The organism is Stenotrophomonas sp., assembly GCF_032056425.1.
Lineage (GTDB): Bacteria > Pseudomonadota > Gammaproteobacteria > Xanthomonadales > Xanthomonadaceae > Stenotrophomonas.
Map to the genome: position 1 here is coordinate 1 of NZ_DAMBCN010000010.1, position 57,671 is coordinate 57,671.

A 57,671-nucleotide genomic window follows, 5' to 3' on the forward strand; every position below is an offset into this window, starting at 1 on the left:
GACGGCCAAAATCCCATCCCACAACACAGTTGCTACAGGGACGTACTTGCGGCGTCCCCCGCAACCGGACCCACCCCGCCAACCCACGGATAGCCCGCTTTTGACGTTGCCGTTGCCGTTGCCCCAAGCGGGTGCAGGGCTGCAAGCCCTGCCAGTACCCCACCCCGCGGCCGGGCTGGCAGAATAGGCGTCTCTGCCGTTATCCCGAAGCCGACGATGCGCCTTTCCCAGTTCCACCTGCACACCACCAAGGAAACCCCCAGCGACGCCGAGCTGACCAGCCACCGGCTGATGCTGCGCGCCGGCATGATCCGCAAGCTCGCCTCGGGCCTGTACACCTGGTCGCCGCTGGGCCTGCGCGTGCTGCGCAAGGTGGAACGCATCGTGCGCGAGGAAATGGACCGCGCCGGTGCCGTGGAATTCCAGATTCCCACCATCCAGCCCAAGGAACTGTGGGAACAGACTGGCCGCTGGGAAAAGTTCGGCCCGCAGCTGCTGAAGATCAAGGACCGCAAGGAACAGACCTTCTGCTACAGCCCCACCGCCGAAGAAGCGGCGTGTGATTTCGCCCGCAGCGAACTGTCCAGCTACAAGCAGCTGCCGGTGAATTTCTACCAGATCCAGACCAAGTTCCGCGACGAGATCCGCCCGCGTTTCGGCGTGATGCGCGCGCGCGAATTCCTGATGAAGGATGCGTATTCGTTCCACCTGCACGATGAAGACCTGGTGCGCGAATACGAAAACATGAAGACGGCCTACAGCCGCATCTTCACCCGCCTGGGCCTGGATTTCCGCATGGTGCAGGCCGATTCGGGCGCCATCGGTGGTGATGCGTCGCAGGAATTCCACGTGATCGCCGATTCCGGCGAAGACGCGCTGGTATTTTCCACCGGCTCGGATTATGCCGCCAACATGGAAGCGGCCGTTGCCGCCGATCCGGCACCGCGCGCGGCCGCCACCGAAACCCTGCGCAAGGTGGAAACCCCCACGCAGAAGACCTGCGAAGACGTGGCCGCACTGCTGGGCATCGACCTGCAGCGCACGGTGAAGTCGGTGGCGCTGATGACCGAAGCGGGTTTCGTGCTGGCGCTGGTGCGCGGCGACCACGAAGTGAATGAAATCAAGCTGGCCAAGGTGGCCGGCCTGGAAGACCAGCGGTTTGCCAGCGAAGCGGAAATCGCCGACCACCTGGGCAGCGTGCCTGGCTTCCTGGGCCCGGTCGGCCCCGCCAAGGCGATCCGCGTGCTGGCCGACCGCGAAGTGGCGGCCATGGCCGATTTCGTCGTCGGTGCCAACGCGGCCGGTTTCCATCTGACCGGGGTGAACTGGGGCCGCGACCTGCCGGAACCGGAAGTGGTGGATATCCGCAACGTGCGTGCCGGCGATCGCGCCCGCGACGGCGGCGAGCTGAAGATCGCCCGCGGCATCGAGGTCGGCCACGTGTTCCAGCTCGGCCGCAAGTACGCCGAAGCCCTGCAGGCCACCGTGCTGGACGAAAACGGCAAGGCCGCGGTCATGACCATGGGCTGCTATGGCATTGGTATCTCGCGCGTGGTGGCAGCCGCCATCGAACAGAACCACGACGACGCCGGCATCATCTGGCCCGAAGCCATGGCGCCCTGGCAGGTGGTGGTGTGCGTGATCAACCCCAAGGGTGACGCCAGCGTGGCCGAAGCGGCCGCCGCACTGCTGCAGGAGCTGCGTGAAGCCGGCCTGGACGCCGCATTGGACGACCGCGGCCTGCGCCCGGGTGCGATGTTCGCCGACATGGAGCTGATCGGTGTGCCGCACCGCGTGGTGGTGAGTGAGCGCGGCCTGGCCGCGGGCACGTACGAATACCGCGCGCGCACGGCCGGCGAGGCCGAGAGCCTGGACAAGGCCACCCTGCTGCAGCGACTGCAGGGCTGACGGAAAGACCGGGGTCCGCCCCGGTCTTTTTTTTGCGTCCACCGGTGGCATCAGCGCCTGAATATGTCGGCAGTCGCAATTCGTAATATCAGAAACCAATAAATGTTTGTGCTGGCAGTAAATCGACATTACCCTGTCCAGCGACCGCCATGGACCGGCTCGTCCCTGTCCATCAATGTATTTTCCGGAGCATTTGAATGAGCATCGACCTGAGCGGCCTGTCGGCACGCGAGCTGGGCGCCCTGATCCGTACCGCCAAGAAGCAGCAGACCATCGTCGCCAAGCGCCGCCCGATCACCAAGGTGCGCGCGCAGCTGAGCAAGCTGGCCAAGACCGAGGGTTACACCATCGAAGAACTGTTCGGTGGCGCTGCTGCCCCGGCACCGCGTGCACGCAAGGCGGCCAAGGCGCCGGCCAAGACCGCCGGCCGCAAGCTGGGCAAGGTGGCACCGAAGTACCGCAACCCGGCCAACCCGAAGGAAACCTGGACCGGCCGCGGCAAGCAGCCGCGCTGGATGGCGGAACTGACCGCCAAGGGCAACAAGAAGCCGGAAGATTTCCTGATCAAGAAGGCCTGAGCCCTGCCCAGGCTGGAATGAAAAAACGCCGGCGAACGCCGGCGTTTTTTGTGGCCCGGCGTGCGGACCAACGGTGCACACCCACCGCCATCGTCACAGGGTCTTGCGCGCCGGCATCAGCAGGTTGCCGAACAACAGGCCGGCCACCAGCGCCATCACCACGTTCAGCACGGTCAGGAACACGCCCTGGCCAGCGCCCACATCCTGCTGCTGTACCAAGGTCAGTACGCCGCGCAGGCTGGTGCTGCCGGGCACCATCATGATGATGCCGGGCAGGCGGATGATCGCGCCCGGCCGGCCCACCAGGCGCCCAAACAGATTGCCGCCGGCGGTCAACAGCATGGCCGACAGGAAGATGCCTGCCGGTGCGCCCCAGGCGTGTCCACCAAACTTGGAAATGGCGTAGCCGGCCACCGATGCCGCGATCACCCAGGGATAATCACGGCGATTGGCTTTGAACAGCATCGCGAACGCAAACGCCGCGGTCAGCAGCGAGCCCCATTCCACCCACGGCCCCTGCGGGCGCGACGCGCGGATGACCGGGTCCAGGCCCAGCACATCGGCCAGGGTGACCGCGATCATCGCGCCCACGCTCAGTTTCATGATGGTGGTGAGCGCACCGGCAAACCGCGCCGTGCCCGAGACCCAGTGCTGGCTGGCCAGTTCGTTCACCGCATTGGTAAGCGACATGCCGGGCAGCAGCACCACCAGCGAGGCGATGATGACGGTATTGAGGTTCAGCGCGCCAACGAAGGCAGCCACCAGGGTGGCGACCATGCCGGCCAGCAGCGCGGCCAGCGCTTCGCCGGCTTCGCGGGTGGCCGGCCGACGATCGGTCAGCATGCCCAGCAGGCCGATCATCAGGCCGATCACGCCAGCAGTGGCGATATCCAGCCAGGGCAGCTTCCACATGCCGGCCACGCCCGCCGCGCCCAGGCTGAAGGACAGGATGGTGCGCAGCTTGCCGCGGCGGCCCGGATCCTTGTCCAGCTGGCGCAGCGCGGTATGGCCCTGGGCAAGGCTCATGCGCCCGTTGGCCACTTCCTCGGCAATGCGGTCGGCCACGCTCAGTTTGTGCAGATCGTTCTCGCCCGGCGCCAGGCGGATCACACGCGTGATGTCACTGGAACCAATGGCACGGGCCGGGTCGCTGAAGCTGAGGATGATGCCGGTGGGGTTCGACCACGGCTCGCAGTCCAGGTCCAGCTGCCGTGCCAGCGCCACCACGGCCGCCTCCAGGCGCTGGGCCGTGGTGCCATAGCTGTGCAGGCGACCGGCGATCTCGGAAACGAAGGCCACGCGCTGCGCATAGGTGGCCTGGGGCGTGGGGATGGCGTGAGCATCGGCGGACATGCGCCTTAGTATTACCTACAGCGGGCCTGGCAGGAAAAATTCATACGGGTTCGACGCGACGTGCAATTCAGAACGGTTATGCTGCGACCCGAATGGCCCCCATGACCCCGAACCACAGCCCCCGGCTGGAACAGGACGCCCACGATCCCGGGCTGATCCATCTGTCCGGCCACTGGACCTTGAAGACCGCCCTGGCGGCGGCCGAGGTGCTGCGCGACATTCCCGACAAACTCACCGGCATCGACGCCACTGCCATCGAGCAGCTGGATTCGGCCGGCGTGCTGCAGGTGCTGCGGGTGGCCCACCGTGCCGACCTGGGCGAGCACGCGCTGCACTTCCGCCCGGACCACCAGGCCCTGGTGTGCACGATCGAGGAAGTGGCCGACGACCGGCCCAAGCCCAAGCGCGACTTCGGCGTGCTGGCCGCGCTGGAGCGCTTGGGCGTCAGCGTGCATACCACCGGCCACAACATCAAGGCGCTGTGCAGCTTCCTGGGCGAGAACCTGGTCAAGGCCGCGCGCCTGTTCAAGGAACCGCGCCGCTTCCGCCTGACCGCCACCGTGCACCAGATGGAACAGGTCGGGCTGGATGCGGTGCCGCTGGTGGCCCTGCTGTCCTATCTGGTGGGCGCGGTGATCGCCTTCCTCGGCTCCACCATCCTGCGCGACTTCGGTGCAGAGATCTATGTGGTGGAACTGGTGAACATCGCCTTCCTGCGCGAATTCGCCGTGCTGCTGACCGCCATCGTGCTGGCTGGCCGCACCGCCAGCGCATTCACCGCGCAGATCGGCGCCATGAAGGCGCGCGAAGAGATCGATGCGATGCGCACTTTGGGCCTGGACCCGATCGATCTGCTGGTGCTGCCACGCCTGCTGGCGCTGCTGGTCACCCTGCCGCTGCTGACCTTCATTGCGATGGCCGCCGGCCTGGCCGGCGGCATCACCGTGGGCGCGTTCGACCTGGATATTCCGCCGCAGATGTACATCGCGCGCATGCACGAGACCATGGAGGTGCGGCACATGCTGGTCGGCCTTTCCAAGGCGCCGGTATTCGCGCTGGTGATCGGCCTGATCGGCTGCCTGGAAGGGCTGAAGGTGGAAGGCACGGCGCAGTCGGTGGGCGAGCGCACCACCTCCAGCGTGGTGCAGACCATCTCGCTGGTGATCATCATCGACGCCTTCGCGGCGTTGTGGTTCATGCACATGGACTGGTGAGATGAACACACACGATCACGCCGATGACACCCCCATGCAGGACGACCAGGGCCACGATCTGGCCATCCGCGTGCGTGGGCTGACCAACCGGTTCGGCAGCCAGACCGTACACGAAGACCTGGACCTGGACGTGCGCCGCGGCGAGATCCTTGGCGTGGTGGGCGGTTCGGGCACCGGCAAATCGGTGCTGATGCGCTCCATCCTCGGCCTGCGCGTGCCCGATGCCGGGCAGATCGAGGTGCTGGGCCGCGATGCGCGCGCCGATGATGCGGAAAGCCGCCTGCACATCGAGCGCAACACCGGCGTGCTGTTCCAGGATGGCGCCCTGTTCTCCTCGCTCAGCGTGGGCGAGAACGTACAGGTGCCGCTGAAGGAGCACCACCGCGAACTGCCCGAGCGCTGGCATTACGAGCTGGCGCTGCTGAAAGTGAAACTGGCCGGCCTGCCCGCCGATGCCATCAACAAACTACCCTCGCAGCTGTCCGGCGGCATGCGCAAGCGCGCCGGCCTGGCCCGTGCGCTGGCGCTGGACCCGCCGTTGCTGTTCCTGGACGAACCCACCGCCGGCCTGGACCCGATCGGTGCGGCCGCGTTCGACCGCCTGATCAAGACCCTGCAGGAAGCGCTGGGCCTGACTGTGTTCCTGATCACCCACGACCTGGACACGCTGTACGCCATCTGCGACCGCGTGGCCGTGATCGCCGACCACAAGGTGGTGGCCAACGCGCCGCTGCCGGACATCGAGAAACTGGATCATCCGTGGATCCAGGAATACTTCCACGGACCCCGCGCGCGCGCCGCGCGTGGCGAACAGATCGAGAGTGCCTGAGCCATGGAAACCAAAGCCAACTACGTGCTGATCGGCGCGTTCACCCTGATCACCGGCCTGGCCCTGCTGGCCTTCGGCCTGTGGGCCGCAAAGTACTCTTCCGACCGCACCTGGCAGGAATACCGCGTGGTGTTCCGCGAAGCGGTCACCGGCCTGTCGGTGGGCAGCCCGGTGCAGTACAACGGCATCGCGGTGGGCTCGATCACCGAACTGAACCTGGTGCCCGATGATCCGCGCCAGGTGGTCGCCCGCATCCGCCTGAACTCCAACACGCCGGTCAAGACCGATACCCGCGCCAAGCTGGCCATCACCAGCCTGACCGGCCCGTCGATCATCCAGCTCAGCGGTGGTACGCCGCAGGCGCCGACGCTGACCACGGTGAACAAGGATCCGGCGCCGATCATTCCAACCACGCCGTCGGCCCTGCAGAACATCACCGACGTGGCCAACCGCATCGTCGAACGCATGGACCAGATCCTGAGCGACCGCAACGTGGCCTCGATCAACGCCACCCTGGCCAACCTGGAAACGATCAGCGGTGGCCTGGCCGACCGTGACCAGGGCACCCAGGCGCTGCTGCTGAGCGCGCGCGATGCCGCCCGCAGCCTGGATACCACGCTGAAAACCACCAACGGCACCATCGAGCGCCTGGACAAGAACCTGGTGCAGCAGCTGCCGGGCATCATCGACAAGCTCGATGCCACGCTGGGCAAGCTGGATTCGGCCGCTGGCAATGCCGATTCGATCCTGGGCGAGAACCGCGCGGCCATCAACAGCTTCGCCAACGATGGCCTGGGCCAGCTGGGCCCGACCCTGACTGAACTGCGCGGGCTGATCCGCGATCTGCGCCGGGTCAGCGACCGCCTGGAAAACAACCCCGCGCGCTACCTGCTGGGCCGCGACGCACCGAAGGAGTTCGAACCCAAATGAGCCTGATTCCCCTTCCGCGCCTGCTGCTGGCCGCGTCGGCGGTTGCCCTGCTGGGTGGCTGCTCAATCCTCGGCAGCGGCGACAAGAATCCGGTCACTCTGTATTCGCCTGCGGTGCAGGTGAAGGTAGATCCCGCCTGGCCACAGGGCGACTGGCAGCTGGTGCTGGCCAAGCCCAGCGCCGCGCGCATGGTCGACAGCCCGCGCATCAACGTGCGGCCCACGCCGTCGGAACTGGAAATCTACCGCGGCGCCAGCTGGGCCCAGCCGGCCACCGACATGATCGAGGACACCCTGCTGCGCGGCTTCGAGGATTCCGGCCGCCTGCCCGGCGTGGCGCGCGTGGCCGCCGGCATCCGTGCCGACTACAAGCTGACCACCGATGTGCGCCGCTTCGAGTCCGACTACCAGGGCCAGGCCACGCCGACGGTGGTGATTGAACTGAACGCCAAACTCATCCACGTGTCCGACCAGCGCGTGGTGGCCGACCGCACCTTCCGCCAGCAACAGCCGGTGGGCAGCACCGACGTGCCGGCCGTGGCCGCCGCGTTCGAGCGCGGCCTGCAGCAGCTGGCGCAGGACGTGGTGGGCTGGACCCTGGCCAGCGGGCAGAACGACCGCCAGGCGCTGCCGCGCTGAGGTTGCCGGGGTCGGATCCCTTTCCCGCAGGGGAAGGGCTCTGACCCCGTGCGATAATCAGCGCACACTGTCCTCTGCAACGCTGATGTCCCCAACCGTCTCCATCGCCGTGTGTACCTACAACGGCGAACAATTCCTGCAGGAGCAGCTCGACAGCCTGCTGGCGCAGACGCGACGGCCGGACCAGATCGTGATCCGCGACGACGTCTCCAGCGATGGCACGCTTGCATTGCTGCGCGCGTTCGTGCCGCGCGCCGAAGCGGCCGGTATCACGGTTGACCTGCAGGTCAACCCGCAGAACGTGGGCTACCGCCGCAACTTCGACGGCGCGCTGCGCGCCTGCAGCGGCGACCTGATCTTCCTGTGCGACCACGACGACATCTGGCACGCCGACAAACTGCAGCGGTTCTGCGCCGAGTTCACCGCGCGCCCAACACTGCTGGCCCTGCACTGCGATGCGCAGTTGATCGACGCCGCCGGACAGCCGCTGCCGGGCGCCCTGTTCGACGCCCTGCACTACACCGCCGCCGAACGCGCGCGCATGCATGCCGGCGACGGATTCCGCCTGATGCTGAAGCGCAATCTGATGACCGGTGCGGCCATGGCCTTCCGCCGCCAGCTGCTGGCCGATGCGCTACCGCTGCCCGCTACCGGATGGGTGCATGATGCCTGGATCGGCACGCTGGCGGCCATGCGCGGCCAGATCGACAGCCTGCCCGACGCACTCATCGGCTACCGCCTGCACGGCAACAACCAGCTGGGGCTCGGCGGCAACGACACTTCGCCGCGGTCCGTGCGCCGCCAGCGCCAACTGCAGACCGAGCAGAGCCAATGCGAGGTGCTGCTGCAGCGCGCGCGCCTTCTGCACCTGCCGCCGCCGATGATCGCGCTGATCGAGCGCAAGCACCGCCATGTCAGCGCGCGGGCCACCCTGCCAGCGTCCCGCCTGCGGCGCATGCCCACGGTCCTGCGCGAGCTGCTGAACGGCAACTACCAGCACTTCGGGCGTGGTGTCCTGTCAGCCGGCATCGATCTGGTCCGCGCCTGACCCCACGGTGACCGCTGCGCTCGCTGGGCATGGCCCAGCGGTCCCTCGTCAGTGCGGGCTGATCCATCGGAACGTCAGATTGATGCGCTCGCCCACCGGCCGCACGGTACGCGGCAGCGCGTGCTGGTAATACGTCTGGGTGGCGCCGCCCATCAGCAGCAGATCCCCATGCCCCAGCGCGACCTCCGCCTTGCGGCCGTGGTCGTCGTAACGGCGCAGCAGAAAGCGGCGTTCGGCGCCCAGGCTGAGTGAGGCGATCAACGGGGCTGGCCCCAGCTCGGGCTCGTTGTCACGGTGCCAGCCCATGGCATCTGCGCCATCTCGGTAGCGATTCAACAGCACGCTGTTGAACGATGCCCCGCAGAAGTCCGCCAGACGGTCGCGCAGTGGCAGCAGCGCCGGATGCCACGGCGCCGGTACGAAATCAGTACCGGAATAGCGGTAGCCCGCATCGGCATCGCCCATCCAGCAGCTCAACCGCGGTGAATCGACCTGTCGGCCGAACATGCGGATGCGATGCACCTCCCAGGCCACGTCGGCGTGCAGGGTGCTGAACAGCGCGTCGGCGGCGCTGCGCTCAAGCCAGCGGCGGTGCCAGTGCACGCGGGCATCGGCAAGGTGCAGGTCCATGGTCGTCCGGCCAGGACCGGGCACCGCTGCCGGTGCCCGGTGATGGATCAGGCGCGGGCGAATGCCACGCCGGTCTTCGCTTTCAGTTCGTCATCGCCTACGCCGGGCGCGGCTTCCACCAGCACCAGGCCATTGTCGGTCACGTCGAACACGGCCAGATCGGTGATGATGCGATCGACCACGCCCACGCCGGTCAGCGGCAGCGAGCATTCGGCCAGGATCTTGTGCTCGCCGTTCTTGGCGGTGTGCTCCATCAGTACCACCACGCGCTGCACGCCGGCCACCAGGTCCATCGCCCCGCCCATGCCCTTGACCATCTTGCCCGGCACCATCCAGTTGGCCAGGTCACCTTTGTCGGTCACCTGCATGGCGCCGAGGATGGCCAGGTTCACGTGGCCACCGCGGATCATCGCGAAGCTGTCGTGGCTGCCGAAGTAGCTGGCACCAGCGCGCGCGGTCACGGTCTGCTTGCCGGCGTTGATCAGGTCGGCGTCCACTTCACTGTCGGTCGGGAACGGGCCGATGCCGAGCAGGCCGTTTTCCGACTGCAGCCACACGTCCACGCCTTCGGGAATATGGTTGGCCACCAGGGTCGGCAGGCCGATGCCCAGGTTCACGTAGGCGCCATCGGTCAGTTCACGGGCAGCGCGGGCTGCCATCTCGTCACGGGTCCACGCCATGTCAGTTGCCCTCCGCGCGGATCGTGCGCTGTTCAATGCGTTTTTCGGGATGCGGGTTGTGCACGATGCGGTGCACGTAGATGCCCGGCAGGTGCACCTGGTCCGGATCGATCGCGCCCACCGACACCACCTCCTCCACTTCCACGATGCACACCTTGCCGGCCATCGCGCAGGCCGGGTTGAAGTTGCGCGCGGTCTTGCGGAACACCAGGTTGCCGGCCTCGTCGGCCTTCCACGCCTTCACCAGGGCCACGTCGGCGCGCAGCGCGGTTTCCATCACATAGTGCTTGCCGTCGAATTCACGGGTTTCCTTGCCCTCGGCCACCACGGTGCCGTAGCCGGTGGCGGTGAAGAACGCCGGAATGCCCGCACCGCCGGCGCGCAGGCGCTCGGCCAGGGTGCCCTGCGGATTGAATTCCAGTTCCAGCTCGCCGGCCAGGAACTGGCGTTCGAACTCCTTGTTCTCGCCCACGTAGGACGAGATCATCTTCTTGATCTGTCGCGTTTCCAGCAGCTGGCCCAGGCCGAAGCCGTCCACGCCCGCATTGTTGGAAATGACCGTCAGGCCCTTGGCACCGCTGTCGCGCAGCGCCGCGATCAGCGCTTCGGGAATGCCACACAGGCCGAAGCCGCCCACGGCCAGGATCTGGCCATCGGCGACCACGCCCTGCAGCGCCTGCGCCGCCGAGGCGAAGCGCTTGCTGCGCTTGCTGCTGGAAGTCGATTGCTGCATTGCTGTACTGCCCTGCACGGTAAGAATGAGGGCATTCTAGCCGCAGGCCCGCCCGGGCCCTGGATGCGCCGCAGCATTGTCGGGGCGTTGCAGGGGCTTTGGGTAGAATGCCGCACCCTCCACGCAGCGTGGTTCGCACCACGCCGCCGCCCCCGCAGGTAGCGATGGCCCTGACCTATACCGACGAAGACCTTCTGCGCTGGATCGACGAACGCACGCTGCAGAAGACCGCGCACTACCTGTCCAGCGTGCGCGACCTGCAGTTGCAGGGCGATCTGCTGACTGCCGACGTGCAGGGCAGCGCGCGCCAGCCCTACCACGTGGAAATCGACCTGGCCGCCAGCACGCGCACCGCGCGCAGCCGCCTGCACAGCCACTGCACCTGCCCGGTGGGGCAGAACTGCAAGCACGTGGCCACGGTGCTGGTCATCCAGCTGCTGGAACCCGAGCTGGCGCAGGACCCGGCACCCCTGAGCGCGCAGGACCTGGCCATGCCGCCGCGTGCCGAACTGCTGGACGAACTGTCGCGCTGGCAGGCCGCGCGCAGCACGCCCGCGCGCGCGCACCCCCGTGGCATTGCCTTCGACGTGGGCACCTTCCAGAACCGGCCCGCGATCCTGCCGCGCCGCACCCACCAGCCCGCCGGCGGGCCACTCTCCTTCGAAAAGCTGCTGGACATCACCCCTGAACTGCTGCTGGAGCCGCCCGGCTACCTCAGCCAGGACGACGTGGCCGTGCTGGCGCAGCTGTGGGCGCTGCGCCAGGGCCGCATGAAGGGGCGTCAGTTCGATATCAATGCGACCCTGCAGCTGATCGTGGCCAGCGGTCATGGCTGGATCCATGGCGACGGCCCGGGCCAGCGCGTGCCCGCCCGCAGCGGTGCACCGCGCCGTGGCACCCTGGGCTGGCGCAGCCTGCCGCAGCAAGGCACGACCCTGCCCACACCCTGGCTGGAGGTGGAAGGCGGTGCGCAGGGCATGGTGCTGGGCCAGTCGGCCTGCTACCTGGACCCGGCCACGGGCGAGGTCGGGCCGCTGCTGCTGGACGTGGCCGTGGCCGACGCCGATGAATTCCTGGAGCTGCCGCCGCTGCTGCCCAACGAAGAGCCCATCGTGGCCCAGCTGCTGATGCAGATCGACCCCGCGCTGCCGCGACCGGGCGGTGACGGCGCGCTGGCGACGCTGAAGGTGCAGGCCATGACCCCGGTGCTGCGCCTGCATACGATCGAGTTCCGGCCCGCTTGGCTGGGCTACCGCGCGCCGTCGCAGTGGGCCGACGTGGCCACCGTGGCGTTCGAGTACGACGAACACGTGCGTTTCCTCGATGATCCCACCCTGTTCGCGCACGATGCCGAGGGCCGCCTGGCGCTGCTGCCGCGCGACCTGGCCGAAGAAGCCCGGCGCGAAAAAGAACTGCGCAGCGCGCAGCTGTATCGCGACCAGAACCCGCGCGCAGTGCTGGAAGGTGCTGGGCCGCAGTTCGACCTGCGCACCCACGACTGGACCCATTTCCTGCTGGACGAAGTGCCGCGGCTGGAGGCATTGGGCTGGAAGATCGAGCCGGCCGACGATTTCCGCCACCGCATCACCCGGGTGGACGATATCCAGCTGGATATCCAGGCCGACCCGAAGGACGAAGGCTGGTTCACGCTGGCGCTGGACATCCAGGTCGATGACCGCAGCGTGGCCCTGGCGCCGCTGCTGCAGCAGGTGCTGCAGACCGATCCGCGCTGGCTGCGCGGGCAGATCGACAGCATTGGCGACGACGAGAACATCCTGCTGTCGGCCGGCGACAACACGCGCATTGCGCTGCGCGCCGGCCGGCTGAAGCCGGTCATCGCGCTGCTGGCCGACCTGTTCACCCAGCGCGGTGGCGCCCTGCGCCTGTCCGCGCGCGATCGTGGCCGCCTGCGTGCGCTGCAGGACGATGCACGCCTGCAGTTCAAGAGCCGCAAGGACACCCGTGCGCTGGTGCAGCGCCTGATGCAGGCCCCCGCGCTGGGCGAGGTAACACCGCCGGCCGGCCTGGCCGCGACCTTGCGCCCCTACCAGCGCGAAGGCCTGGCCTGGCTGCAGTACCTGCGCCAGCAGGACCTGGGCGGCGTGCTGGCCGACGACATGGGCCTGGGCAAGACCCTGCAGACGCTGGCCCACATCCTGCTGGAAAAAGAGGCAGGGCGGCTGCAGCAGCCGGCGCTGGTGGTGGTGCCCACCTCGCTGCTGCACAACTGGCAGACCGAAGCGGCGCGCTTCACCCCCGACCTGCGGGTGCTGGTGCTGCACGGCAACGACCGCACCGATGACTTTGCCCGCATCGGCGAACACGACCTGGTGCTGACCACCTACCCGCTGCTGTGGCGCGATGAAGCCGCGCTGCAGGCCCACGATTATCACCTGCTGATCCTGGACGAGGCGCAGCAGGTGAAGAACCCGAAGTCGCGTGCCGCGGTCACCCTGCGCACGCTGCATGCGCGGCACCGCCTGTGCCTGACCGGAACGCCGCTGGAAAACCACCTGGGCGAACTCTGGACCCAGTTCGATTTCCTGCTGCCCGGCCTGCTGGGCAGCGAAAAACTGTTCAACCAGCACTGGCGGCACCCGATCGAGCGCGGCACCGACCCGCAGCGCGCGCACCTGCTGGCCCAGCGCCTGCGCCCGTTCATGCTGCGCCGGCGCAAGGACCAGGTGGCCACCGAACTGCCGGCCAAGACCCTGATCACCCGCAGCGTGGCGCTGGAAGGTGCGCAGCGCGATCTGTACGAAACGGTGCGTGCATCGATGGAAGCCAAGGTGCGCGAGGCGGTGGCCAGCCAGGGCCTGGGGCGCAGCCACATCGTGGTGCTCGACGCGCTGCTGAAGCTGCGCCAGGTCTGCTGCGACCCGCGCCTGCTGCCCGGTGAAACCCCGGCCCGGCAAGCACCCTCGGCCAAGCTGGAACTGCTGCGCGACATGCTGCCGGACATGGTCGAAGAGGGCCGCCGCATCCTGCTGTTCTCGCAGTTCACCAGCATGCTGGCGCTGATCGGCCAGGCCCTGGACGAGCTGGGCCTGGGCTATGTGCAGCTGACCGGCGATACCCAGGACCGGGCCACACCGGTGCAGCGCTTCATGCAGGGCGAGGTGCCGATCTTCCTGATCAGCCTGAAGGCCGGTGGCGTGGGCCTGAACCTGACCGCCGCCGACACGGTCATCCACTTCGACCCGTGGTGGAACCCCGCCGCGGAGAGCCAGGCCACCGACCGGGCGCACCGCATCGGCCAGCAGCAGCCGGTGTTCGTGTACCGGCTGATTGCCGCCGGCAGCATCGAAGAGCGCATCGCCGAGCTGCAGCAGCGCAAGGCCGCGCTGGCCGACACGCTGCTGGAAGGCGCCGATTCGGCCGCCCCGCGCTTCAACGACGAAGATCTGGAGGCGCTGCTGGCGCCGCTGCCGGGGGTGACGCCGAAGCGTGGCCGTGGCCGCCGCCGCGCGGCACCGTAGTGAGGGTGTACGCGCCGGATGCGCGTGGGCAATCGCGATGACGCCAACCCACATCGGTACAATCTCTCCGGATTTCACCTCACCCCAATTGCTTGATGCCCAGCCAGAACACCCCCGATAAGCACGCCGTCCCTACGCGCGCACTGTGCGTGGACCTGGATGGCACGCTGCTGGACTCTGACATTCTGTATGAATCGCTGTTGGTGCTGCTGGCGCGCAATCCGCTGTACCTCTTCCTGCTGCCGTTCTGGCTTCTGCAGGGCAAAGCCGCGCTGAAACGCCATATCGCCGCGCGGGTCACGATTGATCCCCGCCACCTGCCCTACAACCCGAACGTGCTGGAACTGCTGCGCAGCACCGCGCAACGGCCACGGGTGCTGTGCACGGCCTCCGACCAGTTGCTGGTGGCCCCGATCGCTGCGCATCTTGGTCTGTTCGAGCAGGTCATCGCCAGCGACGGGCAACGCAACCTGTCGGGAAGCCACAAGGCGCAGGCGCTGGTGGATGCTTTCGGCGAGCGCGGCTTCGATTACGCCGGCAACGGCAAGGTCGATCTGGCGGTCTGGGACCGTGCCGCAGGCGCGTGGGTGGTCAACAACGGGGCATCGTTGCTGGGGGCTGCGTCGCGGCGTACCCAGGTGCTGGCCCACTGGCCTGCGCCCCCGCGCCTGCGCGCCTGGGTGAAGGCACTGCGTCCGCACCAATGGCTGAAGAACCTGTTGGTGTTCGTTCCCCTGCTGACCGCCCACCGCTTCCTGGACGCAACGGCCGTGGCAGATGCGTTGCTGGCCTTTGCCGCGTTCAGCCTGTGCGCGTCTGGCGTCTATGTCCTGAACGATCTGCTGGACCTGGAGGCAGACCGCCGCCATCCCCGCAAGCGCCGGCGCCCGTTTGCCGCCGGCCAGCTGCCGCTGCTGCATGGGCTGATCGCCGGCCCCTTGCTGACCTTGGGCGGCGTGGCCGTGGCGCTGGCGTGCAGCCCTGCGTTTGCCGCCGTGCTGCTCGGCTACTACATGCTCACCCTCGGCTATTCACTGCGCCTGAAGCGCGTTGTCATGCTTGATGTGGTGTTGCTGGCCAGCCTCTACACCCTGCGCATCATCGGCGGCACGGTGGCGATCGCCGCCGAGCTTTCGTTCTGGCTGCTGGCCTTCAGCATGTTCATTTTCCTTTCGCTGGCCCTGCTCAAGCGCTACACGGAACTGCACTCGGTGCTGGCAAGCGGCAAGACCCGCGCCAGCGGCCGTGGCTATGACGTGGAAGATCTGCCGCTGCTGCAGTCCCTTGGGGCAGCTGCAGGCTACTGCGCCGTGCTGGTGATGGCCCTGTACATCAACAGTCCGGACAGTGTGGAGCTGTATCGCCATCCGAAACTGCTGTGGTTCATCTGCCCGGTCCTGCTGTACTGGGTCAGCCGCGCCTGGGTGATCGCCCACCGCGGAACGATGCACGATGACCCGATCGTGTTCGCAGCGACCGATCGGGCCAGCCAGGTTGTGGCGGCGCTGTGTGTCGGCTTTGCCTTGGTGGCGATCTGATGCCGGCCCGCGCGTATTCCTGGGGAAGGTACCCGCGCGTATCGCAGGCTGTGACGACGATCCTTGATCGAGCTGCGGCACTGCCCATCTTCGAAGGCAGCGCCCTGCCGCATGGCAATGGGCGCAGCTACGGCGACAGCTGCCAGAATCCGGGCGGAACCCTGCTCGAGTGCCGCGGCCTGGACCGATTCATCGCCTTTGATCCGGCCAGCGGTCGGCTGGCCTGCGAAGCCGGGGTGACCCTGGGCGAGATCATCGCGCTGGTGCTGCCTCAAGGCTGGTTCCTGCCGGTCACGCCCGGTACCCGCCACGTCACGGTAGGGGGCGCCATCGGCAACGATGTGCATGGCAAGAACCATCACGTTGCCGGCACCTTTGGCCATCATGTGCTGTCCTTCGAGCTGCTGCGCAGCAACGGGGAACGCCGTCTGTGCCGTCCCGGTGAAGCGGACGGCTGGTTTGAGGCCAGTGTCGGCGGGCTTGGCCTGACAGGCCTGATCACCCAGGCCGAACTGCAATTGCGGCGGGTCCCCGGCAGCAGCCTGGAGGTGGAGAACATCCGCTTTGGCCACCTGGAGGAGTTCTTCACGCTGTCGCAGGAGAGCACGGGCAGCCACGAGTACACGGTGGCCTGGATCGATTGCCTCGCGCATGGCCGCAACCTGGGTCGCGGCCACTTCACCCGCGCCAACCACGCGGTGCAGGACGCCGATGAACGTCCTGCCGCCCCCCGCGCGCTGCGCGCGATGCCGCTGACGCCTCCGGTGTCGCTGGTCAATCGGCTCAGCCTGCGCCCGTTCAATGCACTGTACTACTGGCGTCAGGTGGCCAAGCGCCGTCGCCATGCTTCGCATCTGCTGCCCTTCTTCTATCCGCTCGACAGCATCAGCCACTGGAACCGCATGTACGGCCCGGCCGGGTTCCTGCAATACCAGTGCGTGTTGCCGCCACAGTCGGCCAACGATGGCATTCCGGCCCTGCTGCAGGAAATCGCGCGCAGCGGCCAGGGGTCGTTCCTGGCCGTGCTCAAGCAGTTTGGCGCCCGCCCCTCCCCCGGCATGCTGTCCTTCCCCCGCCCGGGTACCACCCTGGCGCTGGATTTCCCCAACACCGGTGAACCCCTGGCCGCGCTGCTGCAGCGCCTGGACCAGATCGTCGATGCCGCCGGCGGCGCCCAGTACCCTGCGAAGGACGCACGGATGACCGCCACGTCATTCCAGCAGGCCTATCCGCGCTGGCAGGACTTCCGTCGATTCATCGATCCACGTTTCTCATCCGGCTTCTGGCGCCGGGTGACGGAGTAACCATGCAGAACGTCCTCATCATCGGCGCCACCTCTGCCATTGCAGAAGCTGTCGCCCGCCGCTACGCGTCACGTGGCGCATCGTTGTTCCTGGTCGGGCGCCGCGCCGAGCGGCTGCAGGTCATCGCCGACGACCTGCGCGTGCGCGGTGCACGCGCCACACATACCCACGCCATGGACATCAACGACCTGCCTGCCCATGCCGTTCTGCTCGCGCAGGCATGGCAGGCACTGGGCACGGTGGACGTGGTCCTGATCGCACACGGCACACTGCCCGACCAGGCCGCCTGTGAGGCCTCGGTGGAGACCTGCATGGCGGAGTTCGCCACCAACGGCACTTCGACTGTGGCCCTGCTGGGGCCATTGGCCAACCGCCTTGCCGAGGCCGGCGGCGGCGCGCTGGCGGTGATCACCTCGGTTGCTGGCGACCGCGGACGGCAGAGCAACTACGTCTACGGTGCGGCCAAAGCCGCGGTCAGCACATTCCTGAGTGGCCTTCGCCAGCGCCTGGCCAAGAAGGGCGTGGCGGTGGTGGACATCCGCCCGGGCTTCGTCGACACACCCATGACAGCGCATCTTCGCAAGGGCCCGCTGTGGGCCTCACCCGACCAGGTCGCCCGGCGCATCGTCAGCGGCATCGGTCGCGGCACCCCGGTGCTGTATGCGCCCGGTTTCTGGCGGTTGATCATGTGGGTGATCCGCACCCTGCCGCAAGCCGTTTTCAACAGGATCTCGCTGTGAGCATCACACTGGACTCCACGCTGGAGCAGAAGATCATCATTCCCGGCGGTGCCGGTCTGGTGGGCCAGAACCTGGTCGCCATCCTCAAGCGGCAGGGATACCGGCAGCTGGTGGTGATCGACAAGCATGCGGCCAACCTCGACGTGTTGGCGCGCATGCATCCGGACGTGGTGACCGAGCTGGCCGACCTGGCCGAACCCGGCCCCTGGGAGCGCCACTTCGCTGCTGCCGATGCGGTGGTGATGCTGCAGGCGCAGATTGGTGGAACCGATCCGCAGCCCTTTGTGCGCAACAACATCATCGCCACCGACAACATCCTCGACGCGATCGAACGGCATGCAGTGCCCTACACCGTGCATGTCAGCTCCTCGGTCGTCTGCTCGGTGGCCGACGACGCGTACACCCGCACCAAGCGTGAGCAGGAGCAGCGTGTGGCGGCGCGCGGTATCGCTGCCGTCATCCTGCGCCCGACGCTGATGTTCGGCTGGTTCGACCGCAAGCACCTGGGGTGGTTGTCGCGTTTCATGCGCAAGGTGCCGGTGTTCCCCATTCCCGGCAATGGCCGCTACATGCGCCAGCCGCTGTACGCCGGCGATTTCGCCAGCATCATCGCCAGCTGCCTGCGTTCGCGTATTGCTGGCCAGCGCTACAACATCACTGGCCTGGAGAAGGTCGACTATGTCGACATCATCCGCCAGATCAAGCGCAGCACCCGCGCACGCGCCATCGTGCTGCACATCCCCTATTCCCTGTTCTACCTGCTGCTGAAGGTGTGGGCACTGTTCGACCGCGATCCACCGTTCACCGCCGCACAGCTGCAGGCGCTGGTGGCCCACGATGAGTTCGAGGTGATCGACTGGCCGGCCATCTTCGGCGTGCAGCCCACACCCTTCGCGCAGGCCATCGACGCCACCTTCAACGATCCCGAGTACGGCGACATCGCCCTGGAGTTCTGATCATGAGCGAACGCATCGCCGTTCTGGGTGCCGGCCCGATGGGCCTGGCCGTGGCTTACCAGCTGGCCCGTGATGGCCACCGCCCGGTGGTCTTCGAGGCAGACGACCGCGTGGGCGGGATGACCGCCAGCTTCGATTTCGGCGGCATGCCGATCGAACGCTACTACCACTTCCATTGCACGTCCGATCACGACTTCCTTGCCGTACTGGACGAGCTTGGGCTGGCTGAACGCATGCGCTGGACCGAGACCCGCATGGGCTACTGGTTCGGCAAGCGCTTGCAGCCATGGGGCAACCCGATCGCCCTGCTGCGCTTCAGGGGCCTGGGCCTGATGGCCAAGATCCGCTATGGGCTGCACGCCTTCCTGTGCACCCGCCGCAACGACTGGCGCCCGCTGGACCGTGTTGAAGCCTCCTCGTGGATCCGCCGCTGGGTCGGAGCAGAAGCCTATGAGGTCCTGTGGCGCAGGCTGTTCGACTACAAGTTCTACCACTACGCCGGCAACCTGTCCGCAGCATGGATCTGGAGCCGTATCCGGCGCATCGGCCGTTCCCGCTACAGCCTGATGCGCGAGAAGCTGGGTTACCTGGAAGGCGGCTCGTCCACCCTGCTCGATGCACTGCACGCAGATATCCAGCGCCACGGTGGCGAAGTACGGCTGTCCAGCCCGGTGCAGCGCATCGTGATCGAGGAAGGTCGCGTGCGGGGGGTGCTGGTGGGCGGTGAACAGCTGCCGTTCGACAAGGTCATTTCCACCGTCCCGCTGCCATTCGTGCCGCGCCTCGCCCCCGACCTGCCCGATGCCGTCCTGGCCCAGTTCCAGGCGCTGAACAACATCGCCGTGGTGTGCGTGATCGCCAAACTGCGCAAACCCGTCTCGGCCAACTTCTGGGTCAATACCAACGACCCGGACATGGACATCCCCGGCATCGTGGAATACACCAACCTGCGGCCGATGGACGCGCACATCGTCTATGTGCCGTTCTACATGCCGGGTGAGCACGAGCGCTACGGCGACAGCGACGATGTGTTCGCCGACAAGGTGAAGCGTTACCTGCGCATGATCAATCCGGCAGTGGGCGCGGACGATTTCATCGACGTGCGGGTCAGCCGCTACCGCCACGCCCAGCCCATCTGCGAACCCGGCTTCCTGGACAGGCTGCCACCGCGCAAGCTGCCGGTGCAGGGGCTGTGGGTGGCCGACACCTCGCACTACTATCCCGAAGACCGTGGCATCTCCGAAAGCATCGGCTTCGGCCGTGCCATGGCCCGCGAGGCGGTGGCGTGACACTGTCGCGCCCGTTCCTGCTGTTCCTGCTCGCCGGCGGCATCGCTGCCCTGGTCAACATCCTGTCGCGCATGCTGTACAGCCAGTGGATGTCATTCACCCCGGCCATCATTGCTGCCTACATCAGCGGCATGATCACGGCGTTCGTGCTGACCCGCTGGCTGGTGTTCAGCAGCAGTACGCGGCCGCTGCACCATTCGGCGTTCTACTTCGTGCTGGTCAACCTGCTGGCGGTGGCCCAGACCTGGCTGGTGTCCACCGTGCTGGCCTACCACCTGCTGCCGTGGCTGGGGGTGGACGTGCTGCGGCTGGAAATCGCCCACGTGGTGGGCGTGGCGGTGCCCGTGGTGTCCAGCTATTTCGGGCACAAATACCTGTCGTTCCGGTGACCAGTCCGTTTCCACCGGGACCGGAGAGAACGCTTCCCACACACGCCTGGCCGTAAACTACGGCGATGACTTCCACCAGGACCCCATCGATGCCCCTGCCCGCCTTCAAGGCCTATGACATCCGCGGCCGCGTGCCGGAAGAACTGAACGAAGACCTGGCCCGCCGTATCGGCACCGCGCTGGCGGCGCAGCTGGCCCCCGGTCCGGTAGTGCTGGGCCACGACGTGCGCCTGACCAGTGCCGGGCTGCAGGATGCGCTGGCCGCCGGTCTGCGTGGGGCGGGTCGCGAGATCATCGATATCGGCCTGTGCGGCACCGAAGAGGTCTATTTCCAGACCGACCACCGCGGCGCCGCCGGCGGGGTCATGGTGACCGCCAGCCACAATCCGATGGACTACAACGGCATGAAGCTGGTGAAGGAGAACGCGCGGCCGATCAGTTCCGATACCGGCCTGTTCGCGATTTCCGATGCCGTGGCCGCCGACAGCACCGCCCCGGTGCCGGCGCAGGCCCCGCAGCGCAGTGAACATGACAAGGGTGCCTACATCCAGCACCTGCTGAGCTATGTGGATGTTTCCCGCCTGAAGCCGCTGAAGCTGGTGGTCAACGCGGGCAATGGTGGCGCCGGCGCCATCGTCGACCTGCTGGCACCGCACCTGCCGTTCCAGTTCATCCGCATCTGCCATGAGCCCGATGGCAACTTCCCCAACGGCATTCCCAACCCGCTGCTGCCGGAAAACCGCGCCGCAACGGCCGAAGCCGTGCGCGAACACGGCGCAGACTTCGGCATTGCGTGGGATGGCGACTTCGACCGCTGTTTCTTCTTCGACCACAGCGGCCGCTTCATCGAGGGCTACTACCTGGTCGGCCTGCTGGCCAAGGCGATCCTGGCCCGCAACCCGGGCGGCAAGATCGTGCACGACCCGCGCCTGGTCTGGAACACCGTGGATATGGTGGAGCAGGCCGGTGGCGTGCCGGTGCTGTGCAAGAGCGGCCATGCTTTCATCAAAGAAAAGATGCGCGCCGAAGATGCCGTGTACGGCGGCGAGATGAGCGCGCACCATTATTTCCGTGAATTCGCCTATGCCGATTCGGGCATGATCCCCTGGCTGCTGATCGCGCAGCTGGTCTCCGAAAGCGGCCGTTCGCTGGCCGACTGGGTGGAAGACCGCATGGCGGCCTACCCGTGCAGCGGCGAAATCAACTTCAAGGTCGCCGATGCCAAGGCCGCCGTTGCGCGTGTCATGGAGCACTTCGCCGCGCAGGCACCGGCGCTGGACCATACCGATGGCATCAGCGCTGACTTCGGACAGTGGCGCTTCAACCTGCGCAGCTCCAACACCGAGCCGTTGCTGCGCCTGAATGTGGAAGCCCGTGGTGATGCAGCGCTGATGCAGGCGCGCACCGATGAAATTGCGGCCTTGCTGAAGGCCTGAGCGGAAACCTGCCGATGAGCATCGTTCAACCCGTCATCCTGTCTGGTGGTTCCGGCACGCGCCTGTGGCCGTTGTCGCGCGAAGCCTATCCGAAGCAGTTCCTGCCCCTGGCCGGCGACAACACCATGCTGCAGGCCACCTGGCAGCGGGTAGCGCCGATCGCCAGCCGCGGTCCGCTGGTGATCGCCAACGAGGAACACCGCTTCGTGGCGGCCGAGCAGCTGCAGCAGGTCGGTGCCGAGCCGGCGGCGATCATCCTCGAACCGATGGGCCGCAACACCGCCCCGGCCATCGCCGTAGCTGCATTGGAAGCCACCCGTGACGGTGCCGATGCGCTGCTGCTGGTGCTGCCGTCGGACCATGTAATCACCAACGAAGCGGCGTTCCGAAGCGCAGTGCAGGTAGCTGCAAGCGCTGCCGAGGCCGGCAAGCTGGTCACCTTCGGCATCGTGCCCACGGGCCCGGAAACCGGCTATGGCTACATCAAGGCCGCCGACGGCCAGGGCGTGCGTGCCGTTGAACGCTTCGTCGAAAAGCCGGATCTGGACACCGCCACGGGCTACGTCGCCAGCGGCCAGTACTACTGGAACAGCGGCATGTTCCTGTTCAAGGCGTCGCGCTACCTGCAGGAGCTGGAGCGCTTCCAGCCGCAGATGCTGGCCGGCAGCCGCACGGCCTGGCAGCAGGCCCGCCGCGATGCCGACTTCACCCGCCTGGACAAGGACGCTTTCGCAGCGGTGCCTTCGGATTCGATCGACTACGCAGTGATGGAAAAGACCGCCGATGCCGTGGTGGTGCCGCTGGATGCCGGCTGGAACGATGTGGGCTCGTGGACCGCGCTGCGCGATGTGTCCCATCAGGACGGTGACGGCAACGCCCACCAAGGCGATGTGATCGCCATCCACTGCCGCAACACCTACGCCTATGGCCAGCGGCTGGTGGCCATGGTCGGCCTGGATGACGTGATCGTGGTCGCGACCGACGATGCGGTGCTGGTCGGCAAGGCCGACCGCATGCAGGAGGTCAAGACCGTGGTGGCGCAATTGAAGGCCGGTGGCCGCAGCGAAGCCACCTGGCACCGCAAGGTGTACCGTCCCTGGGGGGCCTACGATTCAATCGACAGCGGCGACCGCTTCCAGGTCAAGCGCATCACCGTGAAGCCCGGTGGCACGCTCAGCCTGCAGATGCATCACCATCGCGCCGAGCACTGGATCGTGGTCAGCGGCACCGCCGAGGTGACCCGCGGCGATGAGGTGATCCTGCTCAGCGAGAACCAGAGCACCTACATCCCGCTGGGCGTGACCCACCGCCTGCGTAACCCGGGCAAGCTGCCACTGGAACTGATCGAAGTGCAGTCGGGCAGCTACCTCGGCGAAGACGACATCGTGCGCTTCGAGGATACCTACGGGCGCAGTTGACCCTGTCAGGGCCCTGCTTCTGCGGGGCCCTGTCGCGACCCAGCGCCCTGCGCGGCCGCCGGATCGGTCTGCTGCAGCGGCGGCAGAACCCGGCGCAGCGCCGGATCATCCAGATACACCTTCAGGCGGGCCGCATCGGGATAGGGCAGTTCGAATTCCCCTACCTGCAAAATGCTGGGCTCCCCGGTGGCCAGGTAGCGCTGTACGTTGTGCTGCTGCAGCAGGGTTGCGGCCTTGAACTCGCGCATCGTTTCCACATCCTTGCCGATACGCCCCAGCAGCGGATACACCACCAGCAGCGCGAACAGCACGGCCACGGTACGACTGGCGGTGCGCAGCCGCGACGCCACCGGCAGCAGGCTCCACAGCTGGATCGCGAACCAGGCATTGGCGAACAGCCCGGGTACGAACAGGTCCATGTAGCGCGGCATGGGCGAGCGCAGACCATGCCCGCGCCCATAGGCGATGGCAAGCGCCTGCAGGGCCGACCAGATGCACAGGCCGGCCATCACCAGGTCCGTCGGCGACGCCTGCCGACGGATCACCATGCGCAGGATCATCACCGTCGCCGGCAGCCAGATGATCAGCGCGAAGCCGCCAGAGCGCATCGGCCAGGCCAGCGTGCGCGAAGTGGCATAGAGGAACTCGCCAACGCCCTGCGCGCGCAGGCCGCCATTGGCCTCGATCACCGGAATCCAGGCATAGGCCGCCACGGCAATGGCCACCAGAAGGCCCGCCGCACACAACGCAGGGCCGCGGCGGCCGGGAAGGCACAGGCAGGCCAGCAGGCATGCGGCGGCGGTGGCGACGGCCGTCAGCATGCCCGACGCCATGATCGTGGTGGCAAATCCGCTCAAGGCAATGGCCGCCAGCAGCGCCGGAATGCGCTGATGGTGCCTGGCCACCAGTGCGATGGAGGTGATGCTGGACAGCACCAGTACGTAGAACTGCGTCTGGAAGCCGACCAGGAAGTTCTCCCAGGTAAACGGCAGGACTGACAGCAGCAGCGCCAACGGCAGCAGCAGCCAGCGCCCCGCCGCCGCCCCCGCGTCGCGCAGCGCATGCCACACCAGCAGGCCGGGAATCAGGCAGAACAGCAGCGCACCGATACGCGCCTCGTACACGTTGTTCCACTGCCCGGTCACAGCGTAGGACAGCAGAGCCAGCAGGCGGGTGGGCAGAATGCGGTGCTCGTTGTGCGGTTCCAGCAGCGTCTGCCACTGCAGGGAGCCATCAAGCCAGGGCTTCAACGCCGTCGCCCATTCTCCGTCCCACTGGTCCCAGTAGGGCATGGGCGTGCTGAAGTGCTGCACGTACAGCAGACGTGCCACCAGAGCCAGCAGAGCGATCGCCCCGGCCAGCAACAACGGCGACGATGCGCGCGCGGCGCGGGGCAGAGAAAGGGATTGATGCATGGTCGTGTCCTTACGGGAGGGCATGCGGCACGCGCGGTGCGCAGCTGACGTAGATCCAGCCGGGCATGGTAATTCAGAACCGGGGACCTGCGCGCGTCGACCGCCTGGCCACTCCACAACGCAGACGCCCGGCCGAAGCCGGGCGCCTGCTGCAACAGGTGGGATGCGACATGGCCGCTCAGAGCTCGGCCATCACCCGCTGCAATCCATCCTGCCACGCCGGCAGCACAATGCCGAACTCCTGCTGCAGCTTGCGGTTGTCCAGCACCGACCACGCCGGGCGCTGGGCCGGCGTCGGGTATTCGGAACTGGCAATCGCCTCGACCGCCGGCACCTTCGCCAGCACGCCACGGGCCAGTGCCTCGGCAAAAATCGCCTCGGCAAAGCCATGCCAGCTGGTCTGGCCGCTGGCGGTCAGATGCCAGGTGCCGGACAGCTGGCCCGGGTGCTGCAGCGCCTGCGCGGTCACATCGGCAATCAACGCGGCCGGGGTCGGCGTGCCGATCTGGTCAGCCACCACCCGCAGCTGATCGCGCTCGGCACCCACGCGCAGCATGGTGCGCAGGAAATTCGCGCCATGCGAGGCATACACCCAGGCCGTGCGGAAGATCAGGTGGCGACCGCCCGCCGCACGCACGGCGTCTTCGCCGTCACGCTTGCTGGTGCCGTACACGCCCAGCGGCGCGGTCGGCTCGTCTTCCCGGTAAGGCGCGGTGCCCTGCCCGTCAAACACGTAATCGGTGGAGTAATGCACGAACGGCACGGCATGGGCCGCACACCAGCGCGCGATCACGCCCGGCGCCTGCGCGTTGGCAGCGAAAGCCGCGTCCACGTCCTGTTCGGCACGATCCACCGCCGTATAGGCCGCTGCATTCACCACCACTGACGGCTGCAGGCGGTCCAGCAGCGCCGGCAGGCTGTCAGGCTGGCCGAAATCGGCCACTTCACAGGCGCTGCCATCGGGCAACTGGCCACTGCGCGTGGTGGCCACCACCGTTCCCAGCGGCGCCAGTGCGCGCAGCAGTTCCTGGCCAACCTGGCCGTTGCCGCCGAACACCAGCACCGTCATGGGCTGTAGACCGGCAGGCGGTCTTCGGCGATGTCCTTCAGGAACGGCGCGTTCTCGTCCTTGGCTGACAGTGTCGGCGCACTGATCGGCCAGTCAACGGCCAGATCCGCATCGTTCCAGCGGATACCGGCATCCGATTCCTTCACGTAGATGTCGGTGCACAGGTAGCTGAAGAGCGCACGCTCGGACAGCACGGCAAAGCCGTGGGCGAAGCCTTCGGGAATCCAGAACTGCTTCTTGTTCTCCGCGCTCAGCACCACTGCTTCCCACTGGCCGAAGGTCGGCGAGCCGCGGCGGATGTCCACCGCCACGTCGTACACCTCGCCTTCCAGCACGCTGACGAGCTTGCCCTGCGGGCGCGGCCACTGATAATGCAGGCCACGCAGCACGCCCTTGGCCGAGGTGGACACGTTGCTCTGCACGAAACGATCGGGCAGGCCCAGCGCGGCGAAGCGCTCCGCGTTCCAGGTTTCGAAGAAATAGCCGCGGGCATCGCCGAACACGGCCGGCTCGATCACTACGCAGCCGGGCAGCTTGGTTTCAATCACTTTCACGGAACCACTCCACGCTGGGCCAGCGTGTGGAGGTACTGGCCATACCCATTTTTGATAAGGGGTGCGGCCAGCGCTTCCAGCTGCTCGGCGCTGATCCAGCCCTTGCCGAAGGCGATTTCCTCAGGGCAGCAGACCTGCAGGCCCTGGCGGGTCTGGATGGTCTCGATGAAGTTGGACGCTTCCAGCAGCGACTGGTGGGTACCGGTATCAAGCCAGGCATAGCCGCGGCCCAGCGCTTCCAGGTGCAGGCGGCCCTCACGCAGGTAACGCTGGTTCAGATCGGTGATCTCCAACTCACCACGCGGCGAAGGCTTCAGCTCGGCGGCGTAGTCGCTGGCATTGCCGTCGTAGAAATACAGGCCGGTCACCGCGTAGTTTGAGCGCGGCTTGGCAGGTTTTTCCACCAGATCGATGACCTTGCCGTTCTTGTCGAACTCGGCCACGCCGTAGCGCTCCGGATCGTTCACCCAGTAACCGAAGACGGTGGCGCCCTGGTCACGCTGGTCAGCGTTGCGCAGCACTTCACGCAAGCCGTGGCCGTGGAAGATGTTGTCGCCCAACACCAGGCAGCTGGGCTTGCCGCCCACGAAGTCCTTGCCGATCAGATAGGCCTGGGCCAGGCCATCGGGGCTGGGCTGCACGGCGTACTGGATATCCATGCCCCACTGCGAACCATCGCCCAGCAGCTGCTGGAACAACGCCTGTTCGTGCGGGGTGTTGATGATCAGCACTTCACGGATGCCCGCCAGCATCAGCACGCTCAGCGGGTAGTAGATCATTGGCTTGTCGTACACCGGCAGCAGCTGCTTGCTGACGCCCTTGGTGATCGGATACAGCCGGGTGCCGGAACCGCCGGCCAGGATGATGCCTTTGCGTTGGGTCATGTCGTCTCCCGGGTTCAGGCCGAAGTGCCGATGCGCTGCAGGCGGTAGCTGCCATCCAGCACGCCGTTCACCCATTCCTGGTTGTCCAGGTACCAGTCAACGGTAAAGGCGATGCCCTGATCGAACGTATAGGCCGGCTCCCAGCCCAGGTCGTTCTTCAGTTTGGACGCATCGATCGCGTAGCGGCGGTCATGGCCGGGACGGTCGGTCACGTAGGTGATCTGGCTGCTGCGCGGCTGGCCATCCTCGCGCGGGCGGCGCGCATCGAGCAGCGCACAGATGGCGTGCACCACCTCAATGTTCTGCTTTTCCGAATTGCCGCCCACGTTGTAGGTCTCGCCCACCTGGCCCTTGGCCAGCACGGTGCGGATCGCCTCGCAGTGGTCGGTCACGAACAGCCAGTCACGCACCTGCTTGCCGTCGCCATAGACCGGCAGCGGCTCACCGGCCAGCGCCTTGGCGATCACCAGCGGAATGAGCTTTTCCGGGAAGTGGTACGGGCCGTAGTTGTTCGAGCAGTTGGTGGTCAGCACCGGCAGCCCGTAGGTGTGGTGGAACGCGCGCACCAGGTGGTCCGACGCCGCCTTCGACGCCGAGTACGGCGAATTCGGGGCATACGGGGTGGTTTCGCTGAACTTGCCGGTCTCGCCCAGGGTGCCGTACACCTCGTCGGTGGACACGTGCAGGAAGCGGAACGCCGCGCCCTGCTCGGCCGACAGGCCCTTCCAATGATCGCGCACCGCTTCCAGCAGGCCCAGGGTACCCACCACGTTGGTCTGGATGAAGGCGCCTGGGCCGTCGATGGAACGGTCCACGTGGCTTTCAGCAGCGAAATTCAGCACGGCATCGGGCTGGTGTTCGGTCAGCAGGCGCGCCACCAGGGCGCGGTCGCCGATGTCGCCCTGCACGAAGATGTGGTTGGGGTTGCCGTCCAGGCTGGACAGGGTCTTCAGGTTGCCGGCGTAGGTAAGCGCATCCAGGTTCACGACCTTGATGCCGCAGGCGACGGCTTCGAGAACGAAGTTACCGCCAATGAATCCGGCGCCGCCGGTGACAAGCCAAGTGGGCACTACCTGTTCTCCTGTTCTGAATTTCGTCCTGGGAGCGCCATCGGGCACTCCGGCACAGCGCAGCAGCATACAGCGCGACGATCTTCACGACTGCCTGCTAGACGTGAATGACGCAGGCGGATTCAGCGTTTTTTGACGCGACGCAACAAAACCATACGCATTCGCACGGTCGGTCAAGGCCAGTTAGAATCCAGATCCCACCCCCGAACCGGTTGCTGTGCGAGGACCGGACGTTTCCCGTTACTGTGAGCCGGCCAACGGCCGGCACTACAAGGATCGAGTACCAGATGAAAATCCTCGTCGCGTACAAGCGCGTGGTGGACTACAACGTCCGCATTCAGGTCAAGCCGGACGGTTCCGGCGTGGTCACCGACGGCGTCAAGCTGTCCCCCAACCCCTTCGATGAAATCGCACTGGAAGAAGCCCTGCGCCTGCGCGACAAGGGCATCGCCACGGAAGTGGTGGTCGCCACCATCGCCCCGGCCGACGCCCAGGCGCACCTGCGCAACGGCTTGGCCATGGGTGCCAACCGCGCCATCCACGTGGTCACCGACCAGGCCATCCAGCCGCTGACCGCGGCTCGCACCCTGCTGAAGCTGATCGAGAAGGAACAGCCGGACCTGGTCATCCTGGGCAAGCAGGCCATTGACGACGACGCCAACCAGACTGGCCAGATGCTGGCCACGCTGTGGGGCCGCCCGCAGGCGACCTTCGCCAGCAAGCTGGACATCGCCGACGGCAAGGCCACAGTCACCCGTGAAGTGGATGCCGGCCTGGAAACGCTGGAAGTGGACCTGCCGGCGGTGGTCACCACCGACCTGCGCCTGAACGAGCCGCGCTTCATCAAGCTGCCGGACATCATGAAGGCCAAGGCCAAGCCGCTGGAAACCCTGCAGCTGGCCGATCTGGGCGTTGAAGCCGCCGACACCTTCAAGACCACCCAGTACGCCGCGCCGTCCAAGCGCAGCAAGGGTGTGATGGTCAAGGACGCGGCCGAACTGGTTGCCGCACTCAAGCAGAAGGGGCTGCTGTAATGAGCAAGATTCTCGTCATCGCCGAGCACCACGACGGCAAGCTCAACGCCGCCACCGCCAAGACCGTCAGCGCCGCCGCCGCGATCAGCGGCGCCAGCATCGACGTGCTGGTGCTGGCCGCCGACCCGGCCGCCGTGGCCGCTGATGCGGCCAAGATCGCCGGCGTGGCCAAGGTCCTGACCGTGGCCAACGCCGCCAATGCGCAGGCCATCGCCCAGGTGCTGGCCCCGCAGATCGCGCAGCTGGCCAAGGGCTACAGCCACGTGTTTGGCCCGTCCACCACCTTCGGCAAGGACCTGATGCCCTGCGTGGCCGCCCTGCTGGGCGTCAACCAGGTTTCGGACCTGATGAGCGTGGAAGGCAGCCACACCTTCAAGCGCCCGATCTACGCCGGCAACGCCATCATCACCGTGGAAGCCCCGGCCGACCAGATCGTGGTCGCGACCGTGCGCGCCGCATCGTGGCCGGAAGCCGGCCAGGGCGGCAGCGCCGCCGTTGAAGCGGCCAGCGTGGACGCGGCCCTGCCGACCCACACCCGCTTCGTCGGCCTGGCTGCTGCTGCCAGCGACCGCCCGGACCTGCAGGCCGCCAAGCGCGTGGTCTCCGGTGGCCGTGGCGTCGGTTCGGAAGAGAACTTCAAGGTCATCTTCCAGCTGGCCGACAAGCTCGGTGCCGCCGTCGGTGCCTCGCGCGCCGCCGTCGACGCCGGCTACGTGCCCAGCGATCTGCAGGTCGGCCAGACCGGCAAGATCATCGCGCCGGAACTGTACGTGGCGGTCGGCATCAGTGGTGCCATCCAGCACCTGACCGGCATCAAGGATGCCGGCACGATCGTCGCGATCAACAAGGACGGCGACGCGCCGATCTTCGAGATTGCCGATATCGGCCTGGTGGGGGATCTGTTTGCGATCCTGCCGGAGCTGGAAAAGGCGCTGTAAGCCTGCGAGCGGCGGCGTCCCAACGGGGTGCCGCCGCCATGCCACCATTTGCGCGGACCGCTATACTCTCCGGTCGCTGGGTCCTTGGCCGCGCGGCGGATGCGCCCGCGACGCCAGGATTCCCCCCCTGATGCTGGCGCCGAGAATCCACATTCTATGACCGTTGATCTGTCCCCAGCTCCATCGCATTCGATCGAACTGTCGGTGGTGGCCCCTGTTTACGGATGCAAAGGCTGCCTGGAAGATCTTGCCGATCAGGTCCACGATGCCATGCGAGCCATGGGCGTGGGTTTCGAACTGATCCTCGTCGACGACGCCAGTCCTGATAGTGCATGGGAACGCATCAAAGAGCTGGCCGCCACCCGCCCATGGCTTAAAGGCCTGGAATTGTCGCGGAACTTCGGCCAACACTCCGCCATCTCTGCGGGCATCGAACATGCCAGAGGGTGCTGGACAGTGGTGATGGACTGCGATCTGCAGGACGTTCCGGCAGAAATCCCGAAGCTCTACCGAAAAGCAGTTGACGAGCACTTCGACGTCGTGTTTGCGCAACGCATCGAGCGCAAGGACACCGCCCTCAAGCGGTTTTCCTCGTGGGGCTTTTTTGCCGTACTGGGCTGGCTTACCGGCGTCCCACAGGATCCCTCCACTGCAAACTTCGGCATCTTCCACCGCAAGGTCATCAACGCTGTCTGCGCCATGCCTGAGCGCGACCGATCATTCCCCTTGATGGTGAAATGGGCAGGGTTCCGCACCACCAGGTTGCCTGTGCGGCACCAACAGCGTGCCGAGGGAGAGTCTTCCTACACGTTGAGACGCCTGCTGCGACTTGCCATGAATATCGCCCTAGGCTACTCCGAAAAGCCATTGCGGATGGTCGCCGGGACAGGCATGGCCTGTGCATTGATCGCCTTCGTTATGGTTGGCATCAGCATCTGGCGATGGTGGGACGGCGACACCCAAGTCGCGGGCTATACCTCCATTATTGGTGCGATCTGGCTGATCGGCGGGCTGATGATGTTCTCGCTAGGCGTGGTGGGCCTTTACGTTGGCCAGGTGTTCCGTAACGTCCAGCGCAGGCCGTATTACATCGTCGCAAGCACCATCAATGGCAGCGAGGATGGCCGTGGCTGATTTCGAACTGCGACTGGAATGCGGACTTCTGCATGCGCGTCTGACACCTTGGGATGAACGTGCTCTGGGCTTTGTCACGGCTGAAGTCACGGCATTCCACGCGAACGACAAGGACAGCGCCCGTCAGTTGCTGGAAGAGGTGCAAGGCTGGGCATTGGGCCGGCAGGTGAAATACCTGTTCGGTCGCGTTGACGCCAACGGGCATCTGCTGCGTGGCGCATTGCTGGACGAAGGTTTCCAGTTCGTGGAAACCTCGTTGACCGTGTCGCGCAGTGGCATGGGCAACCTACCAGCGGTGCCGCGTGGCATGCTGCCTGAACTGCGCCCAGCGACCAGCGCTGATATCCCCCTGCTTCGCCAGATCGCCCATGACGACTTTGGACATGGCCGCTTCCTCGAAGATCCTGCCATCGACAGCGCGCGCGCGCGCGCGCGAACCGCAAACTGGATCGAAGACCTGATCAACGGCGGCCTTGCTCATGCCGCCGAATCACGGGGACGCGTGATTGGCTTCCACGCCGAACGCACGCATCCGGATCAGCCACATGCAGACTTGTTGCTGACCGGTGCCGCTGCACCATTTTCGATGTTGGCGATGCCACTGTGGGTGACGGCCTTGGAGTCATTGGCTGCTCGCGATATCCAACGCTGTACCACGTTGGTGTCCGCAGCCAATACCGGCATCCTCAACCTGTATGCGCGCCTGGGCTTTCAATTCAATTCCACCCTCACTGGTTTCCGGAAATTCCTATGAACTCTACTGCCCACGAAGACCAAGTTGCCGCTGTATTCGCCCGCGTTCTGGGTATCGGTGCCGACCAGGTAACCGATGAGCTACGTTACAACACCATCCCGCAATGGGACTCGATCGCACACATGTCCGTGATCGCCGCCCTGGAAGAAACGTTTGGCGTAATGATCGACATGGATGAGGTGATCGATATGAGCTCGGTCGGCAAGGCGCGCGAGATCCTGCGCAAGCATGGCGCAGCCCTCTGAAGATGGACACGCCCAGCGCACCCGTCATCCTGGTGACCGGCGCTTCCCGAGGCATCGGACGCGCTATCTGCCATCTGCTCGCTGCACGCGGCGCCCAGCTGGTCATGGTGGCGCGAGATGGTGCTGCGCTGCAGTCCCTCGCGGCGGAGTTGATCGCCCGAGGTGCGCCGGCACCGATGCTGGACGTGATCGATCTCGCTGACGCCGACGCAGTTGCCACAGTTTTCAAGCAGATCTTCAGTCACTTTGGTCGTCTCGACGGCTTGGTAAACAACGCTGGTGTCCTGCACGAAGGCCTGCTGGGAATGATTCGCCCCGAAGACATTGATCGGGTTCTGGCAGTGAACGTGAAGGCCCCCTTGATGACCATGCAGTACGCCGCACGACTGATGACGCGCGCTCAGCGCGGTAGCATCGTCAATCTGGTATCGATCATGGGAGTCAACGGCGCTGCCGGGCTCAGCCTTTATGCCGCAAGCAAGGCCGCCCTTGTGGGCGCAACCCGGGCAGCGTCCAAGGAACTGGCAACCAAGGGCATTCGGGTCAATGCGGTTTCGCCAGGCTTCATTGACACAGACATGACCCGCGCCATGCCAGGGACTGCGCACGCAAAGCGAGTCGCCTCCATTGGCATGGGCCGCGCAGGGACGCCTGAGGAAGTGGCCGAACTGGTGGCATTCCTGTTGGAATCGCGATCAGCATACATCACTGGCCAGGTCATCGGCATCGACGGACAGATGGTGGTCTGAATGCAGTTCTGGCAGTTGACACATGGTGAGCGAGTAGCCCTTGTACAGGGCGAACTGCGGATCAATTACCGCGAGTTGGCACGCGTGGCCGACGGCATGGCAGCACATCTCCCCAAGCAGCGTGGCATGGGCATCCTAGCAATGCGCAGCTCGATCGAAGCTGTCGCGCTGTATCTTGGTGCGCTGCGTGGCCGGCGCCAGGTGCCCCTGTTGCTGCAGTCCGACATCGAACCGACGCTGTTGGCATCGCTCATCGATCAATACCAGCCAGAATGGCTCGCGTTGTCCGCCCGAACACCGCCTCCGCAAGGGTACACAACTGTGCATTCCGGCGACGACCTCTGCATCCACTTGCGCAACGGATATTCCACAGGAACCTCACCACATCCAGATTTGGCACTACTTCTGAGCACCTCCGGCAGTACCGGCTCATCAAAGTTGGTGCGCTTGTCAGCCCGTAATCTGGCCAGCAACGCCGCGTCCATCGTCGCCTACCTGGGACTGGATGCGGAAGATCGTGCCATCACCTCCCTGCCGCTGGCCTACTCGTTTGGCATGTCGATTCTCAACAGCCATCTTGGCTGCGGCGGCTGCGTGGTCCTGAGCGAAGATAGTCTGATGACACAGGAGTTCTGGAACGCTGCGCGAGTCAATTCAGTCACGTCGCTGTCGGGCGTCCCCGCCACCTACGAGATCCTGCGAAGGATGGGGCTGGCTCGGCTTCAGCTGCCAAGCCTGCGCATGCTGACCCAGGCAGGAGGCCGACTGCGTGACGATCTGGTCCGGCACTTCGCTGAGTCCGCGCTTGAGCATGGCCTGCAATTCTTCGTGATGTATGGCCAAACCGAAGCATCACCGCGGATCAGCTATGTCCCAGCCGATCGCCTGCTGGAGAAGGTAGGCAGCATCGGCCTGGCGGTACCTGGTGGACGCATCCACATTGATGCTGCCACCGACGAACTGATCTACGAAGGTCCCAACGTAATGCTGGGTTACGCAATCACCCGAGCGGAGCTTGCGAACGCCGACGAACTGCGGGGAGTGCTGCACACTGGAGACCTGGCTCGCGTCGACGAGGAAGGCTTTCATTACATCACGGGCCGTGCCAAGCGATTCCTAAAGATGTCCGGCAACCGCGTAAACCTTGATGAAGTCGAGGCCATGCTGTCGGCCACGCTCGAACGCCAGATTGCCTGCTCGGGCAGCGACGACGACCTTGTGGTATTCAGCCACGGCGCCGCCGCTGCTGCATTGGATCAGGTCCGCGCATTGGTACAGGAACGCTACAAACTGTTCGGCGGGTTGGTACGCTGCATCCATTTGCAAGCATTGCCATTGCTATCCAATGGCAAGATCGACTACCCCACTCTTCGGCAGATGGCTGGGGAAGGAGCTCGCAAGTGAAGGTTACACCGGAGACGTCACTGTCCGCCGCCGCGCTGGACGTCGATGTGTTTGGGCTTGATCGCGCGACCAAGCGCCAGTGGCTACTGCAGGGCCTGCAGTCGCTCACCCTACATCACCACACCCATTGCCCGCCCTACGCGGCAATGATCGATGCACTGTGGAACGAGGGCCGGGCCGACACGCTGGAAAGACTGCCCTGGCTGCCAGTACGCCTTTTCAAGGAGTTGGACCTGAAGAGCGTACCGGACGAACAGGTGCTACGTACGCTAATTTCCAGCGGCACAACGGGCGCTGCTGTCTCAAGAATCTTCCTTGATGCGGATACTGCACGCGCACAGACTCGCGCTTTGACCCGGATTTTCTCTCACTTCGCCGGCAATCGTCGCATGCGCATGCTGGTGATCGATGACGACTCCTTCTTGCGCGACCGCAGCCGATTCAATGCACGCGCTGCCGGTATCCTTGGCTTCTCCAATTTCGGAAGAGATCATTTATATCTGCTCGATGAACAGCTGCGTCCAGACTGGGAGTTGCTGGAGCAGTGGCTGACGTCCTCGCCGAATGAACCGGTACTTCTGTTTGGCTTCACGTTCATCGTCTGGCAATCGTTCGTGCAGGCTGCACAACGCGACGGTATCAGCTTGCAGTTCCCTAGCGGCAGCATGCTCGTGCATGGCGGTGGCTGGAAGAAGATGGACGAACAGAAGGTCGACAACGCTGCGTACAAGTCGGCCCTGTCCTCGACATTCGGAATCGAGCGCGTGCATAACTACTATGGAATGGTCGAGCAGGTCGGGTCGATCTTCTTCGAGTGCGAGCACGGCCACCTGCACGCGCCGGCCTATGCGGACGTGATCGTGCGTGACCTGCAGGATCTATCCCCGATCGCTAACGGCCAAGCCGGTGCGATCCAGGTCCTAAGCCTGCTGCCCGGAAGTTATCCGGGACACAGCTTGCTTACCGAGGATCTCGGCGTCATTCACGGTGAGGACGACTGCGCCTGCGGGCGCCCGGGCAAGCATTTCGGCGTGCTGGGCCGCATCAAGAACGTTGAAGTCCGTGGTTGCAGCGACACACGGACGGTACCCGGCACATGACCCAGATTCTGTTCTCCACTACCCCAGATGTCCCGTTGCAAGCGCAGCTTGCCCGTATTTCAGGCCTTGCGCCACTGCCCCCCTTCGACGCGCAGTCGCGTGCGTTCGTCGCAGATTTCGCACGCCGTATCTTCGCGCTGCCAGTGCTGCGTGACCATCCTGAACTGGCCACTCTGGCGCACTGGTTCCGACCGGCCGCACAGGAGCATCTGTTCCGTCGCCTGCAGTCGCCCGACAATGAATCCCTGCTGGCGCGCGGCCTTGTGTTCCACCTGGCACCTGCCAACGTGGATGTTCTGTTCGCCTACGCATGGCTTATGTCCGTGCTGGCGGGCAACCGCAATGTCGCCCGCCTTTCGCAGAAGCCCAGCGTACAGCGTGAAGCATTGGTTTCGATCTTGGGGGACATGCGTCGCGAAGGGCTGCACGCAAGCGTACTCGAACGCAGCGTCCTGCTCACCTATCCTCACGACGACGCGATCACCAGCCTGCTCTCCCGACACTGCCATGCCCGCATCATCTGGGGCGGCGATGCCACCGTAGCAAAGATTCGATCGATTCCGCTTGCCCCCCTCGCACTCGAACTGGCCTTCCCTGATCGTTTCGGCGTTGCCGCAATCGATGCTGCAACCATAGTTAGATCCACGGAAGCCGACCTTCAGCAGTTGGCGCATCGTTTCGTCAACGATGTTCTCTGGTTCGGCCAACAAGCATGCTCGTCACCAAGGACGTTGTACTGGGTGGGTGATGCAGGCAGCATTCAGCAGGCGCGAGCGCGCTTCTGGCCTGCGGTTCGCGGTCAGGCCGGCGCAATGAACGACGAGCCCGCCGCGCTCATGGCCCGCGTAACCGACGCCCATCTCATGGCAGCGCTCGCACCCACAATCCACTCTTCCAGTTCGCTGGGCAGCTATCCATTGACCCTGGATGCAGCACGCGCAGACGCGCATCTCCGCGAATTGCAGAGCGGTCATGGCCTCGTCGTCGACGTCTCGCTGTCAGCACTGACCGACCTTGCCGGACAGCTGGATGATCGCGACCAGACTCTGGTCCAGCATGGTTTTTCCCGAGAGGCTCTCATCGAACTGCTGGCCCGACTGGAAAACAGGGCATTGGATCGAATCGTTCCCTTTGGTCGCGCTCTTGACTTCCATCCGGTTTGGGATGGTACCGACCTGCTCGACGTATTGACCCGCAAGATCACCTTGCCGGGAACCCCCAAGCAATGAGCTACTTCTTCATCGCCATGACCATTCTGCTGACGGTATACGGCCAGCTGGTCCTCAAATGGCAGGTCGGGTTGCACGGCCACCTGTTGAATTCCCCACTACAGCCCTGGAATCTGGTGCAGCTGTTGCTGAAGCCTTGGATCATCTCTGCCTTCGTTGCCGCCTTCGGGGCTTCTCTGTGCTGGATGGCCGCCATCAACAAGCTACCGATCAGCCGCGCATACCCGTACATGGCCATCAATTTCCTGCTGGTTGCTCTCCTGGCATCGGTCTTCTTCCAGGAACAACTGGATAGCTACAAAATAGCCGGCACGGTCCTCATCATGATGGGCGTTGTCGTTCTCTCCCGGTCCGTAGCCTGACCGCATCTACAGCCTTGCAGAGGTCTGCCTTGATCCCCTTCAACAAGCCTTACATGACCGGCCGCGAGCCAGAGTTCATCGGACAGGCGCATGCAAATGGTCACCTGTCCGGCGATGGCCCCTTCACTAAGGCCTGCAATGCCTGGCTTCGTGATCGTACCGGCGCGAACACTGCCCTATTGACACACTCCTGTACGGCTGCACTGGAAATGGCGGCACTCCTGTTCCGCTTGAAGCCTGGCGATGAAGTCATCCTTCCTTCCTTCACCTTTGTCACCTCCGCCAGCGCATTTGCTCTGCGCGGTGCGGTACCGGTTTTTGTCGACATCCGTCTGGATACGCTCAACATCGATGAGAAGCTCATTGAGGCAGCCATCACCGACCGTACCAAGGCGATCTGCGTGGTCCACTACGCGGGTGTCTCCTGCGAGATGGATACCATCATGGAGATTGCTGCACGCCGTGGGTTGGCTGTAGTCGAAGACGCCGCACAGGGCATCATGTCTACATACCGTGGGCGTCCATTGGGCACCATCGGCGACCTGGGCGCCTTCAGTTTTCATGAAACCAAGAACGTGATCTCCGGAGAAGGCGGAGCGTTGCTTTGCCGCGATGCGACATTCTCCGAAGATGCCGAGATCATCCGCGAGAAAGGCACCAACCGCAGCCGCTTCTTCCGCGGACAGGTCGACAAGTACACCTGGGTGGACATTGGCTCATCCTATCTTCCTGGCGAGATCACAGCAGCCTTTCTCAACGCACAGTTGCTGGAGGCAGATGACATTACCTCCCGCCGGCTAGCGATCTGGGACCACTACCACACCTGGGCCGCGCCTTACGAAGCCACCGGGCAGCTGCGTCGCCCAATCATTCCAGCCGAGTGCACGCACAATGCACACATGTACTACCTACTGCTGCCAAGCCTTGAGGCACGTACGGCCTTCATCGCTGGAATGCGCGAGCGTGGAGTGCAAACGGTCTTCCATTACATCCCCCTGCACTCCTCTCCGGCCGGACAACGCCTGGGACGCGTGGCTGGAACGATGAAAGTAACCGATGACATCAGCAACCGTCTGGTACGCCTGCCGCTCTGGCTTGGCCTCGAGCAGCAGCTAGACCAGGTCCTGGCAGCGGCAGATGCCGCAATTAGGGAAGGCATCTGACGATGGCCTACGAACGTCCCACTTTGCGTTCCGGCCCAATGCAGGACGCAGGACAACAGGCGCCACTCCAGGTTGTCGGCAAAATGCAGGCGGGACTGCTTTTTCTGCTGGCCTACCTTGCGTTCTTCCTCGTATCGAAGCTCATAGGCTTCACACCCGGGTATTCGCTAGATGACTATGGGATCGTCCGGCTGGCCGGCGACAAGAGCCTTACAGGATTCTTCATCTCGCAGGGGCGCTATGGCAGCGCACTGATGGACGTGATCCTGCACGCCTGCAACCTGACGATGTCGAGTTTCTCGACCATCGGACTGGCGGCGACAGCAGTATTCAGCGGCTTGTTCTTCAGAGATGCACTAGACCTTCCACCCAAGGGCACGGCAACCATCGCCATCGGCCTCGGCGCCTTGCTGGGCGCCCATCCGTACTACACCGAGTACGTCTCCTATCGTCAGGCCGCACTGCCGATGTCGCTGGTTTTCCTCGGCATGTGGCTGGCACTTCGACTGTATCGAGCCGCATTGGATGCAGCGACGCTGAGCATCTCCCATCTCATCGCCAGTGTCCTGCTCGCTACCCTGGTGATGGGGATCAACCAGCTTGCTGTCTGCTTCTTGTCGATTGCAGTGCTCTGTGTCCACGTCCGCCGCCTCCAGCAAGGGCTTTCGCCCCGCCTCGGCCCGAGATTACTACGGAGCCAAGGCTGGCTTGCACCTCCGGCCCATGCCGCAATGGCCGGCGCTGTGCTGATCCTCTCCAACATGCTTGTCGCGAAGCTGGTGCTTATCGTCTCTGGAATTCCAGCGGCGGGACGATCAGAACTGATTCCAGTGGAGCAGCTGTCCCAGCGCTGGATGGAGTTGGCTCACCTGGTTCCTGTTCTCTGGGCAAAATCTGAAACTGTTGCCACCTGGCCTGCCAAAGCGCTCGCGGCCGCCGGCTTCATTGTCCTGCTGATCGCCCGCCTGCGCACGGCCAAGGGTTCAACCTGGCTGGCAGTTGTTGTCCTGATTGCTGGCACTGCCGCAGCACTCATTCCCATCGCTGTCACGGTGACCTGGTGGCCCGTACCTCGCACCCTGATTGCGGTGCCCTTTGCATTAGCGGCAGCTGCTTCAGTGCTGATACCCACAAGTAATCCCCGCGTCAATCTCGCCGGTGTTCTTCTCATCGCCAGCGGCTGCATCTTTTCAGCGCACAGCCACTCGATTCTGTTCAATCAGCAGCGGCTCAATCGATGGGACCAGATGCAGGCGCGGGAGATGGCGCTCCTCGCGACCGAAAAATACCCTGAGGCAGCATCAAATTTGGCCATCGTAGGACCCACCTGGTCACATGAGATCGCCCAAGGTATCGCTCAGGGAGACCTGAACATTTCGGCACTGGGTGTTGACTGGGCACTGGATCCACTGTTCGACGAAGCGACGGGCCGCGACCAGAATGTCCGTCTGGCGCCGGAATTCGCTGGACTGTGTTCAACGTCAGCCAAGTATCCTGCCCCCAGCTCCCTGCACAAGAAGGGAGACGAGGTCGTGATATGCATGCACTGAACTGCTCTTTCTACAGGCGCAGACCCCGATTAAGTGCAAGCTCAACCATTCTGATAGGTATTTCAAGATGAACGTGTTGGTTACTGGAGGAACTGGCTTCATCGGCTCCCACACCAGTGTGGAGCTGCTGGCATGCGGGCATGAAGTGACAATCCTGGACAACCTCGTCAACAGCGGCGTCGAGGTGCTCGCCAGCATCGAAGCCATCTCGCAGAAGATGCCCGCTTTCGTTCAGGGAGATATCCGCGACCGAGCGTTGCTGGAGCGTGTGATCCGTGATCACTCCATCGATTCGGTCATCCACTTCGCTGCACTGAAGTCTGTGGGTGAATCCTGGGAGCGCCCACTCGACTACTTTGACAACAACGTGGCCGGCACCATCTCACTTCTTCAGGCCATGCAGGCCTGCGATGTAGGCAGGTTCGTATTCAGTTCATCGGCCACCGTCTACGGCGAGGCAGATCAGTGCCCCATTCCGGAGTCGGCCAACACGCGCACCACCAATCCCTACGGACGATCCAAACTCATCTGCGAGCAAATGCTCGAAGATCTCGTAGTGTCCGCCCCAAGCCTCAGCGTTGCCTCGCTGCGCTACTTCAACCCGGTTGGCGCCCATCCCTCCGGAATGATTGGCGAGGCGCCCCACGGTATTCCCAACAACCTGATGCCGTACATCTCGCAGGTCGCAAGCGGGAAACGCGAGTATCTGCGGGTCTTTGGCAACGACTATGCGACCGTCGATGGCACGGGCGTGCGTGATTACATCCACGTGGTAGACCTTGCCCAAGCGCATGTGAAGGCGCTCGAATTCCTCGTGCGTGACGAACGCAGCATCACCGTAAACCTGGGCACCGGGCGAGGTCACAGCGTGCTGGAAGTGGTCGCAGCCTTCGAGCGCGCCAGCGGCCGCCAGATCCCACTCAGGATCGCCGAACGCCGCGCTGGCGATGTTGCCTCGTGTTTTGCCGATCCATCCGTTGCGCATGAGCTACTAGGGTGGAGGTCGTCGCGGGGCCTCGACCAGATGTGCGTTGACGCGTGGCGTTGGCAGATGCGTGTCGACTCCATGAAGGCGTGAATCGTCGATGCTGCCCTCCCCCCCCCAAGACGTAACAGCAATCATTACCTTCCATCGCGAGGCGCTGTTGGCTCACAAGAGCCTTCTTTCGCTGCAGCGTTGCCGGATGGCTGCAATCAGCGCAGGCATTTCCGTGGAAGTCGTCGCGACCTTGGATCGCGCAGACGAGGAAACCACGCGTCTCGTGCACTCTCACGTCGCCAGCGGATGCGTGGACCGCGTCCTGCATCTGGATTGCGGAGATCTGGGGCTTTCGCGCAACCAAGCTTTGCTCGCCTCCTCCGGCATGCGAATCCTGATCTGCGACGGGGATGACTACCTATCCGCCGATTTCATCATCCGCTGCCATCAGCGTGCGGAAGCGCTTCCCGGATCAGCCATCCTCCATCCCGAACTGATCGTGACGTTTGAGGCTGAGACCGGCTTGTGGTGGCAGACCGGCAGTGACGCGGCGGACTTCGATCCAGCCTGCATGCTTACCGTCAACCCCTGGAACGCCTGCAGTTTCGCGCGCCGCGAGATCTACTTCGAGGTGCCCTATGCGAAAGCCCGTCCAGGCGAGTCGGGATTCGGGTTCGAAGACTGGCACTGGAACTGCGAAACCTATGCCCGAGGGTACGCTCACATGATTGCCGAGCGAACAGTCCATTACGTCAGAAAGAAGTCCACTGGCTCATTGAACAACGCGCACGCCAGCCAGAATGCGCTCATTCCCCCAACACGCTTGTTTGATCTGCGATGAGCAATATCCGCTATTTTCTCCGGGACGCCTACACCCTGGCGGACCGACTGTTGTTGACCAGGTTGCCGGAAAGCACGAGAAGCTCCATGGTTTCATTGCTTCTCGCGTGTGCCCGGCGGATTCATCCGTCAGGACGCTGGCCAACCTCTGCGGCGTCATTGCTGGTTCGACGAACATTGCGAGCACCGCAGAAGCATAGGCAGACGCTACCCGACTGGGCGATTCAGGATCTGCGCGACCTATCGGTCACGGTCGACCCCCTGCTGGCGCCGAAGATCGTTCTTGAACAACGCCCACAGGCATTCCTGACCCCCGTGCACTGGACGCAAGCGGGACATGCCTATGAGCAGTTACGACGCAGCATAGGAAATCGACAGTTTGATACGGTTCTGCTGATCCCATGGCTCAAGCGTGGGGGAGCCGATCTCGGCGCTCTGCACCACGCTCGAGCATTGCACGAGGAATTCGGACAACGCGTGCTGGTACTTGCGACCGAGCCGGGCGACTCTCCATGGGCCAGCCGCTTGGATGACGCTACGCCCTTTGTGGAATGCGGCCACACACTGGCAGCCTTGAGCCTTCCCCACAGTGAGCCCGAGGCCGTGCTGGCACGCCTTCTTGTTCAGCTGGCACCGACCAGGATCCACATAATCAATTCACATACCGGGTGGCGGACGCTGCAGCGGTTTGGCAAGGCCATCAAACAGAGAACACGAGTGTTCGCGTCCCTGTACTGTGATGAGTTCGATGTGGATGGTCGTCGTACCGGTCTTGCTCAGCAGTTCCTACCCACGTGCTTACCTTGGCTGGATGCGGTCATCACCGACAATGGAGCTTCGCCGGCCACATGGCGCGACTCAATTGGCATCGATCCATCCCTGTTTAAAGTGGTTCATTTCCCTGCGCCGGAAGTACCATCACTCCCTATTAACCCGGACATCAAACCGAAGCGCCTGCTATGGGCCAGCCGACTTGAGCGCCAGAAGCGTCCGGAACTTCTTGTGGAACTGGCATCTTCCATGCCGGAGTTCCACTGGGATGTGCATGGCGCAGCGCTGTCTGCAGATGACGAAAACCTCTGTCGTCTGAAAGCGCTGAGCAATGTGAGCATTCACGGCAGCTATGAGCGGTTCTCGGACATTCTTGGTCCGGAGCACTTGGCGTATATCTACACCAGCTGCTGGGATGGTCTTCCGAATGTGTTGCTCGAAGCGACAGCATCCGGCATTCCGGTGATTGCGCCACAAATTGGTGGCATTAGCGACTTGATTCCGGCAGACATGCTTGTCCCGGCCAATGCGTCCACGGTGGACTATTCTGCGGCAGTACGCAACCTAGCGGATCCCACTACCCGGGTGAAGTGGATCCGGACTCAATCGCACTCCCTCCGCGCCTTCACTTGGGATAGGTTCGTCGCATCATTGCAGCAGATTCCGGGCTACGCGCACTGAAGCTGTCTTGCACCAATCTGAATCACGAGTTCAACTGATCTTGCGCGCAACCACCAGCCTGCTTCCACCAATGGGGAACCGGATACCGGACTTGATCAGGCCCCGCTCCACTGCCATCACGCCCAGCAGCAGTTGATTGAGGATTCGAGGCAGACGCATCTCCGCATTGGCGTCCTGCTCCGGCGCATCCTTCCTGGAGAGTCGCGACGCGAGCATCATCGGCAGCAGCAAACTGACAAAAGACGTCTCCAACTCTACATGGAAGCCCGAACGATCCAGTTTCTCCCGCAGTTCTCCGGTACGGTAACGGCGCACATGGCAGGCGTGCTCATCAATACTGCTCCACAGCCACCGATGTTGCGGTACGGTAAAGATCGCGGCGCCGCCAGCAACCAGAGCACGATGAATCTCAGCGAGGACAGACTCATCCTCTTCAATATGCTCAAGGACATCGAATGCACCGATGACATCGAATTCACTATCGTACGGGATGCGCCGTGCATCCATCTGGAACAGTTCTGCCGATGCCATCCGCTGCGCTGCGAAGGGCAGCCCCGCGCTGAGGATCTCGCTACCGGCCATCTTCGCCTGCGGGAATGCCTGAGCAATGCCTTCAAGAACAAAGCCGGTGCCGCAGCCTATTTCCAGGAAACTCCGCAGTTCCGGAAAATGGCGTTTCAACGCCCAGACAATCAGCTGATTCCGGGCCTGAAACCAGAAGTTGCCCACCTCAAGAGCGGCGAGTTCGGCGAATGCTTCGGGCCTGAACCCACTGGTCGAGATGGCTGACTCTGATGCGAATGCCGGCCAGCCATCAATGATGGGCGGGGCAAAGCTGCAACCCGGGCACGCCCAGTCGGTCGCGGTGTACGCAACAGAGCACTGAATGCATCGCTTCATGCGTTGATACTCCGAACTGTATGGACGGAACCCCGGTGAGCTTGACCGAGGCGACCAATACTGAAGTAAATCCCCCGATGGAGGCAAGCTCAACCGGAACCCCGGCGTCGCTCGGTTTCTGCCAGCAGGCGACCCGCGGACAGACGCCTCCAGCGCCCCGCCCGCTCACCGACTATCGCGGCAACCAACGCTGGGCGCATGAATGGATCTGTTCTTCTTCAGGTCGAATGCGGGACCGGCACCTGCAACGGACCAACGGCAACTGCGCTCAACCCCTGCGCAATCCACGCAGATATCTGCCCAACTGCGATCTGACGGAAGCTGGAATGGGCAACTTGCCGCCGACACGCCGCGCGGCTTCAAACAACCCCACTTCCCCCCGCGCATCAAAGCGGCGCGTCTTCAGGAATCGATTGACCACGCGAACAGGCAAAGTCCACTTCCAGGATCGGCTCTTCATGACTTCCTGCAGTACGGCATTGGCATCCCGCTCCGCTTGACTTGCGCGCAACCAGTTTGCATGCTCATGTTCGGCTTGCTCGCGGTACTGCCGAGCCTCCGCACCGACATGTGTGAGGCGCTGGCCGTAAACCGCCAGGCGATCTTCGAGGGATTTCCTGTCCCCATCCACGGCAGCCCGCTGTCCCTGCGCATCTCCAAGTTCAGCGTTGAGACGCGAAACATCTTCCTGCAGCCCAAGCACGGCAGCCCAGCTTTCATTCAAACGGGTTTCAAGCCGCGGTTCGCCCTTGAAGCAAAATGAACGATGTTCGGTCTCGTTGCCCAGCGCATCCCATTGCATGGCGTTGTCTACGGGAGGTAGTTCACCCAGACGGCATTCCAGAAGGTTAGCCCACACCGCCCGTTCCTGCAGATTCCCGGTGTGGTCCACCGTCGGCATCTGTTCAAGGAAGGCCTCGAAGGTCCCTTCTACTCCCAGTGCTTTGCGCTTCTGGTCGTAATAGGGGTTGCTGCTACGCAACCAGCAGGGAATGCCGTTGAGCTGAAGCCACATGGTTACATGGTAGGAACAGACATATCCGTACTCTCCCTTCAACAGCATGGGCGGCATCGCATCGCCCCCCTTCATGATGAAGGACACCAACATGATCGTATTCAGATCAACGAAGGGGAGCCCCCCCTCCAGCCGCTTGAGGGTCTCGATCGAGTCGACCACTTCTTCCCGTGCATCCTGGAACGCCTGGAAAAGCACAAGGTCACGAGTACCGGATCGCCTAGAAAGCACGTCCATGTGCGCGGAGATCTCTTCGATCTCCGCACTGTTTCCGGTGTAACCGGAAGAATTGAGGTGAAGGAAGGCACCGGTGTCAGCCCGCGAGGGAGTGAGCACCCGCGACAATTCATTCAAAGGTTCAACCGCATCGTCGAACGAGTAACGCGCCTCCACGCCCAACGACTGCATGGTCTGCAGCGAGTCGCGGTCACGAGCACCGATAAGTTGAGGTTTGAATGCAACGCAATGCTGCTGGACAACTTCCGCGAAACCCTGGGAGATCTGCTGCCCCGAGATAAAGTAGGACACGCCAGGCAGATTGCGCAGAAAGAACTCCGTCACCTGCAGTACGAAGCCGCCCCACATTTCATTGAGGAATCCACCGCCGTACAGCTGCACACATGCGACGTTGCGCAGCGACCGGACGCGTGCAAGACCCAGCTTCGCCGCCCTCTCATCATCTAGCGGCGCCGAGGACACGAACATCTGTGCATCGACGCCATATGACTGGCGAAGCGAACCCACGCCCACGTGGCGTGAAATGGCGTCCAGAGAAAGCACCGAAACAACCGAAAGTGCGGAAGACCGCTTGACCCGATTGATACTTCCCATGTGCTGGAGAAGATCACCGAAATTGCCATAGCCGAAATCACTGCCGATCAGGATCGCCTTGCTTTCCCCGGAGGCCAGGACATCGATACTGTGCGGATCCGCATAGAAGTGGAGGTGCTGCATTAGACAACCTTGCTATTATTCTCAGGGGCAAGACATAGCACGCCACGAACCTGACCGGCAAAAGCACCGGCGCCATGGCGTGTCTCAATCAGACTGCGGCAAGCCTCGGACATCCCCTGCCAATCCGTACCCTCTGTGTATAGCGAAAGGACGGCCTGAACATAGGCGTCAACCAAAGCGGCATCGTCATGCATGGACGGAATCAGGCGCCCAGTCACGTCATTCTTCACTACTTCGCTGATTCCGCCGACATCTGGCGCGATGATAGGCAGCCCCGCCCCCGCCATTTCAAGCAGGATATTGGGAAGCCCGTCAAAGGAGCTCGTGTAGAGGAAGGCGTCGTACTCGCCTAAAGGCAGCTCAGTGAACGAGCTGAATCCACCACGATACCGGATCCGGCCCTGACCTTGGCCAAATACATGCCTGGCGTTCATCCCCGGATCAGCCGTTCCAAAAGCGTCAATCTTTACATCCAGGCCTTGGGCCGCCAACCGTTCTGAAACAGCGGATACCAGCTCGGGGCGCTTTTCCGGAGCCACCCGCGACGCCCACAGCAGCTTTCTGCGCGTCCCGAGACGGCCCGAGGATCCGTCAATGGCAGCCGAACTCACGTCACAACGTGCGTAGATGGGGCTGTAGGAAGGCAGCGTTCCGAGAAAACTGCGATCGGCCGCGACGATCGCCTCGCAGTCGGTCAGCACCCGCCAGAATCCGGGAAGATGCCTGCGAAGGACACCCAGGCCCCAAGGGCCGCGCAGAACCGTGTCCCGCCAGCGATACGTGGCGTCGCTGAAGCGGTAGTAGACAATGCGGAACAGACGCGTCAACACCGGCGCATACGCGTCCAGCAGCCGGTGGGCAAATGGAGATGACTTTACATGCAGCCTTGCATCTCCCTCACGAATGGCCAGGAGCATCCTGATGGTCAGTGCATCTTGATCGGTGCTGTCCAAGTGGGGGAATGCATTGCAGATGTCGATGAATACCGAGCCATTGGGAAGCTTGGCAGCCCAGTCGTGGCGCTTCGCGGGCTGACCGGTAACCACAAGAATCCGCGCTTCAGGCTGCTGAGCGGCGATCTCATGAAGCACCTGCAGAATGTACTTCTCCGCACCACCAGCGATGAGCCAGGGCAACAGCACGATGTCGGTGAAGCGTCCTTTGCCGATCATCCCGTAGAGGTGCTCCAGCTGCATTCCCCAGTGCTCGGGGTTCCACGGCATCGGGCTGTAGCTGCCCGCAACCTCCACCCGATGCGGCTCAATTTCCGGCTCCAGCTTGATGGCTTCCCAAAGCGATTCCTGCAGAGACTCCGATTCCATGAACAGGCGCGTGTTGTCCTGGTCAAAGATCGCCTTCCGATCGGCCAACAGCGCGTCCCAGTCACCGGCCCGGCGACGACTCTCCCGCATGTCTGCGAGAAACACCTCCGGATCGAACAGTCGACTATGGGGAATCAATCGGACCGAGGCCGCATTGGCTTGGCGCAGCAGGCTCCCTTGCCGCTGGCGATAAAAGATCACCGTATCCGGGGCAACGATCATGTCGTAGCCAGCTGCCCGAAGTTGGCAATTGAAGTACCAGTCTTCGTATGCAAACCCCGTCGTGACGCGCAGATCATCGTACTTCAGCGAATCGAATGCAGAACGGCGAACGAAGATCCGCGAAACATAGGGGTGCTGGAATGCAAAGTCGCCGGCCGTCAGGAACTTTGAATCAACATAGCGCACATTGTGGTACTGCTCACCGAACGCGCACAGGTATTCGAGGAAAACGGCAACCTCGGCGCGGTCATGCCCGCGCGCCGCCGCAAGCATCGCCACAATGGCGTTTGACGAAACGAGATCGTCGGCGTCGGAGGTCCATACGTACTCGCCGTCAGCGCGCTCGATGCCTGCATTGCGGGCTAGGCCCAGCGAACCAACATCGACGTCGACCTCCTTGACGGCGACGAAAACGGAAAGATCGTGCACCCGAAAAACCTCCCGGGTCGCGTCATCGGCGCGATCGAACACCGCGACAAGCTCCACGATGACGCCGTCATCCCGGGCCTTGGCTGCGCATTGCACCAGCGACTCCAGAGTGGGCACGAGGTAGAGCGCTTCCCTGTGCATGTTCAACACCACGCTCACATCAATCATCAGTAACTCACCTTGAAGGGCATCTTGAACTTGAACCACATGGGCTGATCCACATCCGCCATTACATCGAACACGGCAGCCAACTCATCCGCATAGATGGTCACATTGTCACTGCGATCCCAGCGGCTGACCTGATTGATTCGAAGCGCGATGGAGTAAGACTGGCCACCACGCAACTGATTGCAGGAGGTGAATCGCACCCTCAACAATTGTCCAGCAACAACATCGGTACCTTTGCGCTGCGAATTGAAGATGCTCTCGCCGGTAAGGTCCTGACCAAACTGGTCCTTGATCAGGAAACCCACGCTGATGTTCTTCAGATCCTTGTAGAACCGTACATCCACGGCAAGTGTGAGGTCCTCCCCCTGCTCGATCTTCCGGCACGGGCGACCGTCCGCACCCACTAGCCCGACCTGTTCGATGCGCAGCACAGCACCATCTGCAGGCTCCTCTTTCGACGATGTCGCGCCATCCGCATCAACCGGAGATGTCAGCGCCATTCCTTCAATTTCCGCGGCGGGTGCCTGATCCGGCAGACCATTCACCGTCACGTCGTTGGCCTCCAGAATGATCTTGTTGTGCTCGACGAACACATCATTCATGTAGGCATTGGTCACCTCGGTGACATTTCCCTGCATCTTCAGGGTGCCACCATCGATCCAGATGGCGTAATCACAAAGTGCTCGCACTGCGTCGATGGAGTGACTGACGAAGAGCACGGTGCAACCGCTTTCCATGAGCTTGCGCATTCGCGCCATGCTCTTGTGCTGGAACCACGCGTCACCAACGCTGAGCGTCTCATCAACAATGAGGATGTCTGGATCGACATGGATGGCTACAGAGAACGCTAGTCGCGCGAACATGCCGCTCGAATAGGTCTTGACCGGCTGACTGACATGATCGCCGATGTCGGCAAAGCTGAGGATCTTGTCCAGCTTACCGTCAACTTCCTTGCGGGTTAGGCCCAGCAGCTGGGCGTTCATGTAGATGTTTTCGATACCCGTGAACTCGGGATTGAAGCCCGAGCCGAGCTCCAGCAGAGCCGAGACGCGACCAGCGACCCTAGCCTCGCCGGACGTCGCCGCCAAGGTACCGCAGATGATCTGCAGCAGCGTCGATTTGCCCGCGCCGTTCTTGCCAAGGATGCCGTACACCTGCCCCTTGGGAATCTTGAACGACACATCCCGAAGAGCCCAGAACTCCCGGTAGAAACGCCGCTCGTCATTGCCCAGCAGCATCTGCATCAACCGGTCGCGGGGCTTGTCGTAAATCTGGTAGCACTTGCTGAGGCTCTCGACCTCAATGGCGTTTTCAGATGACATCGGCGAAACCCTTTCTGGTCTTCTGGAACCATGCAAAGCCCAGTACCGCGACCGCAATGGAAACACCCATCATCTTCAGCCACATGCCCCAATGCATGCCGCCATGCCAGATGAGGAGCTCGCGGGACTGTTCAATGAAGTAAGTGATCGGACTGATGTACAGATAGGGCCGAAACTCCTCCGGCATCGCGACTGCCGGGAAGAACACGGGCGACATGAACATGAGCGCGGTCGTGACGACCACGATCACCTGGCCAACGTCACGCAGGTAGACCCCCAGCGACGCAAGAAACCATGACACGCCAACGCACAGGATCAGCAACGGCACCATCACGATCGGCAGCCAAAATGCCTGGACCGAGGGGATACCAAACAGGATCAGGTAGAACAGCACCCATACCACCATGCTGATGGCAAAGTGGAACAGCGCCGCACCCAACGACACCACCGGGAGAATCTCCAGGGGAAAAATCACCTTTTTCACGTAGTTCGCATTGGACAGGATGAGCGACGGCGCCCGATTGATGCATTCAGAGAACAACCCGAAGATCATCATGCCCACGAACAGAACCACCGCGAACTCAGTCTTGGAGCCAGACCCCCCAGCCCAACGGGCACGAAACACGACGCTGAAGACAAAGGTGTATACCACCAGCATGAGCACAGGGGTAAAGAACGACCACAAGAGCCCCATGACCGATCCGCGATAGCGCCCGATCACCTCCCGCTTCACCATCTCCAGGATCAGCGTTCGATAGTGGAAGATGGAGCGCAGCGCCGTGGTCGGCGCCATGCTCATCGTTTGACTTGAGTTAAACATGCTTGGACTTCCTGGGTTCATGCCTTGCCTGCCCCTCTGGGTGGACAGGTCGATAGAGCACTGGGGACGCTACCTCGGTCAGCCGCCCAGCGCCCTTTCCAGATCCACCTGCAGATCCCCCAGCTCTTCCACGCCCACGCTCAGCCGCACCAGCGCATCGCTGATGCCCAGTTGCTCACGGCGCGCCACGGGAATCGAGGCATGGGTCATCACTGCAGGGTGGTTCACCAGGCTTTCCACGCCGCCCAGCGACTCGGCCAGGGTGAACAGCTCGGTCTTTTCGCAGAAGCGCTTGGCCGCCTCGAAACCGCCCTTCAACACGATCGAAACAATGCCGCCATAGCCGGCCATCTGCTTGCCGGCCAGCTCATGCTGCGGGTGCGAGGGCAGACCCGGGTAGATCACCTTGTCCACTGCCGGATGGGTTTCCAGCCACTTGGCCAGCGCCATCGCATTGGCGCAATGGGCCTTCATGCGCAGCGGCAGGGTCTTCAGGCCGCGCAGGGCCAGGAAGCTGTCGAACGGGCCCTGCACGCCGCCGATGGAGTTCTGCAGGAACGCCATCTGCTCGGCCAGCGGCGCGTCGTCACCGACCACTACCATGCCTCCCACCATGTCCGAATGGCCATTGAGGTACTTGGTGGCCGAATGCAGCACCAGGTCGGCGCCCAGCCGCAGCGGACGCTGCAGCATCGGCGAGGCGAAGGTGTTGTCCACCACCACGATCAGGCCATGGCGCTTGGCGATGGTGGCCACCGCCGCGATGTCCACGATCTTCAGCATCGGGTTGGTCGGGGTTTCAATCCAGACCATCTTCGTCTGCGGGGTGATCGCCGCTTCGAAGGCAGCCAGATCCGTCAGGTCAACAAAGCTGAAATCCAGCCCGGCGGTGCGGCGGCGCACGCGCTCGAACAGGCGGAAGGTGCCGCCGTAGATGTCATCCATCGCCACCACGTGGCTGCCGGCATCCAGCAGCTCCATCACGGTGGAGCTGGCAGCCATGCCCGACGCAAAGGCGAAACCGCGCGTACCGCCTTCCAGCGAGGCCACGCAGCGCTCGTAGGCGAAACGGGTCGGGTTGTGCGTGCGCGAGTACTCGAAGCCCTGGTGCTCGCCGGGGCTGGACTGCGCGTAGGTGGAGGTGGCGTAGATGGGCGGCATCACCGCGCCGGTGCTCGGATCAGGCGACTGGCCGCCGTGGATGGCCAGCGTGGCCAGGGCCAGCGCGCGATCGGGCTTGGAAGCGTTGGACATTTCGTTTCCTGAATGGCGCCGATGCACGGCGCCGTCGAAGGAGCGGGAGTCTATCAGCGCGCCCTTAACGGGCATTGACGCGGATAAACCGGGATTCAGCAGCAAATGCGGGCGATCGTGCGCTTATTGCACGCGACGGCGCAGGAAGTTCAGCAGATCGATGCGGGTGATCAGGCCCAGGAAGGTGTTGCCATCCATGACGATGGCCACCTGACCGCGGTCGAACACCGGCAGCAGGGCTTCGATGGGCGACTTCACGTCCAGCCGGTCCAGCTTGCTGACCATGGCCGTGGCCACCGGATCGCGGAAACGGGCCTCGTCGCCATAGACGTGCAGCAGCACGTCGCTTTCATCGACAATGCCGACCAGCTGGTCGCCGTCCATCACCGGCAGCTGCGAAACGTCGTACAGCTTCATGCGCTGGTAGGCGGTGGTCAGCAGGTCGTTCGGGCCGATCACGACGGTGTCGCGCTGGCCATACGGGCGCAGGATCAGGTCGCGCAGGTCGCCGTGCTGCGGGCGCTGCAGGAAGCCGTTGTCCAGCATCCAGTAGTCGTTGTACATCTTCGACAGGTACTTGTTGCCGGTGTCGGGCACCAGCACCAGCACCTTCTTCGGCGTGGTCTGTTCCTGGCAGTACTTCAGTGCCGCAGCCAGCAGGGTGCCGGTGGACGAACCGCCGAGGATGCCTTCCTTGCCCAGCAGCTCGCGCGCGGTGTGGAAGCTTTCCGCGTCGGTGATCGGGTAGGCCTTGGTGACGCGGCTGAAATCGGAGATCGAGGGCAGGAAGTCCTCGCCGATGCCTTCCACCAGCCAGCTGCCGGACTTGTCGTTCAGGTTGCCGTCGTTGATGTACTCGGCAAGGATGGACCCAACCGGATCAGCCAGCACCAGCTCGGTCTTCGGCGACAGCTTGGCAAACGCACGCGACAGGCCGGTCATGGTGCCCGAGCTGCCGCAGCCGAACACGATGGCATCCAGGTCGCCGCCCATCTGTTCAAGGATTTCCGGGCCGGTGCCGAATTCGTGCGCGGCCGGGTTGTCCGGGTTGCCGAACTGGTTGATGAAGTAGGCGCCGGGGGTCTGCTCGGCAATGGTCTGGGCCAGATCCTGATAGTACTCCGGGTGGCCCTTGGCCACGTCCGAACGGGTCAGGCGCACTTCGGCGCCCATGGCCTTCAGGTTGAAGATCTTTTCCCGGCTCATCTTGTCGGGCACGACCAGGATCAGCTTGTAGCCCTTCTGCTGCGCCACCAGTGCCAAGCCCAGGCCGGTGTTGCCGGCCGTGCCTTCCACCAGGGTGGCACCGGGCTTCAGGTCGCCGCGCTTCTCGGCCGCTTCGATCATCGACAGGCCGATGCGGTCCTTGATCGATCCGCCCGGGTTGGCGCTTTCGAGCTTCAGGTAGAGCTCGCAGACACCGGTATCCAGGCGCTGGGCCTTGACGATCGGGGTCTTGCCGATGAGTTCGAGGACGGAAGAATGGATGGACATTCGGGGGACTTTCGTTTCGCGCCGCGCAGGGCCGGACCATGGATTATCCGACGGATGGCGCCGAAAGTCAGGCACCGCGATGCGCACGCGCTTGTAGCCCCGGGCCGCGCCCGGCGCGATAGCAGCCAAGGTGGGCCAGCCAAGGTGGGCCCCTACCATAGAGAGAGGATGCGGACGGCCCCGGATCGACGAGGAGACCGTTACCGCCCGCATCGGTGGACTCAGGCTGCTGGGGTTTCCACAGGCCAGGGCCTGCGGGCCAAGGCACCACCGCCTGTGGTGCCTTGGCGCGGCCGCCGTTTCCGGCGATACCGCGGGGCCAGGTCACGTGCCTGGCCAGGCCTTCGATGGCCCGCTCACGCCGTTCCGGGCGTGAGCGCGTGCGTCAGTGCGTGGGGGACGTCGTGGGGAGCGGGGTTTCGTACATACGCAGAAGGCGTTGCTTGGCCAGCAGCTTCTCGCGCTTCATTCGACCCAGGGTGACATCATCGATCGGGAGGACACCCAACTCCGCGTCCATGCACTTCTTGTTCAATTTCCGGTGCTGGTCATGGAGTGCCCGGAACTCCGGATCACACGCGCGACGGGCGTCGATCTCGCTCTGGGGCTGATCTTCAAACATGATGGACCTCCTTCGACAGATACACGAACGCCCCGGCCGCAAGGCACGGGGCGTTGTTCATGGAGGAGCGCCGGGAGATGGCCACATGGGTGCGCACCACGACCCGCGGCACTGGCCTGCGCACGTCGGTCTGCTGCGGTTCGCGCCCTGCTTGCATCGGCCCGGCCCTCCCATCGTCCGGTCTGCGGCATTGCGTCCCGGACGATTGACCCTACGCTTGCTGCAGGCCGGGTTCAAGCCCCTGTGACAAAAAGACCAAACCCCGCCGTGGCGGGGTTCAGGCTGAATACTCAAAGCAACGAAAAACAAACAAATTCAAGCAATTACGGGGCCACGATGACCTCGGCCGAGCGGGCTTTGGTGGACGCGGCCTTCTTGCCCGCGACCTGGATCCGGTTGCCTGCGACACCGGCCGCCACCAGCGCGTCACGCAGGGCTTCGGCGCGCTTCTGGCCCACGCCGGTGGCGCTGTCGTAGGCCTCGATGCGCACCCGGCCCTTCTTGCCGATGTTCAGGTATTCGGCCAGTGCCTTGGCCTGGTTCTTCGCACCGCCGGACAGACCGGCCGCACCCGCGGCAAAGGCGTCACCGCCAAGGGTGAAGACTTCACCGCGACCGTCGAACTTCGAGCCCGGCAGCTTCTGTCCGGAGACCAGCTCAGCCTCTTCACGGGCCAGCTTGGCCGCGTTCTGCTGGGCCGCGCTCAGGCGCTGCTGCTGCTTGCCGGCCACGCTGGTCAGGGCGTTCTCTGCGTCCTGGCGGGCCAGGGTCTCGGCCTCGGCGGCCAGGCGCAGGCGCTCGGCCTCTTCGGCCTGCATCTGCGCCTGCATGCGCAGCTGCTCGGCCTCCTGGCGCGCACGGGCCGCGTCGCGGCGGCTGGCTTCGATCAGCAGATCGCTGCGGGTGCGCTCCAGGCGGTCCACCTCGCGGGCGGCCAAGGCGGCGCGCACGCTGGTTTCGGCAATGTCCACCCGGCGCTCGGCCAGGTACGTGGCCAGTTCCTGGTCGCGGCGCTTGGCCTTGTCCAGGGTGGCAATGGCCTGCTGCGCCTGCATGCGCTCGAAGGCGCCCAGTTCGGCGGTGTCCGGGTTGGCCTGGATCGCCATCAGCCGCTGGGTCAGCTGCGCCACCATCGGGTTGTCGGCGGCCACGGCCATGCCCGGCAGGGCCAGCGCGGTAGCCAGCGCAAGGGCGGAAAGCGTCTTCATCGGCGATCCTCCCCGGTCGACAGCTGGCGCTGCAGCTGGTTCACCTCGTTGCGGCGCAGCTGCAGCTGGGCGGTGGCGGTGGCCTCCTCGCTGCGGGCACGCGCCAGGTCGGCGTCGGCGGCGGCACGCAGGGCCAGCGCCGGAGCGTTCTTGCGCTCACGGCGGTCGCCGGCGGCGCGCTGGGCCTGTTCCAGCCCCTGTCGGGCCAGGCCGATCAGGTCTGGCGCATATTGGTCGGCATCGGCCTGGGTGGCCTTTTCCACGGCCTGCTGGGCCTGGGCCAGTTCCAGGGCGGCTTCCTGCGCCCCAACGGGGGCAGACACCGCGAATGCCAACGCCATCACATACAGGCCCTGGCGCATTTGTGCGAAGCTAAGTCGTTTCATTGGGGAGGCCCGTGCCCGGTTGTCGGTACGTGGCCATTGTCGTCAAGCCGACGCCGTGCTTGCAACGGTCGCTGGCGGTTTCGTTGGGGAAAATTCGCGATGGATATCGGCTACTTCCTGAAGCTGATGACCGAAAAGAACGCCTCGGACATGTTCTTGACCACCGGTGCGCCGGTGTACATCAAGATCGAGGGCAAGCTGTACCCGCTGGGCAACACCGGCCTGCCGCCGGGCATGGTGAAGAAGATCGCCTACTCGCTGATGGACGAAGGCCAGGTGCCGCAGTTCGAGCGCGAGCTGGAGCTCAACATGGCCATTGCCCTGCCCGACGCCGGGCGCTTCCGCGTCAATGTGTTCAAGCAGCGCGGCGAAGTCGGCATGGTCATCCGTGCCATCCGCAGCCGCATTCCCAGCATCGAGGAGCTCAATCTTCCGCAGGTGCTGAAGGACGTCATCATGACCCCGCGTGGGCTGGTGCTGGTGGTGGGGTCCACCGGCTCGGGCAAGTCCACCTCGCTGGCGTCGATGATCGACCACCGCAACAGCACCACCACCGGGCACATCCTCACCATCGAGGACCCGATCGAATACCTGCACAAGCACAAGATGTCGATCGTGAACCAGCGCGAAGTCGGGCTGGACACCCACGCCTTTCACAACGCGCTGAAGAACGCGATGCGTGAAGCGCCGGATGTGATCCTGATCGGCGAAATCCTGGACGCGGAAACGATGGAGGCGGCCATCGCCTTTGCCGAAACCGGCCACCTGTGCCTGGCCACCCTGCACTCCAACAACGCCGACCAGACCATCGAACGCATCCTGAATTTCTTCCCGGAAAGCGCGCACAGGAACGTGCTGATGAACCTGGCCCTGAACCTGCGTGCGGTGGTCAGCCAGCGCCTGGTGAAGAACAAGGCCGGCCGCCGCCTGCCGGCCACCGAGGTGCTGATCAACACGCCGATGATCCGCGACCTGCTGCGCCGCGGCCAGGTGCACGAGATCAAGGCGGCAATGGAATCGTCGCTGGAAGAAGGCATGGAGAGCTTCGACCAGTGCCTGTTCCGGCTGGCCAAGAGCGGCGTGATCGAGCAGGAAGAGGCGCTGCGTGCGGCCGATTCGCGCGACGGTCTGGCGCTGAAGTTCCGCCTGTCCGAAGGCGGCAGTGGCGAACACGACCCGTACGCCGATTTCTCCTCGGCCACCCAGCCCAGCATCACCCACGGGTTCTGAGTCCATCCGCCGGGCGGGCCCGGCGGGAATCCTGAAGGGTTAAGGGGCGGTCTCATCCAATGAGACCGCCCGTCCGTACGTTTCCGTCATGGAAACCCTTCGCAAGCTGGCCATTCTTGCCGATGCCGCCAAATACGATGCCTCCTGCGCCTCCAGTGGCGCGGGCAAACGCGATTCGCGCGCGTCCGGCGGCATCGGCAGCACCGAGGGCATGGGTATCTGCCACAGCTATACGCCCGATGGCCGCTGCGTCTCCCTGCTGAAGATCCTGCTGACCAATTTCTGCGTGTACGACTGCGCCTACTGCGTGAACCGCGTCTCCAGCAATGTTCCGCGCGCGCGTTTCAGCGTGGAGGAAGTGGTCTCGCTCACTCTGGATTTCTACAAGCGCAACTACATCGAAGGGCTGTTCCTTTCCAGTGGCATCATCCGCAACGCCGACTACACCATGGAGCGCATGGTGGAAGTGGCCCGGCAGCTGCGCGAGGAGCATCGCTTCGCCGGTTACATCCACCTGAAGACCATTCCCGAGGCGTCGCCGGAACTGCTGGCCAGCGCCGGCCGCCATGCCGACCGTTTGTCGATCAACGTGGAATTGCCCACCGATGCCGGACTGGCCGCGCTGGCCCCGGAAAAAACCAGCCATACCATCCGCGGCGCGATGGGTGAGCTGCGTTGGCGCATCGACGAAGCAAAGGAGGCGCGTCGCGCCCCGCCTGCCGTGCCGGCCACGGCCATGCCCACCCGCAGCGCGCGTGCGCGGCCGCCACGCTTCGCCCCGGCCGGGCAGAGCACGCAGATGATCGTCGGTGCCGACGGCGCCAGCGACCAGCAGATCCTGCTCAGCGCCGACCGCCTGTACGGCAACTACCACATGCGCCGGGTGTACTACTCAGCCTTCAGCCCCATTCCCGATGCCAGCCGCCAGTTGCCGGTGCAGCCGCCACCGCTGCAGCGCGAACATCGCCTGTACCAGGCCGACTGGCTGCTGCGCTTCTATGGTTACGGCGTGGATGAGATCACCGACAACAGCGGCGACGGCATGCTGGATCTGGATATCGACCCGAAGATGGCCTGGGCGATCCGCCACCCGGAACGTTTCCCGGTAGACCTGAACCGTGCGCCGAAGGAACTGCTGCTGCGTGTACCGGGGCTGGGCGTGCGCAATGTGAAGCGGGTGCTGATGGCGCGCCGCCACGGGCGCCTGCGAGTGGCCGATGTCGCCCGGCTGAAAGCGCCCATGAACAAACTGCTGCCGTTCGTGCAACTGGCCGACCACCACCCGCGCAGCGCGCTGGACGATCCGGCGG

At 64.1% G+C, this 57,671-nt stretch carries 52 protein-coding genes (1 of these 52 running past the window's edge); 33 read left to right on the forward strand and 19 right to left on the reverse strand.

Going from position 1 to position 57,671, the window contains the following annotated elements:
• The first annotated feature begins 216 nt into the window (after positions 1-216).
• On the forward strand, positions 217-1,908 hold the full coding sequence (locus tag RTY46_RS08565) for a proline--tRNA ligase (protein ID WP_312707786.1): 1,692 nt from the start codon (positions 217-219) through the stop codon (positions 1,906-1,908).
• 197 nt (positions 1,909-2,105) lie between these two features.
• Positions 2,106-2,486, forward strand: a complete 381-nt coding sequence (locus RTY46_RS08570; RefSeq protein ID WP_312707789.1) for an H-NS histone family protein — start codon at positions 2,106-2,108, stop codon at positions 2,484-2,486.
• A gap of 93 nt (positions 2,487-2,579) precedes the next feature.
• Here RTY46_RS08570 and RTY46_RS08575 read toward each other — a convergent pair whose 3' ends face one another.
• Entirely contained in the window at positions 2,580-3,839 is a 1,260-nt protein-coding gene (locus RTY46_RS08575; protein WP_312707791.1) for a threonine/serine exporter family protein, read from the reverse strand.
• A 92-nt stretch (positions 3,840-3,931) separates the two neighbouring features.
• Here RTY46_RS08575 and RTY46_RS08580 point away from each other — a divergent pair, with 92 nt between their 5' ends.
• From RTY46_RS08580 to RTY46_RS08600, 5 genes are all read left to right on the forward strand, one after another.
• Positions 3,932-5,053, forward strand: coding sequence for an ABC transporter permease (locus RTY46_RS08580; protein WP_312707792.1), 1,122 nt, complete (start codon positions 3,932-3,934; stop codon positions 5,051-5,053).
• Between the two features lies 1 nt (position 5,054).
• Entirely contained in the window at positions 5,055-5,882 is an 828-nt protein-coding gene (locus RTY46_RS08585) for an ABC transporter ATP-binding protein (RefSeq protein ID WP_312707794.1), read from the forward strand.
• 3 nt (positions 5,883-5,885) lie between these two features.
• A complete protein-coding gene (locus tag RTY46_RS08590; protein WP_108752114.1) occupies positions 5,886-6,812 on the forward strand; it encodes an MlaD family protein in 927 nt (308 codons plus the stop codon).
• Positions 6,809-7,450 (forward strand): ABC-type transport auxiliary lipoprotein family protein, encoded by a 642-nt coding sequence (locus RTY46_RS08595; protein WP_312707795.1) that lies wholly within the window; start codon positions 6,809-6,811, stop codon positions 7,448-7,450. The genes RTY46_RS08590 and RTY46_RS08595 overlap by 4 nt, the downstream gene beginning before the upstream one ends.
• A gap of 85 nt (positions 7,451-7,535) precedes the next feature.
• Positions 7,536-8,498 (forward strand): glycosyltransferase family 2 protein, encoded by a 963-nt coding sequence (locus tag RTY46_RS08600; protein ID WP_312707796.1) that lies wholly within the window; start codon positions 7,536-7,538, stop codon positions 8,496-8,498.
• Positions 8,499-8,546: 48 nt separating this feature from the next.
• Here the strand turns inward: RTY46_RS08600 and RTY46_RS08605 are convergent, their stop codons facing one another.
• The 3 genes from RTY46_RS08605 to RTY46_RS08615 are packed head-to-tail and all read right to left on the reverse strand — an operon-like array spanning position 8,547 to position 10,541.
• Positions 8,547-9,128 (reverse strand): alpha-ketoglutarate-dependent dioxygenase AlkB, encoded by a 582-nt coding sequence (locus tag RTY46_RS08605; RefSeq protein WP_312707798.1) that lies wholly within the window; start codon positions 9,126-9,128, stop codon positions 8,547-8,549.
• Between the two features lie 47 nt (positions 9,129-9,175).
• Complete coding sequence (locus RTY46_RS08610; RefSeq protein WP_312707800.1) at positions 9,176-9,808, reverse strand: CoA transferase subunit B; 633 nt, start codon at positions 9,806-9,808, stop codon at positions 9,176-9,178.
• Between the two features lies 1 nt (position 9,809).
• Entirely contained in the window at positions 9,810-10,541 is a 732-nt protein-coding gene (locus tag RTY46_RS08615; RefSeq protein WP_312707801.1) for a CoA transferase subunit A, read from the reverse strand.
• A gap of 164 nt (positions 10,542-10,705) precedes the next feature.
• Here RTY46_RS08615 and RTY46_RS08620 point away from each other — a divergent pair, with 164 nt between their 5' ends.
• From RTY46_RS08620 to RTY46_RS08660, 9 genes are all read left to right on the forward strand, one after another.
• On the forward strand, positions 10,706-14,020 hold the full coding sequence (locus RTY46_RS08620; RefSeq protein WP_312707802.1) for a DEAD/DEAH box helicase: 3,315 nt from the start codon (positions 10,706-10,708) through the stop codon (positions 14,018-14,020).
• 95 nt (positions 14,021-14,115) lie between these two features.
• Entirely contained in the window at positions 14,116-15,558 is a 1,443-nt protein-coding gene (locus RTY46_RS08625; protein WP_312707803.1) for a UbiA family prenyltransferase, read from the forward strand.
• Positions 15,558-16,862, forward strand: a complete 1,305-nt coding sequence (locus tag RTY46_RS08630; RefSeq protein ID WP_312707804.1) for an FAD-binding oxidoreductase — start codon at positions 15,558-15,560, stop codon at positions 16,860-16,862. Before RTY46_RS08625 ends, RTY46_RS08630 begins: the two co-directional genes overlap by 1 nt.
• Before the next feature lie 2 nt (positions 16,863-16,864).
• A complete protein-coding gene (locus tag RTY46_RS08635; RefSeq protein WP_312707805.1) occupies positions 16,865-17,602 on the forward strand; it encodes an SDR family oxidoreductase in 738 nt (245 codons plus the stop codon).
• The gene (locus tag RTY46_RS08640) at positions 17,599-18,558 is read left to right on the forward strand and encodes an NAD-dependent epimerase/dehydratase family protein (protein ID WP_312707807.1); all 960 of its coding nucleotides are present in this window, start codon (positions 17,599-17,601) and stop codon (positions 18,556-18,558) included. The genes RTY46_RS08635 and RTY46_RS08640 overlap by 4 nt, the downstream gene beginning before the upstream one ends.
• 2 nt (positions 18,559-18,560) lie before the next feature.
• Positions 18,561-19,847: an NAD(P)/FAD-dependent oxidoreductase gene (locus RTY46_RS08645; protein ID WP_312707808.1), complete on the forward strand. Its 1,287-nt coding sequence runs from the start codon at positions 18,561-18,563 to the stop codon at positions 19,845-19,847.
• Positions 19,844-20,236, forward strand: a complete 393-nt coding sequence (locus tag RTY46_RS08650; protein WP_312707809.1) for a GtrA family protein — start codon at positions 19,844-19,846, stop codon at positions 20,234-20,236. Before RTY46_RS08645 ends, RTY46_RS08650 begins: the two co-directional genes overlap by 4 nt.
• Positions 20,237-20,325: 89 nt before the next feature.
• A complete protein-coding gene (locus tag RTY46_RS08655; RefSeq protein WP_312707810.1) occupies positions 20,326-21,672 on the forward strand; it encodes a phosphomannomutase in 1,347 nt (448 codons plus the stop codon).
• A 14-nt stretch (positions 21,673-21,686) separates the two neighbouring features.
• On the forward strand, positions 21,687-23,090 hold the full coding sequence (locus tag RTY46_RS08660) for a mannose-1-phosphate guanylyltransferase/mannose-6-phosphate isomerase (protein ID WP_312707812.1): 1,404 nt from the start codon (positions 21,687-21,689) through the stop codon (positions 23,088-23,090).
• Positions 23,091-23,095: 5 nt separating this feature from the next.
• Here the strand turns inward: RTY46_RS08660 and RTY46_RS08665 are convergent, their stop codons facing one another.
• The 5 genes from RTY46_RS08665 to rfbB form a co-directional block, all read right to left on the reverse strand.
• Positions 23,096-24,505 (reverse strand): hypothetical protein, encoded by a 1,410-nt coding sequence (locus RTY46_RS08665; RefSeq protein ID WP_312707814.1) that lies wholly within the window; start codon positions 24,503-24,505, stop codon positions 23,096-23,098.
• A gap of 178 nt (positions 24,506-24,683) precedes the next feature.
• A complete protein-coding gene (gene rfbD / locus RTY46_RS08670; RefSeq protein ID WP_312707815.1) occupies positions 24,684-25,574 on the reverse strand; it encodes a dTDP-4-dehydrorhamnose reductase in 891 nt (296 codons plus the stop codon).
• Positions 25,571-26,128: a dTDP-4-dehydrorhamnose 3,5-epimerase gene (gene rfbC / locus RTY46_RS08675; protein WP_312707816.1), complete on the reverse strand. Its 558-nt coding sequence runs from the start codon at positions 26,126-26,128 to the stop codon at positions 25,571-25,573. The genes rfbD and rfbC overlap by 4 nt, the downstream gene beginning before the upstream one ends.
• A complete protein-coding gene (gene rfbA / locus RTY46_RS08680; protein ID WP_312707817.1) occupies positions 26,125-27,012 on the reverse strand; it encodes a glucose-1-phosphate thymidylyltransferase RfbA in 888 nt (295 codons plus the stop codon). Before rfbA ends, rfbC begins: the two co-directional genes overlap by 4 nt.
• A gap of 14 nt (positions 27,013-27,026) precedes the next feature.
• A complete protein-coding gene (gene rfbB / locus RTY46_RS08685) occupies positions 27,027-28,082 on the reverse strand; it encodes a dTDP-glucose 4,6-dehydratase (protein ID WP_312707818.1) in 1,056 nt (351 codons plus the stop codon).
• A gap of 287 nt (positions 28,083-28,369) precedes the next feature.
• Between rfbB and RTY46_RS08690 the strand changes: the two genes are divergently transcribed.
• The 15 genes from RTY46_RS08690 (at position 28,370) to RTY46_RS08760 (ending at position 43,015) form a co-directional block, all read left to right on the forward strand.
• Complete coding sequence (locus RTY46_RS08690; protein ID WP_312707819.1) at positions 28,370-29,116, forward strand: electron transfer flavoprotein subunit beta/FixA family protein; 747 nt, start codon at positions 28,370-28,372, stop codon at positions 29,114-29,116.
• A complete protein-coding gene (locus tag RTY46_RS08695; RefSeq protein ID WP_312707820.1) occupies positions 29,116-30,054 on the forward strand; it encodes an electron transfer flavoprotein subunit alpha/FixB family protein in 939 nt (312 codons plus the stop codon). The genes RTY46_RS08690 and RTY46_RS08695 overlap by 1 nt, the downstream gene beginning before the upstream one ends.
• A gap of 156 nt (positions 30,055-30,210) precedes the next feature.
• The gene (locus RTY46_RS08700; RefSeq protein ID WP_312707821.1) at positions 30,211-31,188 is read left to right on the forward strand and encodes a glycosyltransferase family 2 protein; all 978 of its coding nucleotides are present in this window, start codon (positions 30,211-30,213) and stop codon (positions 31,186-31,188) included.
• Positions 31,181-31,942 carry a hypothetical protein gene (locus RTY46_RS08705; protein WP_312707822.1) on the forward strand — a complete coding sequence of 254 codons (762 nt, stop codon included), beginning with the start codon at positions 31,181-31,183 and terminating at the stop codon, positions 31,940-31,942. The genes RTY46_RS08700 and RTY46_RS08705 overlap by 8 nt, the downstream gene beginning before the upstream one ends.
• The gene (locus RTY46_RS08710; RefSeq protein ID WP_312707824.1) at positions 31,939-32,187 is read left to right on the forward strand and encodes an acyl carrier protein; all 249 of its coding nucleotides are present in this window, start codon (positions 31,939-31,941) and stop codon (positions 32,185-32,187) included. Before RTY46_RS08705 ends, RTY46_RS08710 begins: the two co-directional genes overlap by 4 nt.
• 2 nt (positions 32,188-32,189) lie before the next feature.
• Entirely contained in the window at positions 32,190-32,936 is a 747-nt protein-coding gene (locus RTY46_RS08715; protein WP_312707825.1) for an SDR family NAD(P)-dependent oxidoreductase, read from the forward strand.
• Positions 32,937-34,340, forward strand: a complete 1,404-nt coding sequence (locus RTY46_RS08720) for an AMP-binding protein (protein ID WP_312707826.1) — start codon at positions 32,937-32,939, stop codon at positions 34,338-34,340. It begins immediately after the preceding gene.
• Positions 34,337-35,440, forward strand: coding sequence for an acyl-protein synthetase (locus RTY46_RS08725; RefSeq protein ID WP_312707827.1), 1,104 nt, complete (start codon positions 34,337-34,339; stop codon positions 35,438-35,440). Before RTY46_RS08720 ends, RTY46_RS08725 begins: the two co-directional genes overlap by 4 nt.
• Entirely contained in the window at positions 35,437-36,669 is a 1,233-nt protein-coding gene (locus RTY46_RS08730) for an acyl-CoA reductase (protein WP_312707829.1), read from the forward strand. Before RTY46_RS08725 ends, RTY46_RS08730 begins: the two co-directional genes overlap by 4 nt.
• A complete protein-coding gene (locus tag RTY46_RS08735; RefSeq protein WP_312707831.1) occupies positions 36,666-37,031 on the forward strand; it encodes an EamA family transporter in 366 nt (121 codons plus the stop codon). Before RTY46_RS08730 ends, RTY46_RS08735 begins: the two co-directional genes overlap by 4 nt.
• Positions 37,032-37,060: 29 nt before the next feature.
• Positions 37,061-38,194, forward strand: coding sequence for a dTDP-4-amino-4,6-dideoxygalactose transaminase (gene rffA, locus RTY46_RS08740; RefSeq protein ID WP_312707832.1), 1,134 nt, complete (start codon positions 37,061-37,063; stop codon positions 38,192-38,194).
• A 2-nt stretch (positions 38,195-38,196) separates the two neighbouring features.
• Positions 38,197-39,744 (forward strand): hypothetical protein, encoded by a 1,548-nt coding sequence (locus tag RTY46_RS08745; protein WP_312707833.1) that lies wholly within the window; start codon positions 38,197-38,199, stop codon positions 39,742-39,744.
• A 67-nt stretch (positions 39,745-39,811) separates the two neighbouring features.
• Entirely contained in the window at positions 39,812-40,822 is a 1,011-nt protein-coding gene (gene galE, locus RTY46_RS08750) for a UDP-glucose 4-epimerase GalE (RefSeq protein WP_312707834.1), read from the forward strand.
• A gap of 7 nt (positions 40,823-40,829) precedes the next feature.
• Positions 40,830-41,564, forward strand: coding sequence for a glycosyltransferase family A protein (locus tag RTY46_RS08755; protein WP_312707835.1), 735 nt, complete (start codon positions 40,830-40,832; stop codon positions 41,562-41,564).
• A complete protein-coding gene (locus tag RTY46_RS08760) occupies positions 41,561-43,015 on the forward strand; it encodes a glycosyltransferase family 4 protein (RefSeq protein WP_312707836.1) in 1,455 nt (484 codons plus the stop codon). Before RTY46_RS08755 ends, RTY46_RS08760 begins: the two co-directional genes overlap by 4 nt.
• A 30-nt stretch (positions 43,016-43,045) precedes the next feature.
• On the opposite strand, the gene RTY46_RS08765 is transcribed toward RTY46_RS08760, so the two are convergent.
• From RTY46_RS08765 to RTY46_RS08810, 10 genes are all read right to left on the reverse strand, one after another.
• Positions 43,046-43,915 (reverse strand): class I SAM-dependent methyltransferase, encoded by an 870-nt coding sequence (locus tag RTY46_RS08765; RefSeq protein WP_312707838.1) that lies wholly within the window; start codon positions 43,913-43,915, stop codon positions 43,046-43,048.
• Positions 43,916-44,183: 268 nt separating this feature from the next.
• Positions 44,184-45,884: a hypothetical protein gene (locus tag RTY46_RS08770; protein ID WP_312707839.1), complete on the reverse strand. Its 1,701-nt coding sequence runs from the start codon at positions 45,882-45,884 to the stop codon at positions 44,184-44,186.
• Positions 45,884-48,025 carry a glycosyltransferase gene (locus RTY46_RS08775; RefSeq protein ID WP_312707840.1) on the reverse strand — a complete coding sequence of 714 codons (2,142 nt, stop codon included), beginning with the start codon at positions 48,023-48,025 and terminating at the stop codon, positions 45,884-45,886. Before RTY46_RS08775 ends, RTY46_RS08770 begins: the two co-directional genes overlap by 1 nt.
• Entirely contained in the window at positions 48,025-49,347 is a 1,323-nt protein-coding gene (locus RTY46_RS08780) for an ABC transporter ATP-binding protein (protein ID WP_312707841.1), read from the reverse strand. Before RTY46_RS08780 ends, RTY46_RS08775 begins: the two co-directional genes overlap by 1 nt.
• Positions 49,337-50,167, reverse strand: coding sequence for an ABC transporter permease (locus RTY46_RS08785; protein ID WP_312707843.1), 831 nt, complete (start codon positions 50,165-50,167; stop codon positions 49,337-49,339). The genes RTY46_RS08780 and RTY46_RS08785 overlap by 11 nt, the downstream gene beginning before the upstream one ends.
• A 78-nt stretch (positions 50,168-50,245) precedes the next feature.
• The gene (locus RTY46_RS08790) at positions 50,246-51,421 is read right to left on the reverse strand and encodes a cystathionine gamma-synthase (RefSeq protein WP_312707845.1); all 1,176 of its coding nucleotides are present in this window, start codon (positions 51,419-51,421) and stop codon (positions 50,246-50,248) included.
• A 123-nt stretch (positions 51,422-51,544) separates the two neighbouring features.
• Positions 51,545-52,915 carry a pyridoxal-phosphate dependent enzyme gene (locus RTY46_RS08795; RefSeq protein WP_312707847.1) on the reverse strand — a complete coding sequence of 457 codons (1,371 nt, stop codon included), beginning with the start codon at positions 52,913-52,915 and terminating at the stop codon, positions 51,545-51,547.
• A gap of 385 nt (positions 52,916-53,300) precedes the next feature.
• On the reverse strand, positions 53,301-53,537 hold the full coding sequence (locus tag RTY46_RS08800; RefSeq protein ID WP_108748418.1) for a YdcH family protein: 237 nt from the start codon (positions 53,535-53,537) through the stop codon (positions 53,301-53,303).
• Positions 53,538-53,860: 323 nt separating this feature from the next.
• A complete protein-coding gene (locus tag RTY46_RS08805; protein ID WP_312707848.1) occupies positions 53,861-54,745 on the reverse strand; it encodes a hypothetical protein in 885 nt (294 codons plus the stop codon).
• Positions 54,742-55,107: a DUF4398 domain-containing protein gene (locus RTY46_RS08810; RefSeq protein WP_108748416.1), complete on the reverse strand. Its 366-nt coding sequence runs from the start codon at positions 55,105-55,107 to the stop codon at positions 54,742-54,744. Before RTY46_RS08810 ends, RTY46_RS08805 begins: the two co-directional genes overlap by 4 nt.
• Before the next feature lie 123 nt (positions 55,108-55,230).
• On the opposite strand from RTY46_RS08810, the gene RTY46_RS08815 reads away from it, so the two are divergent.
• Both RTY46_RS08815 and RTY46_RS08820 read left to right on the forward strand, forming a co-directional pair.
• Positions 55,231-56,361 (forward strand): PilT/PilU family type 4a pilus ATPase, encoded by a 1,131-nt coding sequence (locus RTY46_RS08815; RefSeq protein ID WP_312707850.1) that lies wholly within the window; start codon positions 55,231-55,233, stop codon positions 56,359-56,361.
• A gap of 88 nt (positions 56,362-56,449) precedes the next feature.
• A protein-coding gene (locus RTY46_RS08820; protein WP_312707851.1) for a putative DNA modification/repair radical SAM protein crosses the window boundary here: on the forward strand, positions 56,450-57,671 show its 5' portion. The gene runs 68 nt beyond the window's last position; only the first 1,222 of its 1,290 coding nucleotides appear in the window; its start codon is at positions 56,450-56,452; its stop codon lies off the right edge, out of view.

Coding starts and splice junctions, on each gene's coding strand:
- RTY46_RS08625 (WP_312707803.1), top strand. CDS start 14,116: ATGCCCAGCCAGAACACCCCCGATAAGCACGCCGTCCCTACGCGCGCA.
- RTY46_RS08775 (WP_312707840.1), bottom strand. CDS start 48,025: ATGATTGATGTGAGCGTGGTGTTGAACATGCACAGGGAAGCGCTCTAC.
- RTY46_RS08615 (WP_312707801.1), bottom strand. CDS start 10,541: ATGCAGCAATCGACTTCCAGCAGCAAGCGCAGCAAGCGCTTCGCCTCG.
- RTY46_RS08790 (WP_312707845.1), bottom strand. CDS start 51,421: ATGTCCAACGCTTCCAAGCCCGATCGCGCGCTGGCCCTGGCCACGCTG.
- RTY46_RS08755 (WP_312707835.1), top strand. CDS start 40,830: ATGCTGCCCTCCCCCCCCCAAGACGTAACAGCAATCATTACCTTCCAT.
- RTY46_RS08810 (WP_108748416.1), bottom strand. CDS start 55,107: ATGCGCCAGGGCCTGTATGTGATGGCGTTGGCATTCGCGGTGTCTGCC.
- RTY46_RS08780 (WP_312707841.1), bottom strand. CDS start 49,347: ATGTCATCTGAAAACGCCATTGAGGTCGAGAGCCTCAGCAAGTGCTAC.
- RTY46_RS08695 (WP_312707820.1), top strand. CDS start 29,116: ATGAGCAAGATTCTCGTCATCGCCGAGCACCACGACGGCAAGCTCAAC.
- RTY46_RS08720 (WP_312707826.1), top strand. CDS start 32,937: ATGCAGTTCTGGCAGTTGACACATGGTGAGCGAGTAGCCCTTGTACAG.
- RTY46_RS08605 (WP_312707798.1), bottom strand. CDS start 9,128: ATGGACCTGCACCTTGCCGATGCCCGCGTGCACTGGCACCGCCGCTGG.
- rfbD (WP_312707815.1), bottom strand. CDS start 25,574: ATGACGGTGCTGGTGTTCGGCGGCAACGGCCAGGTTGGCCAGGAACTG.
- RTY46_RS08805 (WP_312707848.1), bottom strand. CDS start 54,745: ATGAAGACGCTTTCCGCCCTTGCGCTGGCTACCGCGCTGGCCCTGCCG.
- RTY46_RS08610 (WP_312707800.1), bottom strand. CDS start 9,808: ATGGCGTGGACCCGTGACGAGATGGCAGCCCGCGCTGCCCGTGAACTG.
- RTY46_RS08735 (WP_312707831.1), top strand. CDS start 36,666: ATGAGCTACTTCTTCATCGCCATGACCATTCTGCTGACGGTATACGGC.
- RTY46_RS08655 (WP_312707810.1), top strand. CDS start 20,326: ATGCCCCTGCCCGCCTTCAAGGCCTATGACATCCGCGGCCGCGTGCCG.
- RTY46_RS08585 (WP_312707794.1), top strand. CDS start 5,055: ATGAACACACACGATCACGCCGATGACACCCCCATGCAGGACGACCAG.
- RTY46_RS08730 (WP_312707829.1), top strand. CDS start 35,437: ATGACCCAGATTCTGTTCTCCACTACCCCAGATGTCCCGTTGCAAGCG.
- RTY46_RS08660 (WP_312707812.1), top strand. CDS start 21,687: ATGAGCATCGTTCAACCCGTCATCCTGTCTGGTGGTTCCGGCACGCGC.
- galE (WP_312707834.1), top strand. CDS start 39,812: ATGAACGTGTTGGTTACTGGAGGAACTGGCTTCATCGGCTCCCACACC.
- RTY46_RS08770 (WP_312707839.1), bottom strand. CDS start 45,884: ATGCAGCACCTCCACTTCTATGCGGATCCGCACAGTATCGATGTCCTG.
- RTY46_RS08590 (WP_108752114.1), top strand. CDS start 5,886: ATGGAAACCAAAGCCAACTACGTGCTGATCGGCGCGTTCACCCTGATC.
- RTY46_RS08700 (WP_312707821.1), top strand. CDS start 30,211: ATGACCGTTGATCTGTCCCCAGCTCCATCGCATTCGATCGAACTGTCG.
- RTY46_RS08795 (WP_312707847.1), bottom strand. CDS start 52,915: ATGTCCATCCATTCTTCCGTCCTCGAACTCATCGGCAAGACCCCGATC.
- RTY46_RS08630 (WP_312707804.1), top strand. CDS start 15,558: ATGCCGGCCCGCGCGTATTCCTGGGGAAGGTACCCGCGCGTATCGCAG.
- rfbA (WP_312707817.1), bottom strand. CDS start 27,012: ATGACCCAACGCAAAGGCATCATCCTGGCCGGCGGTTCCGGCACCCGG.
- RTY46_RS08665 (WP_312707814.1), bottom strand. CDS start 24,505: ATGCATCAATCCCTTTCTCTGCCCCGCGCCGCGCGCGCATCGTCGCCG.
- RTY46_RS08690 (WP_312707819.1), top strand. CDS start 28,370: ATGAAAATCCTCGTCGCGTACAAGCGCGTGGTGGACTACAACGTCCGC.
- RTY46_RS08635 (WP_312707805.1), top strand. CDS start 16,865: ATGCAGAACGTCCTCATCATCGGCGCCACCTCTGCCATTGCAGAAGCT.
- RTY46_RS08565 (WP_312707786.1), top strand. CDS start 217: ATGCGCCTTTCCCAGTTCCACCTGCACACCACCAAGGAAACCCCCAGC.
- RTY46_RS08785 (WP_312707843.1), bottom strand. CDS start 50,167: ATGTTTAACTCAAGTCAAACGATGAGCATGGCGCCGACCACGGCGCTG.
- RTY46_RS08745 (WP_312707833.1), top strand. CDS start 38,197: ATGGCCTACGAACGTCCCACTTTGCGTTCCGGCCCAATGCAGGACGCA.
- RTY46_RS08765 (WP_312707838.1), bottom strand. CDS start 43,915: ATGAAGCGATGCATTCAGTGCTCTGTTGCGTACACCGCGACCGACTGG.
- RTY46_RS08715 (WP_312707825.1), top strand. CDS start 32,190: ATGGACACGCCCAGCGCACCCGTCATCCTGGTGACCGGCGCTTCCCGA.
- RTY46_RS08710 (WP_312707824.1), top strand. CDS start 31,939: ATGAACTCTACTGCCCACGAAGACCAAGTTGCCGCTGTATTCGCCCGC.
- RTY46_RS08600 (WP_312707796.1), top strand. CDS start 7,536: ATGTCCCCAACCGTCTCCATCGCCGTGTGTACCTACAACGGCGAACAA.
- RTY46_RS08620 (WP_312707802.1), top strand. CDS start 10,706: ATGGCCCTGACCTATACCGACGAAGACCTTCTGCGCTGGATCGACGAA.
- RTY46_RS08595 (WP_312707795.1), top strand. CDS start 6,809: ATGAGCCTGATTCCCCTTCCGCGCCTGCTGCTGGCCGCGTCGGCGGTT.
- RTY46_RS08580 (WP_312707792.1), top strand. CDS start 3,932: ATGGCCCCCATGACCCCGAACCACAGCCCCCGGCTGGAACAGGACGCC.
- RTY46_RS08800 (WP_108748418.1), bottom strand. CDS start 53,537: ATGTTTGAAGATCAGCCCCAGAGCGAGATCGACGCCCGTCGCGCGTGT.
- RTY46_RS08760 (WP_312707836.1), top strand. CDS start 41,561: ATGAGCAATATCCGCTATTTTCTCCGGGACGCCTACACCCTGGCGGAC.
- RTY46_RS08815 (WP_312707850.1), top strand. CDS start 55,231: ATGGATATCGGCTACTTCCTGAAGCTGATGACCGAAAAGAACGCCTCG.
- RTY46_RS08575 (WP_312707791.1), bottom strand. CDS start 3,839: ATGTCCGCCGATGCTCACGCCATCCCCACGCCCCAGGCCACCTATGCG.
- RTY46_RS08645 (WP_312707808.1), top strand. CDS start 18,561: ATGAGCGAACGCATCGCCGTTCTGGGTGCCGGCCCGATGGGCCTGGCC.
- RTY46_RS08570 (WP_312707789.1), top strand. CDS start 2,106: ATGAGCATCGACCTGAGCGGCCTGTCGGCACGCGAGCTGGGCGCCCTG.